The sequence below is a fragment of the Streptomyces sp. NPDC047117 genome (assembly GCF_040643545.1).
Classification (GTDB): Bacteria; Actinomycetota; Actinomycetes; order Streptomycetales; family Streptomycetaceae; genus Streptomyces.
In genome coordinates this window covers 1-55,507 of record NZ_JBEYUN010000008.1, presented here as the reverse complement: position 1 = coordinate 55,507, position 55,507 = coordinate 1, and the positions used below count along the sequence as shown (strand labels likewise).

The following is a 55,507-nucleotide window of genomic DNA, read 5'->3' as shown; positions in this document are numbered from 1 at the left end:
GCACTTGTGCTTCTTGCTGTACGGGTTGTGCTCGATGTCCAGGGCCGGCGGCAGCGTCCAGCCGTCCGCCGTCCAGCCGCCGCCGTTGCGCAGGAAGTACCGGGCCTGGGCCGCGCCGGAGGACTGGTTGGGCACCGCGAAGTGGTACGCGCCGCGCAGCAGGCCGGCCCCGCGGGCGCCGTCGTACTGCTGGCCGAAGTAGGGATTGGTGTAGTCGGTCGACTCGCTGGCCTTGACGTAGACGAAGCGCGCGCCCTTCGCGCGGGCCTTGTTCCAGTCGACCTTCTTCTGGTGCGAGGAGACGTCGTGGCCGTGCGGCACGCCGGCCGCCGCAGCGGGGCTCGCGGTGGCGAGCCCGGTCAGCGCCGTGCCGGCCAGCGTGGCCAGCGCGAGGGCCGTTGCGGCGGCGACGGAGGCCGGACGGCGCCGCCGGCGCGGCGCGCCGGGTGTCGGGTCGCTGGGTGTCGGGTCGCTGGGTGCCGGGTCGCTGGTACGGGTATTGGAGGTCGTTTTGCGGTCACGAGCCATGATTCCCCCCGGATGGCGACGTGCATGACAAATCATCCTGAGGCTAGGGGAAGATCCCGAGATGCCGGATCAGCTCCGGCCAATCACTGGCCAAAGCCGAAATGCTCCGCTTTGCGGGATACCGAAGGGGAATGGTCCGCCTTACAGTGCGCCGGCTGCGCGGGGTACCCCCGGTACCGTCCGCAGCGCGGGGGATTCCAGGAGGGAGTGGGGCGGTATGACGGATCGCGGGCCGGGACCGGCGGAAGAGGTGGCGGAGGCGTGGGCGGCGCTGGTGGCCGCCGCGCGGCGCACGGTGACGGACGGACTGGTGGTCGGCACGTCGGGCAATGTGTCGGTGCGCGCCGGCGGGCTCGTGCTCGTCACGCCAAGCGGCGTCCCGTACGACCGGCTGGGCCCGGGCGACCTGGTGGCGGTGGACCCGGCGGACGGGCGGCAGGTGGCCGGTGAGCTGAGGCCGACGAGCGAGCTGCCGATGCACCTCGCGGTGTACCGCCACACCGGCGCCTCCGCTGTCGTCCACACCCACGCGGTGCACGCCACCGCGGTGTCCACACTGGTCCCGGAACTCCCGCCGGTGCACTACATGACCGCGGCCCTCGGGGGTACCGTCCGGGTCGCCCCCTACGCGACGTACGGCAGCCAGGAGTTGGCCGACAACATGCTGCACGCGCTGCGCGACCGCACGGGCGTGCTGCTGCAGAACCACGGGACGCTCACCTACGGCGACACCCTCGACCAGGCGTACGACCGCACGGCGCAGCTGGAATGGATGTGCCGGCTCTGGCTCACCGCCGCCTCCGTCCCCGGGCGCACGCCGTCCCTGCTCTCCGACGGCCAGCTGGCCGAGGTGGCCGAACGGCTGCGGGGGTACGGACAGCGGAGCTGACCCGCGCGACGGCACGCCGCCCCTCTGATCACTGCCGACCCGTTCCGTCACTCGGGCGCGCGGGCCCACTGGCCACGGGCCGCGGCGCTCCCCAGACTGGGGAGGGTGCGCCTGGGTACCGCGGCGGCAGCGGCCGTCACCACTGTGATCGGTACCGGTGCGGCCGCGCTCGCGGCCGGCCGGTACGCCAGCGACGTCGCCCTGCGGCCCGCCCCCGACCGGCCGTTGCCGGGCGACGGGCGGCTCACGGTGCACGCCACCACCGCCGACCGGATCACCCTCACCCGCAGCCTGTCCGCGCTGCGGCCGGGCCGGTACGGGCTGACGGGCCGAGGCTGCCACGCCGTCGTCGGCCCGGTGCTCGACGACGCGCCGCACGCGGCGGACACCGTCGTCCGGCGCCTGGAGCGGGTCACCCACGGCACCCTCGGGCGCGGCACACACGTGTGGCTCACCCCGCAGGTGTACCTCGGCAACCCCTCCGACGCGCTCGGCCTGGAGTGCGCCGACGTCGACGTGCCCGGCGAACTGGGCGCGCTGCCCACGTGGTTCCTGCCGGGCGAGCGGGAGACCTGGGTCATCACGGTGCACGGCCTCGGCACGACCCGGGAGCACCCGATGGTCGTCATGCCGTTCCTGCACCGCCACCGCTTCCCGGTGCTCGCCCCGGCCTACCGCAACGACCAGGGCGCACCGCGCACCGCCGACGGCAAGGCCCATCTCGGGGACGCCGAGTGGCGCGACGTGGACGCGGTGATCCGGTACGCCCTCCGGTACGGGGCGCGCCGGGTGATCCTGCACGGCTGGTCCACCGGCGCGGCGATGGCGCTGCATGCCGCGGCGCACTCCGCGCTGCGGGACCGGATCGCCGGACTGGTGCTGGACTCGCCGGTACTGGACTGGCGCGCGACGGTACGGGCGCTGGCGGCGGCCCGGCGGGTGCCGCGTCCGCTGCTGCCGCTGGCGGTACGGGCCGCGGAGGGCAGTACGGGCCTGCACTCCGACCGGCTGGCCGAGGCGTGCGACCCGGCGCTGCTCTCCGTCCCCACGCTGATCCTCCACGGCCCCGGCGACACCGTCGCGCCGTGGTCCGCCTCCCGCCGCCTGGCGGCCGCCCGGCCGGACCTGGTCAGCCTGCACACCGTCAGGGACGCCCCGCACGGCGCCATGTGGAACGCCGGGCCCGAGGAGTACGAAGAGACGCTCCGCCGGTTCCTGACGCCGTTGATGTAGGCCCCTTTTTGAAGCTGTTGAGGTAAATGGGGCAGATGCCGTCGGCGCGGCGCCGGTGAGCGTCTCCCCGGTGTGTGCAGGGGCGTGGCACGGAGGGCCGGGGGTGTGGCACGGGGTGCCGCGGGGAAGGGGGCGATCGCGGGCGGATCGGGCACGAAGAGCCCTTCCGGAGAACGCAAGCGGACTTCCGATTGGGTTTTCGGGCCCACAAGAGCAAGACTGCTCCTGTGACGTCCCGTACTCCGCGCGACTCCCGGCTCCGCCTCGTCCCCAGACAACCGATCGCCGCCGCCCGCCGTGCGGTGAGCACGCGGACCACCAGGCCCGCGCCACGGCCGCCCGAGGGCACTCCGCCGCCCGCTGAGCTGGCCCGGATGGCACGCGGCGCGCTGGCGGGCGCCGTCCGGGTGGCCCGCTGGGCCGCCCGCGAGCGGGGCGAGGGCACCGGCGCGCGCGCCGCCGCCGACGGCTCGCTGCCGGATGCCGCGGCCGAGCAGGCAGCCGCGGCACTGGAACTGACGCCGCAGCAGGTCCGGGCCGACTGGGACCGGGCCCGGCTCGCCGGCCTCATCGAACTGCACGGGGGCGTGGCCCGCCCCGGCTGGCGGCTGCGCGCCTGGGACCGGGACGACTCCGCCGCGCTGCGCGGCTGGGTCGCGCTCTTCGACGCCTGGTCGCTGGCGCTCCCCGCGCCCGCGGACGTCGGCCCCGGGGCGGTCGCCGAGGTGATCGAGGCGCTGCCGCAGGTGCTGTCGCTGCTCTATCTCTCGGCGGGCCCGGTCGAGGTGGCCGACCTCCTGGAGCTCCTCGACCAGCGGATCGCCGAACTCCGCACGGAGCGCTGCGAGGTGCCGTACGAGCGCGCGGTCCGCAGCGAGCCGTCGGCGGAGGGTCCAGGCGCCACGACGGGCCCGGTACCGGTCCCGGCGTCCGGACAGGACGCTGAGCCCGGCGGGGCGGACGGGGCCGACGCCTCGATCGCGGCGGCCGAGGACGGCACCCCCGCCCCCGCGGCCGAGGGCGGCGCCGCCCCGGATGCCGGTGGCCAGACCACTGACCGGGCGCACGGCCGGCCGGCTCCCGGCGGCCCGGACGGCACGGCCGACGCCGGCGACGGCGCGGGGGCGTCGTCCGCGTCCCTGCTGGACTGGGCGCTGGAGGCGCTGGCCGCGGTCGGCGCGCTGGTCGTACCGGGCGGCGGCACCCGTACGCGCGGTGCCGCGGACGCCGCCGCACTGCTGCGCGGCGGCGAACCGGCCGGTGAGCGGCAGGCCCGGCTCACCCCGCTCGGCAGCTGGGCGGTCTGGGTCAAGCTGGAGCAGATCTGCGTGGCCGCGCAGAGCCCCGCCGGCAACATCGAGCAGTCCGCCGAGGCGATGCTGCGCGGCTGCGCGCGGCTGACCCCCGGCCCCGCCCGGGCGGAGTACCGGGCATGGCTGGCCGCGCGCTCCGCCGGCAGCGCGGTCGAGGAGCTGCTGGCGGTCGCCCGCGGCGAGGACGCCCTGCTGCGCGGGCTCGCCTTCGAAGCGCTGCGCACGGTCGGCGCGCCGGCCGAGCCCGCCGTACGGGCCGCCGCCTCCGAGGCGGCGCTGCGCCCCTACGCCCTGCTGTGGCTGGTGGAGCACGAAGGGGGCGACCCCGAGACCGCGCCGGACGTGCTCACCCGTGAGGAGTCCACCTGGCTCTGGGTGGACACCGCGGCCGCCGTCGCCGACCACGGCGAGAGCCGGCTGCTCGTACGCCACCTGGACTCCGCCGTGCAGGGCTCCGTGCCGCGCCTCCTGGAGGAGGTGCGCGCCGTCGGGCACCCGCGCACCGTCCAGGTCCTCGTGGCGCTGGCCGCGGCGCATCCGGACCCGGCGCTCGCCAAGGCCGTCCGCCGCGCGGCGTTCCAGGTCCACACCGGCGGCGCCTGACCGCCGGCCCGGACGGCCGACCGGCCGCGCTCCCCGGCTCCGCGCCGGGCGGGCGCGGCTCAGGCGCCCGTGCCGTCGGCCTCCGTGGTCGTCGGGGCGTACGTGCCGAAGCTCCAGATGTTGCCCTCCTCGTCCCGCGCCATGTAGTCGCGTGAGCCGTAGTCCTGGTCGGTGGGCGGCACGAGGATCTCCGCGCCGGCCGCCGCGGCCCGCCGGTGATGAGCGTCGACGTCGGCCACGGCGACGTAGACCCCGGTCGGCCCGGCGTCACCCATGGCCTCGGCGAAGACGCCGCCGCGGCCCTTCGCGCCGAGCATGACCGTGCCGTTGCCGTAGGACAGTTCGGCGTGCAGCACGGTGCCGGACTCGTCCTCGTACAGCGCGCCGCGGGTGAAGCCGAAGGCGGCCGTCAGGAGCTCGATCGCGGCCTTGGGATCGCGGTAGAGCAGGGTCGGACAGATCGAGGGGGACGGGGTGGCGGACATGGTCTCGGTCCCTTCGCGAGCCGGTGTGGCCTGACTCACATCAGTCTGCCAGTGGGGTCCGACAACGCCATGTGACCTGGGAGTACCCCCTGCCCCGAGGGCGCCGTGCGCACTGCGCCGCGGCGCCGGTGACGGCGGGGAAATCTGCTTGCACACCACCGTTAGACTGGCCCTATGGCAATTCTCCTTGTGCATTAGACGGCGCCGGCCCGTCCGCGCTCCCCGCGGAGCGCGCCGCGTTGCGGCTTCTTCCGCCCGTCCGTTCCGCCGTCCACCCTGCCCTGGAGTCTTTCCCGTGATCACCGCCTCCGGTCTCGAGCTGCGCGCCGGCGCCCGAGTCCTCATCGAGTCCGCCTCGTTCCGTATCGCCAAGGGCGACCGCATCGGCCTGGTCGGCCGCAACGGCGCGGGCAAGACCACCCTCACCAAGGTGCTGGCGGGCGAGGGCATCCCCGCGTCGGGCACGGTCACCCGGTCCGGCGAGGTCGGCTACCTTCCGCAGGACCCGCGCACCGGCGACCTGGAGGTGCTGGCCCGCGACCGCGTGCTCTCCGCCCGCGGCCTGGACGAGGTCCTGCGCAAGATGCGCGAGAACGAGGACCGGATGGCCAACGGCAAGGGCGCCACCCGCGAGCGCGCGATGAAGAAGTACGAGCGCCTGGAGACCGAGTTCCTGACCAAGGGCGGGTACGCCGCCGAGGCGGAGGCCGCGACCATCTGCGCCAGCCTCGGCCTGCCCGACCGCGTCCTCGGCCAGCCGCTGCACACCCTCTCCGGTGGTCAGCGCCGCCGCGTCGAGCTGGCCCGGATCCTCTTCTCGGACTCCGACACGCTCCTCCTGGACGAGCCGACCAACCACCTCGACGCCGACTCGATCCTCTGGCTGCGGGACTACCTCAAGACCTACCGCGGCGGCTTCATCGTCATCTCCCACGACGTGGACCTCGTCGAGACCGTGGTCAACAAGGTGTTCTACCTGGACGCCAACCGGTCGCACATCGACATCTACAACATGGGCTGGAAGCTGTACCAGCAGCAGCGCGAGGCCGACGAGAAGCGCCGCAAGCGCGAGCGCGCCAACGCCGAGAAGAAGGCCGCCGCGCTGAACACCCAGGCGGACAAGATGCGCGCCAAGGCGACCAAGACCGTCGCCGCGCAGAACATGGCCAGGCGCGCCGAGAAGCTGCTGGCCGGCCTGGACGAGGTGCGGCAGTCCGACAAGGTCGCCAAGCTGCGCTTCCCGAAGCCCGCACCGTGCGGCAAGACCCCGCTCACGGCGGAGGGCCTGTCCAAGTCGTACGGCTCGCTGGAGATCTTCACCGACGTCGACCTGGCCATCGACAAGGGCTCCCGGGTGGTCATCCTGGGCCTGAACGGTGCCGGCAAGACGACCCTGCTGCGGCTGCTGGCCGGCGCGGAGAAGCCCGACACCGGCCAGGTCACCCCCGGCCACGGCCTCAAGCTCGGCTATTACGCGCAGGAGCACGAGACGCTCGACCCGGACCGCACGGTCCTGGAGAACATGCGCTCGTCGGCCCCGGACCTGGACCTCGTGGAGATCCGCAAGACCCTGGGCTCCTTCCTGTTCTCCGGCGACGACGTGGACAAGCCGGCCGGCGTGCTCTCCGGTGGCGAGAAGACCCGGCTCGCCCTCGCGACCCTGGTCGTCTCCTCCGCCAACGTCCTCCTCCTGGACGAGCCCACCAACAACCTCGACCCGGCCAGCCGCGAGGAGATCCTCGGGGCGCTGCGCACGTACGAGGGTGCGGTGGTCCTGGTGACCCACGACGAGGGCGCGGTGGACGCGCTGGAGCCGGAGCGGATCATCCTGCTGCCGGACGGCGTGGAGGACCTCTGGGGCCCGGACTACGCGGATCTGGTGGCGCTCGCCTGAGGTCCCGCCGCGGCCCCCGCGCGGGGCCCGGCACCGCGCGGCACGGGCCGTAGGGCATCTTGATCAACGCGGTATGGATCATTCGGCCGACGGGTGATCCATCATCTGAGTGAGAACGGCTCGTACCCGGCGCGCCACGCCGTGCGGGGGGCCGCGGACGACCGCGCGAGTGCTCTTGTTCCGCCCCGCACCCCCTGACCTGGCCCTTCTTCGCGCCGCTCGGTCGAGGCTGCTCAGTAAGGCCCTTGGAATCATTCATTCCGAGCGGCTGTGCGCCGTCCCGCGCGCCAAACGTTGTCCTACGGACCTTGCCGAATGGGTGGCCAGGACGGGCGGGAGGGGTGATCATGAGAGTCCAGAGCGCACTTCCCATGAGGAGGCACGGGTGGCCGAGACTCTGAAGAAGGGCAGCCGGGTGACCGGCGCCGCGCGCGAGAAGCTCGCGGCTGACCTGAAGAAGAAGTACGACTCCGGAGCGAGCATCCGGGCGCTGGCCGAGGAAACCGGCCGCTCCTACGGATTCGTGCACCGGATGCTCAGCGAATCCGGTGTGGTCCTGCGCGGTCGTGGCGGGGCAACGAGGGGCAAGAAGGCCGCCTCGGCCTGAACCGAGGCGGCCCGCGACTCCGAAGAGCCGACGGTGCCACCCGGTCGAAGAAGCGATCGACCGGGTGGTTACTGTTCAGTTAACTTAGCGGTTGCTGTGCAGTGACCGTTGAAGACTCGGAGGCGCTCGATGACCCTGCTCGACAAGGACGGTGTCCGGCTCACCGTTGACGACGCCGTCGCCACGGTGACCCTGACCAACCCCGCGAAGCGCAACGCCCAGTCGCCCGCCCTGTGGCGGGCCCTGGCCGAGGCGGGGCAGCAGCTGCCGGGGAGCGTGCGGGTCGTCGTGCTGCGCGGGGAGGGCAAGTCCTTCTCCGCCGGCCTGGACCGGCAGGCCTTCACTCCCGAGGGCTTCCCGGGCGAGCCGTCCTTCCTGGACATGGGGCGCGGCCCGGAGCACGACATGGACGCGCTGATCGCCGAGTACCAAGAGGCGTTCACGTGGTGGCGGCGGAACGACATCGTCTCCATCGCGGCCGTACAGGGCCATGCCATCGGTGCCGGCTTCCAGCTCGCGCTCGCCTGCGACCTGCGGGTGGTCGCGGAGGACGTGCAGTTCGCGATGCGTGAGACGAGCCTGGGCCTGGTGCCGGACCTGACCGGCACCAAGCCGCTCGTCCATCTGGTGGGCTACGCCCGTGCCCTGGAGATCTGCGCCACCGGGCGGTACGTCCACGCCGAGGAGGCCGAGCGCACCGGCCTCGCCAACCTCGTGGTGCCCGGCGACCAGCTCGACGGTGCCGTCGCCGACCTCGCCGCCGCGCTCACAGCCGCGCCCCGGGACGCCGTCATCGAGACCAAGGCCCTGCTGGCCGGGGCCGCAGCGCGCACGCTCGACGAGCAGCGCGCGGCGGAGCGGGCGGCGCAGGGCCGCCGGCTGCGCGATCTCGCCGGCGCGGGCGAGTAACCCACGCGTACCTCCATGTGCCCGGGGCGTGCCGATGCGCGCCCCGGGCACATGTGCGACTGCTCCGCGCCGTTCTTCCGCCCCCGCCCCGTCCAGTCGGCGTATCCCGATGGCATCCCGGCGGCGGTCCGTGCCGACCGCGCCTAATGTGGGCCACGGAGCGCATACCAGGTGTGCCCGCTCCTCATCGAGGAAAGGGACGATGCGATGAGCGACACCGCACAGGGCGGCCGGCCGCAAGGCGAGGGCGCCGCCCGGAAGACCCTCGGCTCCGAGCGCGGCGGCGGTGACCCGGCGACCCGGGGACGCACGACCATCGCGGACGGCGTCGTCGAGAAGATCGCCGGCATGGCCGCCCGGGACGTCCTGGGCGTCCACGCGATGGGCAGCGGCCTGTCCCGCACCTTCGGCGCGGTACGCGACCGGGTGCCCGGCGGCCGGTCCGTCACGCGCGGCGTGAAGGCCGAGGTGGGCGAGGTCCAGACGGCTCTGGACCTGGAGATCGTCGTCGAGTACGGCGTGGCGATCGGCGAGGTGGCCAGGGCGGTACGGGAGAACGTCATCTCGGCGGTCGAGCGGATGACGGGCCTGGAGGTCGTCGAGGTCAACATCGCGGTCAGCGACGTGAAGCTGCCGGACGAGGAAGAGGAAGACGAGACGGAGTCCCGGCTCCAATAGCGGTTCGAGCCGTTCGGGCGGCCCGGCCGGCCGGACGCTACGGATGCCGGCGGCCGGGTTCCGGCACTGTTCCGGCAGGTCCGCCATCCCGCCCGGGGTGGCAGCGAGGGAGTGCACGATGAGCATGGCCGTGGCCGGTCTGTTGGCCGGCATGGCACTGGGCTTCGCCGGGTACTTCGGCGGATTCGGGGCCTTCTTGCTGGTGGCGGCGCTGGGAGCGGTCGGGTTCGTGGCCGGCCGGTTCCTGGACGGCGACCTGGAGCCCGGTGAGTTCTTCCGGCGGCCGGGAGGCCGTGACCGCGACGCCCGGCGGCGGTGAGGCGTGGCCGGACAGCTTCCGGAGCCCGCCGTCGAGGCGGGGCAGCGGGGCGCGACGCGGATCGCCGACCGGGTGGTCGCCAAGATCGCGGCGCAGGCCGCACGGGAGGCGCTGCGGCGCGGCCCGGAAGGCGCGGCGGCGAACGGCAGCGGCGCGCACGCCGCCGGCCGTACGTCTCCCGGCGCGCCGGACCGCGACGCCGCGGACGCCGGTACCGCCCCGGCGCGCGACGACCGGGCGCCCGGCGACGCGGCCCCCGGGGACGGGCCGGCCGCCCGCGGCCCCCGTTCGCGTGACGTCCGTCCCGGTGACGCCGACGCCACCGTCGTCGTACGGCGGCACAACACCCAGGACACCTTCGGCGAGGCCCGGGTACGGGTCACCGTCGAGCTCGGCTACCCCGGCGACATCGGCGCGCAGTGCGGCGCCGTGCGTCGGCGGGTGACCGAACGGGTATGGGCGTTGGCGGGCATGACGGTGCCCGAGGTGGCGATCCAGGTGACCCGCCTGCACTCGCCGCATCTGAAGCGGGCCGGGCAGGGGAGAGTGCGATGACACGTACGGTGACCCGGGCGACGGGACGCGGGACATGAGCGAACCGGACACGACGCGACGTCTCCCGACGCTGGAGAAGACGGAGCGGGGCCCCGACGGCCCCGAACAGTCGGCCTCCGCCGCCGCGTACACCTCCGCCGGCGGCCGGGCGGGGCGCTTCTGGTCGGCCCGGCGGCTGCCGGCCGGACTGGTGGCGCTGGTGGTGCTCGCCGTGGCCGCGCTGTTCCTCTACGACGTGGCCGCCGTACGGTCCGGACAGCCCGCGATGGCCTGGCGCCGGCGGCTGGCCGACGAGCTGGCAAGCCGCCCGCTGGAGAACACCTGGGTGCTGGCCGCCGCGGCGCTCGCCATGGCCCTGGGGCTCTGGCTGCTCGTGCTCGCGGTGACGCCCGGACTGCGCGGCATCCTGCCGATGCGGCCCGCGACGCCCGCGGTCCGGGCGGGCCTGGACCGCTCGGCCGCCGCGCTGGTGCTGCGCGACCGGGTGATGGAGGTGCCGGGCGTACAGGCCGTACGCATCTCGATGTCCCGGCGCAAGGTCACGGCCCGCGCGGTCGCGCACTTCCGTGAGCTGGACGAGGTGCGCGGCGACGTGGACGCCGCGCTCGCCGAGGGCCTGGAGCGGCTCGGCCTCGCCCGCCCGCCGGGCATGTCCGTCCACGTACGCCGTGCCGGGAAGAGGTGAGCGGTGGCGATGCGTCAAGTACGGCGGACCGTCAACCGGGTGCTGCTCGGGCTGACCGGACTGGTGCTGCTGGGGACCGGCGGGACGGTGCTCTTCGCCGGCCTCGCGCTGCCGGAGAAGTGGCACGCGGGGCTGCCGGACGGGTGGCCGTGGGACGCGCCCCGCGACGTCCTGCTCCGGACGGCGGACCGGACCCGCTGGACGGGTGAGGGCTGGTGGTGGCCGGCCGTGCTCGCCGCGCTGGCCGTCCTGGTGCTGCTGGCCCTGTGGTGGCTGCTGGTCCAGTTCCGCAACCGCCGGCTGCGGGAGGTCCTCGTCGACACCGGGGACGGCGAGGGGGCGCTGCTGCGCGGGCGCGCCCTGGAGGACGTCCTCGCCGCCGAGGCGGAGAGCGCGGACGGGGTGCACCGCGCCGTCGTCCGCCTGACCGGCCGGCGCCGCGAGCCGCACGTACGGGTCCGCCTGCTGCTGGAGCCGCACGCGGACCCGGCCGGCGCCGTGCACCTGCTCGGCACCCGGGCGGTGGCCGGGGCCCGCGAGGCGACCGGCCTGGCGGAACTCCCGGCCGAGGTACGGCTGCGCGCCGTGCGGCACCGCGCCGAACGGGTCACCTGAGCGTCCGGCGGGGAGTGCCGCAGGCCGGCGGCACTCCCGGGCGCACGGCACGGGACCTGCGGGCGGGGCCCGTCAGAAGCCGTGCCGCGCGCCGCCGTCGACGGGCACCATGACGCCGGTGACGTAGGACGCCGCCGGGGAGAGCAGGAAGGCCGCGGTGCGGCCGAACTCCTCCGGGGTGCCGTAGCGGCGCAGCGGAATCGTGGCGGAGTTGCGGGTCCGCGAGGCCTCCGCGTCGCCCGACAGCTCGTCCAGCTGCGTCATGCGGTCGGTCGCGATGCGGCCGGGCAGCACGCCGACGACCCGGATGCCCTTCGGGCCCAGTTCCACGGAGAGCGACTTGGCGAAGCCGGCCAGGCCGGGCCGGAGGCCGTTGGAGATGGTGAGGCCGGGGATCGGCTCGTGCACGGAGCCGGAGAGGACGAAGCCGATCACGCCGCCCTCGCCGAGCGCCCCGGCTGCCGTACGGGCCAGCCGGACCGCGCCCAGGAAGACGGATTCGAAGGCGGCCTGCCACTGCTCGTCGGTGTTGGCCGAGTCACCCGTGGCGCCGCTGCCGGGCGGCGGGCCGCCGACGCTGATGAGGATGCCGTCCAGGCCGCCGAAGCGGTCGCGGGCCGCGTCCACCAGGCGCTGCGCGGCCGCCGGGTCGGCGTTGTCCGCGCCGACGCCCAGGGCGCGCGGTCCCAGCTTCTCCGCGGCCGCGGCGGCGGCCTCGTCCGTACGGCCGGTGATCACGACGTTGGCGCCGTCGGCGACGAGCGCAGTGGCGGTCGCGTGACCCAGGCCGCGGGTGGCTCCGGTGACGATGTACGTCCGGTCGGTGAGTCCAAGATCCATGGGGTCAGTCTGCCTTGGGCCTGCCCGCCATGGTGAAGGCGGTACCGATCAGGCCGACATGGCTGAACGCCTGCGGGAAGTTGCCGAGCTGGCAGCCGCTGACCGGGTCGTACTCCTCGGCCAGCAGCCCGAGGTCGGTACGGAGGTCCAGCAGCCGGTCGAAGAGCTCGCGGGCCTCCTTCTGCCGCCCGGTGAGATACAGCGCGTCGGCGAGCCAGAAGGAGCACACCAGGAAGGCGCCCTCCTCGCCCGGCAGCCCGTCGGTCGCGTGCTCGCCGTCGGTGTGCTGGGCGCTGTAGCGGCGCACGAGGCCGGTGGGGGCACCTCCCATGCCTTCAGGGCTGTGGGGGAGCGTGAGTTCCCGGCGGATCGCGTCGACCGTGCCGACGACGCGCGGGTCGTCGCCCGGCAGGAAGCCGACGCGCGGGATGAGGAGCGTCGCGGCGTCCAGCTCCTCGGAGCCGTAGTACTGGGTGAACGTGCCGCGCTCCGGGTCGTACCCCTTCTCGCACACCTCCCGGTGCACCTCGTCCCGCATCTCGCGCCACGCGTCCAGGTCCGCCTTCAGGCGGGGGTGTGTCTCGGCGGTGCGGATGGCGCGGTCGGCGGCGGCCCAGGCCATGACCTTGGAGTGCACGAAGTGCCGGCGCGGGCCGCGTACCTCCCACAGGCCCTCGTCCGGCTCCCGCCAGTTCTTCTGGAGGAAGGCGAGCAGGGCGCGCTGGATGTTCCAGGCGTGCGGCTTGTCCTCTAGGCCCGCGTTGCGGGCGAGGAACAGGGAGTCCAGGACCTCGCCGTAGACGTCGAGCTGGAGCTGGTCGACGGCGGCGTTGCCGATGCGTACGGGCACGGAGCCGGAGTACCCCTCCAGCCAGGGCAGCTCCGCCTCCGGCAGCCGCCGCTCGCCCGCCAGGCCGTACATGATCTGCAGGTCGGCGGGGGAGCCGGCCACCGCGCGCAGCAGCCAGTCGCGCCAGGCGGATGCCTCCTCGGTGTACCCGGCGGAGAGCAGGGCGTTGAGGGTGAGGGTGGCGTCGCGCAGCCAGCAGTAGCGGTAGTCCCAGTTGCGGACGCCGCCGATCTCCTCGGGCAGGGAGGTGGTGGGCGCCGCGACGATGCCGCCGGTGGGCGCGTAGATCAGCGCCTTCAGCGTGATCAGGGAGCGGATGACGGCGTCCCGGTGCGGCCCCTCGTACGTGCAGTGCGCCGCCCACTGCTTCCAGTCGTCCAGCGTGCACTGGAGCGCGTCGTACGGGTCGATGCGGCGGGGGCAGGGCTGGTGCGAGGGGTGCCAGGTGAGGATGAACGCGACCTTCTCGCCGGCCTCGACGGTGAAGTCCGAGCGGGTGCTGAAGCCCTGGCCGTACGTCGTCACCTCCGGCTCGGCGTGCAGCCAGACGGAGTCGGGCCCGGCGACGGCCACCCGGCAGTCCTCGACGTGCCGCACCCAGGGGACGACGCGTCCGTAGTCGAAGCGCAGCCGCAGCACGCCCCGCATCTCGACGCTGCCCTCCAGGCCCTCGACGATGCGGACGACGTCGGGCGCGCGGTCCCGCTGCGGCATGAAGTCGGTGACCCGGACGCGGCCGGTACCGGTGGTCCACTCGGTGTCCAGCACGAGCGAGTCGCCCCGGTACGAGCGCTCCGCACGGGCCTCGTGATCGGCGGGCGCGAGCCGCCAGTGGCCGTTGTCCCGGTTGCCCAGCAGCGCGGCGAAGCAGGCCGCCGAGTCGAAGCGGGGCAGGCACAGCCAGTCGATGGAGCCGTCGCGACCGACGAGCCCGGCGGTCTGCAGGTCTCCGATGAGCGCGTAGTCCTCGATAGGTGGGTGCACGCTGTCACGACTGCCCGGAGCGGGCGGGGGCTATGCAGTAGGCGCTGCCCGGTGCACCGGCCGCCGGCCGGCGCGCGGCCCCCGGCAGGGCCCGGTGGCCGGCTAGTCCGCCGCGGCGGACCCGGCCGTTTCCTGCGCCCGCTCGGGCTCCGCCGGTGCGGAGGTGTCGTCGGCGGTGGCGGCGGCAGCGGCGCGGTCCCGGCGCTCGCGGCGTACGAGGATCACCCAGCCGACCGGTACCGCGGCGGCGAAGAGCCACCACTGAACGGCGTACGCCATGTGCGGGCCGATGCTGTCGTGGTCCGGCTCGGGGACCAGCTCGGGCTTGCCGCCCTTGGGCTCGGGGGCGGTCTGTTCGAGGTAGCCGCCGAGCACGGGGCGGTGCAGCCGCTCGGCCGCCTGCTTGCTGTTGATCAGCATGACCTGGCGGTCGGGCAGGCCCTTGGTGTTCTTGATGCCGCTCTCGGCGGTGGTCTCGTCGGGGATCGCCCGGCCGGTGACGGTGACCGTGCCCTTCGGCGCCGGCGGCACGTCGGGGAAGGTGGTGAGCGCGCCGCCGCTGGGTGCGATCCAGCCGCGGTTGACCAGGACGGTGCCCCCGCCGGTCAGCCGCAGCGGGGTGAGGACGTAGTAGCCGATGCTCTGCTCGTCGGCGGCGGTGCGGTTGCGCACCACCACCTCGCCCTCGGTGTCGTACCGGCCCGTGGCCTTCACCGGGTGCCAGCGGTCCGCCTCCGGCAGGTCGCGCCCCGGCTTCGCGAGGTCGGTGACCGGTACCGGCTTCGCGTTCAGCGCCCTGGCGATCTGGGCGTTCTGCGCGACCTTGTGCTCGTGGCGGTGCAGCTGCCAGAAGCCCAGCTCGATCATCACAGGGATCAGGACGAGGGCGATGAGGGTGAGGATCACCCACTGCCGGGACAACAGGAAGCGGTACACGGTATTGACGGTACCTGTCACGATTCCGCCCACGACGGCAGGGTCCCGCCGTGGGCCGCCGGGAGCCCGGCGTCCCGGTCGTCAGACCCGGTCGACGATGCCCACCTTCCCCTCCGCGCGGGCGCAGTGGGCGCAGCAGTACCAGTGGCCGTCGGCCTCGACGCCGTGGCCGATGACCTGGCACCGGCAGTGCTCGCAGATGGGCGCCATGCGGTGGATGGCGCAGGAGAAGCAGTCGAAGACGTGCACCGCGCCCTGCGCGTGCACCTCGAACGTCATGCCGTAGTCGTTTCCGCAGACCTCGCAACGTGCCATGCGCCCAGGATGGGCGCGGGTTTCCGGCGGGCCCGGCCCGGGCGGGGGCGTGTTGTGCGGCTTCACCCGGACGGTGGGTGGGGCCCGGCTGCGCGCCGTGGGGGCTCGGTCGTCGGTCGGCCTCCCCGCCGTGGGGGTTGCTCGCGCGGTTCCCCGCGCCCCTAATCCGCGGGCTGTACGTCCTGGAGGAGTTGCATGAAGGCGGCCTCGTCGATGACCGGGGTGCCGAAGGAGCGGGCCTTGGCGGTCTTGGACGTGGGGGAGTCCGGGTCGTTGGTGACCAGCAGGCTGGTCAGCCGGGAGACGCTGGTCGCGACGTGCAGTCCGGCCTCGATGGCGCGGTCCTCCAGCAGCTCGCGGTCCACGGAGGTGTCGCCGGAGAAGGCGACCCGCATGCCCTGCTTCAGCCGCCCGGCCGGTTCGTACCGCCCGGGGTTCGGATACGGGCAGGCCGGGCGCTTGCGGGAGGGGCGCCAGGTCGTCGGGCGGTACCCCCCGCCGTAACCGGAGCGCTGCGCGGGCGGGCGCGGCGCGTCGGACCACTCGGTCAGCGGCTGGCAGGTGAGCAGCGGCAGCCGGAGGTTCTCCCGGGCGGCCAGCAGGAGGCTGGGGCGGAACGCCTCGGCGAGCACCCGGGCGTCGTCCAGGGCGTGGTGCGCGTGCTCCTGCACGACGCCGTAGTGCGCCGCGAGGGACTCCAGCTTGTGGTTGGGGAGCGGCAGCCGCAGCTCCTTGGCGAGCGCGATCGTGCACAGCCGCTGGCGCACCGGCGCCTGGGCCTTCGCGCGGGCGTACTCGCGGGCGATCATCGACCAGTCGAACATCGCGTTGTGCGCGACGAGGACGCGGTTCTCCAGGCGCCGGGACAGCTCGGGGACGATCTCCGGGAAGAGCGGGGCGCTCTCCAGCACGTCGCTCGTCAGGCCGTGGATCCAGACCGGGCCGGGGTCGCGCTCGGGATTGACGAGGGTGTACCAGCGGTCCTGGACCTCGCCACGGGCGTCCAGTTGATACACGGCGGCAGAGATGATCCGGTCGTCGCGGGCCAGGCCGGTGGTCTCGACGTCGACCACCGCATACCCCTCGGGGTACGCGGTGGGCCAGGCGGCCTGTTCCTCCTGCGGGGCCGGCTGCCGCACGATCTCCGGGGAGAGCGGGCGGTCGGCTGCCGTGCGGTCTTCGAGCATGGTCCATGAGGATACGGGCCGGGACTGACAGCGCCGCCCTGCGGGGGCGCGCAGATTCGCGCTTGGGGACGTTTCGGACATCGTGCGCCCCCTGCGCGGGCGGCCCCCGAAAGGGCGTCAGGTCCCCTGTGCTGCGTAGGTCCTGCGGAGCCCGGCGGTACGGTGCGCCCGCCCTCGCCCCGTCCGTGACGTGCGCCTTTCAGGGGTGCGCCGGCAGGCGGGCCCGAACATCCGCTTCCACACGGCCCGTTGGCGGGATCCGGGTGCCGGGCCGGGGTATGGCCGGTGGTACGGATCGCGCCACGGTGCCGCGACCCGTGCACGTCTCTTTACCCCTTGCGGTGGAGCGCTGTAACCCTGATGCAGCACGGGCACGACATGCACGCGACACGCGCGTGCGGGACCACCTCGAACGTTTCCTTCCGGACCGACCGAGGAGCCGCGATGACGGACCCGACCGACCCGTACCTGATCATCTCCGCCGCCTGCCACGCCGGGCTGCCTGCCGAGCAGTACCGGCCCTACCTGGAAGCCGCTCACCACCGGGCATTCGACGAACACCTCGGGCAGCGGGACGCCCGGCGCGCCGGGGCCGACCGGTGCGGTGCCCGGAACGGCACGTCCGCCATGAAGTGGTACGAGGACAACGAGGAGGGCCTGCGCGGCGGCTGGGACGCCGTGCAGCGCGTCAAGGAGCTGGACGGCGACGGGGTGGCCGGCGAGGTCGTGTTCCCCGACGCGGACACCGCGGACGCCGGTACCGCGCCACCCTTCGGGGCGGGCCTGGCCCCGGCCGCCGGGCAGGACCCGGAGACGGTCATGGCGGGCGCCCGCGCCTACAACCGCTGGCTCGCGGAGTTCTGCGCCACCGATCCCGAGCGGCACCGCGGCGTCGCCGTGCTCCCGGCCGCCGCCGACCCGGACGCGGTGGTCGACGAGATCCACCGGGCCGCGGAGTCGGGCCTCGGCGCGCTGCTGATCCCCGCCTCGTGGGGCGACGGGGCGCCCTACCACGACCGCCGGTACGACCCGGTGTGGGCGGCCGCCGCCGAGACCGCGCTGCCCGTCCTCACCCGTGCGGACGCCGCGTCCCGCCCGGAGCACGGCGGCCACCTCGGCATCCAGCTCTCCGAAGCGGCATGGTGGCCGGCCCGTCCGCTGTGGTTCCTGATGTGGTCCGGTGCCTTCGAGCGCCACCCGGGGCTGCGCTTCGGAGTCGTGGGGGCGGGCTGCTGGTGGCTGCCGGACCTGCTGTGGCACATGGACCGGCTCTACGTGGGCGCGCACGGCGGCCGGAAGCTCTCGCCGTTCGCCGCCCTGAAGCGCTCCCCGCACGAGTACCTCGACCGCCAGGTCTTCGTCTGCGCCACCGCGCCCTCCCGGCACGAGCTGGCGCGGCGCTACGAGATCGGCGTGGACAACATCCTCTGGGGCTCCGGCTTCCCGCACCCCGAGGGCACCTGGCCGCACACGCGGGAGTGGCTGCGCAGGGCCTTCCACGACATCCCGGTGGGGGAGACCCGCCGGCTGCTGGGCGAGTCCGCCGCCGAGGCCTTCGGCTTCGACAAGCAGAAGCTCACGCCGGTCGCGCGCCGTATCGGGCCCACCCCGGACGACCTCGGGCAGCCGCGCAATCAGGCGCCGGTGGAGGCCTCCTGGCGGCGGGCCCGGGAGACCGGACGGCACTGGCTGACGGGCTTCGACTTCCCCTTCGTCGGCATGGGCGAGTGAGGCGGGTGGGCCGGCGCCGTCGAGGAGGTCCGAGGGGGCCGCGCCGGCCGACCTGATCGTACCGGCGGTAACTTTGACCGATACTCGTTGGTAACAACCTCTAGCCGAGCCCCCGTACGCCGTCCTATGGTGCCCGCATGCCGCACCTGCCCGATGTCGTGTTGTGGTCGATACCGGCCTTCGTCCTGCTCACCGTCCTGGAGATGGTGAGCTACCGGCTGCATCCGGACGAGGACGCCGCCGGATACGAGACCAAGGACGCCGCCACCAGCGTCGGCATGGGGCTCGGCAGTCTGGTCTTCGACGCGCTGTGGAAGATCCCGATCGTGGCGGTCTACTCCGCCGTCTACGCGCTGACACCACTGCGGATCCCCGTGCTGTGGTGGACGCTGCCCCTGATGCTGCTCGCGCAGGACTTCTTCTACTACTGGTCGCACCGCGGGCACCACGTCATCCGCATCCTGTGGGCGTGCCACGTCGTCCACCACTCCAGCCGCAAGTTCAACCTCACCACGGCGCTCCGCCAGCCCTGGACCTCCCTGACCGTCTGGCCGTTCTACCTCCCGATGATCGCCCTCGGCGTGCACCCGGCGGCCCTCGCGTTCTGCTCCTCGGCCAACCTCGTCTACCAGTTCTGGGTGCACACCGAGCGGGTCGACAAGCTGCCCCGCCCCTTCGAGTTCGTGCTCAACACGCCCTCGCACCACCGCGTCCACCACGCCTCCCAGGGCGGCTACCTGGACCGCAACTTCGGGGGCATCCTCATCGTCTGGGACCGGATGTTCGGCTCGTTCGTCGCGGAGACCGAACGGCCCGTCTTCGGGCTCACGAAGAACATCGACACCTTCAACCCGCTGCGCGTCGCCACGCACGAATACGCGGCCATCGCCCGGGACGTACGGGCGGCCGGCAGCTGGCGGGAGCGCGCCGGGCGCGTCTTCCGGGGGCCGGGATGGCAGCCCGCACACAGCGGGGACGACGCCACGCCCCGGGTGCCGGACACCAACGCCGAGGCGTCCGCCGCATGACCCGCGAGACCGCCGCCCGCGCCCTCCTCACCGTCTTCGGAGCGCTCACCGTCGTGCACCTCGGTGCGCTGCTCGCCGGGGCCGGGACGGTGGACGTGGTGACCAAGCCGGCACTGATGCCGGTCCTCGCCGCGTACGTGCTCGCCCGCGGCGGCCCCGTACTGCTCGCCGTCGCGCTGCTCTTCGGATGCGGCGGCGACACCCTCCTCCAAGTGGGCGGCGACACCGCCTTCCTCGTGGGGATGGCGTCCTTCGCGGCCGGACACGTCTGCTACCTGGTGCTGTTCGTGCGGCGGGGCGCCGCACCGGGATGGGCCCGCCGGGTTCCGCCGGCCGCCGTGGCCGCCGGGTACGCCGCGGCCTGGCTCGGCACCGTGGCGCTGCTGTGGCCGGGCCTGCCGGCCGATCTGCGCGGCCCGGTCACCGGGTACAGCCTGCTGCTCACCGCGATGGCGTACGGGGCGCTGCGGGCCGGGCCGCGGGCCCTCCTCGGCGGTCTGCTCTTCCTGGGCTCCGACACCCTGATCGCGAGCGGCATCGCGCACTGGCCGCAGCCGCCGGCCCCGCAGTTCTGCATCATGCTCAGCTACATCGCGGCCCAGTGGCTGCTGGCCGACGGGGTGCTGCGGACGACGGGCCCGCAGGGCGCCGCACGCGCGGCCGCCTCGGACGGAGGAGCGCGGCCCACCGTCGTACCGGGCGCCGACGCGGCCTGAGACGCCGCGCCCGCGGCACACGAAGGGCCGCGGGCGCAGTACATGCAGGGCAGCGGTCGCGGCACATCAGGGCCGCAGCGGTCCGCCCGCCTCAGGGACGGACGGACCGCCCGGCCGCCGGGACCCGGCTGCCACGGGCCCCGGCGCCGCTTCGGTCAGCGCTGTTCGACGGCGTCCAGCGCGTCCACGATCCCGTACCCGTAGTGGCCGTTGACGTGCTGAGTACCGGTGCACGTCGCGTCACCCTGGGGGCAGCCCGGGTTGTCCGCGTCCTTCTTCAGCAGCCACTGGATCTCCTGCGGGCTGCTCTTCGGGTGCGCGCTCTTCACCAGCGCCGCGACGCCCGCCACGTGGGGCGAGGCCATCGAGGTGCCCGCCAGGTAGGCCCAGTCGCCGCCCGGCATGGTGGAGAGGATGTTGCCGTTCTTCGCCGGGAGCTCGGGGACCTGCCGGCTGTCACCGCCCGGCGCGGCCACGTCGATCACGCCGTTGCCGTAGTTGGAGTAGTACGACTTGAGCTTCTTCACGCCGGTCGCGGCGACCGTGACGGTGCCCGGGAGCTGGGTGGGCACGTCCCAGCACTTGGCGGGGTCGATCTTCCGCTCCGCCGGAGTGGTGTCGTTCGGGCTCGACTTGTCGGTGAGTTCCTTCGCCGCCAGGTCGAGGTTGGAGTTGCCGGCCGCGGCGACGTTGATCGCACCCTTGCGCTCGGCGTACTTGGCCGCCCGGCCCACCGCGTCGACGATCGCACCCTGGTCGGGGTCGTCCTTGCAGTTGAACATCCACGGGTCGACGTAGTAGCTGTTGTTGGTGACCTCGACGCCGTGGTCGGCCGCGAACACGAAGGCACAGACCACGCTCTCGGCGTAGAACAGGCTCGTCTTCGGCTCGCTGACCTTGATGGCGGAGATCTTCACGCCCGGCGCGACACCGGCCACGCCGACCCCGTTGCGTGCCGCGGCGATCGTGCCGGCGACGTGCGTGCCGTGGTAGTCCTCGGCGGGGTCGTACGGGCGCCAGGAGCCGCGGGTGGTGTCGGCCACGCCGCCCACGCAGTTCGCGGACTGTCCGGCGGAGAAGTTGGGCTTCAGGTCCGGGTGGGTGTCGTCCACGCCGGTGTCGATGACCGCGACGGTGACCTTCTTGCTGCCGGGGTTCACCTTCGCGGCCTGGTCGGCCTTGATGGCCGGCAGGTCCCACTGCAGGGACTCCAGGGGCTCCTCGCCCGCGGCCTTCGCCTTGGCGCCGGCCAGCTGTGCTGCCTTGCTCAGATCGGCCTTCTGCGGCTTCCCGATGTCGGTGGTGCCGCTGGCCTTCAGGGGGGCGGTGCGGGTGGCGCCGGCCGACTGGACGCCGCGCACCGTGCGTATCGCCTCCGCGAACTGCGGGTTCGCGGAGTGGGCGACTATCACGCCTATCTTCGCGTGGGCGACGACCACCGTGCCGCCGGCCGCGCGTATCGCCTTGCCGACCCTGGCCGCCGAGGCCTTGCCGGGCGTGGCGTTGACGACGTACGAGAGCAGCGGGCCGTCGGCCGCCGCCGTGGTGCGGGGTGCCTCCTGAGGAGCGGCGGTGGCCGCCTGCGGGAGGAAGCCGAGGGAGGCCACGAGGGCCAGTCCGACCGGTACGCCGAGCGCGCGCACCCGTCTGGATCTCCGATGTGCCATGGGTACTCCACATCATCTCTGACCGCTCGCGGGCAGGTCGCGCGCGAGCCGGTTCGTGACGAGTGAAGCTATCCGTGATCACCCGGACAGTTCAACGGTCGGTAAAGAAAACCCGCCGACCGGCGGGGAAAACCCGTCAACTGCCGCAGGTGCGGGGGTTCGTCAACCACTTCGGCGGCGGCGCAGCGCACCGATGCTCAGCAGCGGCAGCGTGATCCGACGGCCGTCCCAGTTTTGGGCATCACCCCTGGTGGGACGGGGTGGCACCGGAGGAGGGGCGATGACCGGGAAGGGCAACTTGACGGCGCCGTACGGCAGTCGGCCCGGTCCCGGTGGCTGCAGTGGCGGCGAAGGCGTCACACCCGGACAACGACCCGGCACCCGGCCGGTGGCGGCCGTACCCCCCGATTTCCTGGGGATTTCGGCCCCCGCCTCTGTCGTAAGGAGCCTGAGCACCTCTAGCATGCGTGATCCGCATCACTGATCTGGACTTTATGTCGCCGGACGCAACGCGCCGGACATTGCGAGAAACAGGAGACCGCGTGAGCACCGCCGCCCAGCCGCCCGCCGATGACGGGCCGCACAAGGCCCACGAGGCGCCGCCCGACGCGCCCCATGCGACGCCGCCCTTCACCGAAGTGCAGTCCGGCGCGGAGTTCACCGAACTGCGCCGCTCGTACCGCTCGTTCGCCTTCCCGCTGACCATCGCCTTCGTGCTCTGGTACCTGCTGTACGTGCTGCTCAGCAACTACGCGGGCGGCTTCATGGGCACCAAGGTCGTCGGCAACGTCAACGTCGCCTTCGTCTTCGGCCTCGCCCAGTTCGTGACGACCTTCCTCATCGCCTGGTGGTACTCCCGGCACGCCGCCGCGAAGCTCGACCCCAAGGCCGAGGCGATCAGGACCCGGCTGGAGAACGACGCCCCGCGCGGGGAGGGTGACGCATGAGCCTCACGTACCAGCTCGCCGCCGGGACCCCGGCCCTGGCCGCCGAGGGCGCCGGCCAGCACCGCGCGCTGATCATCACGATCTTCGCGGTCTTCGTCGCCGCCACCCTGGCCATCACCGTGTGGGCCGGCCGGCAGACCAAGGGCGCCGAGGACTTCTACGCCGGCGGCCGGCAGTTCTCCGGCTTCCAGAACGGCCTGGCGATCTCCGGCGACTACATGTCCGCCGCGTCCTTCCTCGGCATCGCGGGCGCCATCGCCCTCTTCGGTTACGACGGCTTCCTGTACTCCATCGGCTTCCTCGTCGCGTGGCTGGTCGCGCTGCTGCTGGTCGCCGAGCCGCTGCGCAACTCCGGCCGCTTCACCATGGGCGACGTGCTCGCGTACCGGATGCGGCAGCGCCCCGTCCGTACCGCGGCGGGCGTCTCCACCATCGTGGTCTCGATCTTCTACCTGCTGGCCCAGATGGCGGGCGCGGGCGCACTGGTCACGCTGCTGCTCGGCATCACCAGCGAGGCCGGCAAGATGCTCGTCGTCGTCCTCGTCGGCATCGTGATGATCCTCTACGTCTCCATCGGCGGGATGAAGGGCACCACCTGGGTGCAGATGGTCAAGGCCGTCCTGCTGATCGCGGGCACCCTGCTCATCACGTTCCTGGTCATGCTGAAGTTCCACTTCAACATCTCCGAGCTGCTCGGCAAGGCCGCCGAGGAGAGCGGCAAGGGCGCGGCGTTCCTGGAGCCCGGCCTGAAGTACGGCGCCACCGCCACCTCGAAGATCGACTTCATCTCGCTGGGCATCGCGCTGGTGCTCGGCACCGCGGGGCTGCCGCACATCCTCATCCGCTTCTACACCGTGCCCACCGCCAAGGCCGCCCGTAAGTCCGTCAACTGGGCCATCGGCATCATCGGCGTCTTCTACCTGATGACCATCGCGCTCGGCTTCGGCGCCGCGGCCCTGGTCGGCCCGAAGACGATCACCGAGTCGAACCCGGCGGGCAACACGGCCGCCACCCTGCTCGCCCAGGAGATCGGCGGCGGCGCGAACTCCACCGGCGGCGCGATCCTGCTCGCCGTGATCTCGGCGGTCGCCTTCGCCACCATCCTCGCGGTGGTCGCGGGACTCACCCTCGCCTCGTCCTCGTCCTTCGCGCACGACCTGTACGTCAACGTGATCAAGAAGGGCAAGGCGTCGGAGAAGGAGGAGGTGCGGGCCGCGCGCTGGGCCACCGTCGGCATCGGCGCCGTCGCGATCGTCCTCGGCGTCTTCGCCCGCGGCCTGAACGTCGCGGGCCTGGTCGCGCTGGCCTTCGCGGTCGCGGCCTCCGCCAACCTGCCGACGATCCTCTACAGCCTCTTCTGGAAGCGCTTCACCACCTCCGGAGCGCTGTGGTCGATCTACGGCGGCCTGATCTCCTCCGTGCTGCTCGTGCTCTTCTCGCCGGTCGTCTCCGGCAAGGAGACCTCGATGTTCCCCGGCGCCGACTTCGCCGTCTTCCCGCTGGAGAACCCGGGCCTGATCTCCATCCCGCTGGGCTTCCTGCTCGGCTGGCTCGGCTCCCTCCTCTCCAAGGAGGAGCCGGACGTGAAGAAGTACGCCGAGCTGGAGGTCCGGTCCCTGACCGGCACCGGAGCACACTGACCCGCACCCCGTCCCCGCGGAGAACCGGCCGCGTCGTAGATCCCTACGACGCGGCCGGCCGCGCATCGTGACATCGGAGCCGTGCCCGTTGTCACACCCATCGCGTAGGCTCGACAACGTAATGATCCGACACCGGGGGAGGGGGCCTCGTGCTCATCGACACATACGGCCGGGTAGCCACCGACCTGCGGGTTTCGCTGACCGACCGGTGCAACCTGCGGTGCACCTACTGCATGCCCGAAGAGGGGCTGCAGTGGCTCGCCAAGCCTGACCTGCTCACGGACGACGAAATCGTCCGCCTCATCCGCATCGCCGTCACCGACCTCGGCATCGAAGAGGTCCGCTTCACCGGCGGTGAGCCGCTGCTCCGGCCCGGCCTCGTCGGGATCGTCGAGCGCGTCGCGGCCCTGGAGCCGCGCCCGCAGATGTCCCTCACCACCAACGGCATCGGCCTGGAGCGCACCGCCGCCGCGCTGCGCGACGCCGGCCTGGACCGGGTCAACGTCTCCCTGGACACCCTGCGCCCGGACGTCTTCCAGGCCCTGACCCGCCGCAAGCGCCACGCCGACGTGCTGCGCGGCCTGGAGGCCGCCCGCGCCGCCGGGCTCACCCCGGTCAAGGTCAATTCCGTCCTGATGCCGGGGCTCAACGCCGACGAGGCGCCCGACCTCCTCGCCTGGGCCGTGGAGAACGACTACGAGCTCCGCTTCATCGAGCAGATGCCGCTCGACGCCCAGCACGGCTGGAAGCGCGACGGCATGATCACCGCCGGTGACATCCTGGCCTCGCTGCGCACCCGCTTCGAGCTGACCCCCGAGGGGCAGGAGGAGCGCGGCTCCGCGCCCGCCGAGCGGTGGCTCGTGGACGGCGGCCCGCACCGCGTCGGCGTCATCGCCTCGGTCACCCGCCCCTTCTGCCGGGCCTGCGACCGTACCCGGCTGACCGCCGACGGCCAGGTGCGCACCTGCCTGTTCGCCACGGAGGAGACCGACCTGCGGGCCGCGCTCCGCTCGGACGCGCCGGACGAGGACATCGCGCAGATATGGAAGGGCGCGATGTGGGGCAAGAAGGCGGGCTCGGGCCTGGACGACCCGAGCTTCCTGCAGCCGCAGCGGCCGATGTCGGCGATCGGCGGCTGACCGTCCCCGGGGGGTTCAGCTCTCCCGGGGCGGCCCGCCCTGCTCCGGGCCCGACGGCTCGGCGCCCTCCTGCCGGGCCTCCCACTCCGCCAGTTTCACCACGTCCTTCAGGAAGCTGCGGACGTCGAGGAATTGGGCGAGGTGCTCACGGTGCTCGTCGCACGCGAGCCAGGTCTTGCGCCGGTCGGGTGTGTGGATCTTCGGGTTGTTCCAGGCCAGCACCCACACCGCGGCCGCACGGCAGCCCTTGGCGGAGCAGATCACTGCGTTATCAGGGGAGTTCACAGCCTCAACCCTACGTCGCCCCTGAGCCCGGACATGGCGACGCCGGGCAGCCACGGGGGGAGCCGCCCGGCGTCGGTCCGTCGCTCCGACGGGGGATGCGGAGCGCGTACGAAGTATGTCATGGGGGACCGTGCCGGGTGCACCGGAACCACATGATTGATCTGAGCTTTTCTTGAGCTTTGCGTACCGTCGGAAGATCAGTCGTGGTCACCGCGGTGTTCGGCGGAGCCGGCCCGCCCCGCTTCCGGCGCGGGTTCCGCCGGAGCGTCACCCGAACGAGCGGTCAGCATAGGCCGCGACGGCGCCGCGATGAAGTTCGACGGAAGTGAAGTCGCGTTCTCCCGGCCCGCGTTGGCGATGACTACCGCGATGTAGGGCAGCACCAGACCCGCGATCAGGGTGATAATGGCGACGGGCCGCTCGACGTTCCAGAGCACGGCGGTGAGGATCACCGCCACCGTCCGCAAGGACATCGAGATCACATAGCGTCGCTGCCGCCCACGGACGTCCTCGGTCAGCCCCTGGCGGGCTCCCGTGATCCGGAAAGTCTGGGCGCTGCTCTGCTTCCGCATCACGTTCCACCACCTGTTGTCGTACCGGGCAACCCCTATGCCGGACCTGTCCCACGTTACGCCGGGCCTGCGCAGCGTTCGAGACCGGGGCGCGCTGTCCCGGATCGGCCGCACAGCGGTCTCAGGCGTACGGGCGGCTCCGACGTGCGCCGTACGGGTGGCGGTACGACACTGAACGATGCACGGCCTTGTACACCGCGCCCCACTGGGAGGCGACATGAATTGGTTGTGGGCCATCATTCTGGGTCTGGTCCTGGGCGTGATCGCGAGGGCCCTCATCCCCGGGAAACAGGCGATTCCGCTCTGGCTGACCGTGATCTTCGGCATGCTCGGCAGCGTGCTGGGGAACTGGGCGGCCACCGGCATCGGAGTCGAGGACACCAAGGGCATCGACTGGACCCGGCACCTGCTCCAGCTGATCGGCGCGGTGATCGTCGTCGGCGTGGGCAGTCGGCTGTGGGCCATGGTGCGCGGGAGGACACACCGGCAACAGCGGGTCTGATCCCACCGTCGTGAACCGTTCCGGCGGACCTGGCGAACAGGTCCGCCGGAACGGTACCGAGCCCGGGGCGCCGAACGGGAAGACCCGAGCGCCCCGGGCGATCGTTTCCGAAGGGCGGCGGCTACGCCTCGCCCTGGAGCTGGGCCAGCTTGCGGCCCGCCTTGAGGTACGGCGTACCGGGCGTGACGGCCAGCTTCTCCGCCAGCACCTCGGCCAGCGGGCGGATCGCGTCCGCCTCGGCCAGCACCACGGTCTCCTGGCCCGACTCGGCCTCGATGACCAGCCGCAGGGCGTTCTGCTTCGCCAGCCGGCGGGCCGCCGACGCGCTCGGCGTGAACTCCAGCACCTGGGTCAGCACCGTGGCCACCGTGTCCGAGCCGTGCGCCGCGAGGTCCACCGACGGCAGCGTGCCGACGTCGGCGAAGGACTTCTTGGAGAACTGCGCGACGAACCCGGCGCGGGCCGTCATCGCCGCCTCGATGCCGTACAGCGCGGCCACGACCTCACCCGCGAGGACCTTCTTCAGGTCCATCGGGTGCAGCGTCTTCGCCTCGATGCGGGCCAGGGCCTGGGCGATCTCCTCGTCCGTCCACTCCGTCCACGCCTTGAGGTACGGCTCCATCAGCCGGTCCGGGACCGACATGATCTTGCCGAAGACGTCCTCGGCGGGCGCGTTCAGGCCGACGTAGTTGCCCTTGGACTTGGACATCTTCGCGCCGGTGCCGTCGGTGCCCTCGATGAGCGGCATCGTGACCACGAGCTGCGGCTGCTGGCCCTTGAGCTCCATCAGCTTGCGGCCCATCTGGAGGTTCAGCAGCTGGTCGGCGCCGCCCAGCTCCACGTCGCACTCCAGCGCCACCGAGTCCAGGCCCTGCGCGATCGGGTACAGCATCTCCGTCATGGTCAGGCCCGCGCCCGACGCGAGGCGGGTACGGAAGTCCTCGCGCTGGAGCAGCTGGGAGGCCGGCACCTTGGAGAGCAGGCTCAGCAGCTCGGGGAAGGTGTACGGCGCCAGCCACTCGCTGTTCTGCCGGAAGCTGACCTTGTCGAAGTCGAAGAACGGCCGGACCTGCTCGCGGTAGCTCGCGAGGTTGTGCGCGATGTCCTCGTCGGTCAGCGGCGGACGCTCGGCCGTACGGCCCGAGGGGTCGCCGATCTTGGCCGTGAAGTCGCCGATGATCAGCGTGACGTCGTGGCCGAGCCGCTGGAAGCGGCTGAGGATGATCAGCGGGACCGCGTGCCCCAGGTGCACATCGGTCGCCGTCGGGTCGATGCCCAGCTTGATGTGCAGACCCTTGCCGGCCGCCGTGCGCTCCTCGATGCGCTCGGCGAGCTGGTCCACGCCCGGCAGCACCTCGACCGTACGCGAGGCGATCAGCTCGGCCTGCTCCTTGGCCGGCAGGTCCGTCAGGTCGAGATAGCGCCGCGAGCCGGTCTCCTTCAGCAGCTCCGCGACGGTGGCGTCTGCGGAGAGGTCTGCGGAGAGCAGCGAGCTGGCGCGGGCGACGGATTCGCCGAGGCGTGTCATGGCGTTCCTGATCGGTCGTTGATCCCAAACGGGAGGACGGAACCGATTCTATTCGCCGTGCGCAGCGTGGCCGACCGAGTATCCACAGGCCGGCCACGCGGTACGACAAGTGCCCGCACCCCGGTGGGGCGGGGCCCCGCCCTCACACTCCCGGGCTCACCGAGCTCATGTTGAAGTCCGGGATCCGCAGCGCGGGCGTCGCGGCGCGCGTGAAGTAGTCGCTCCACTCGCGCGGCAGGGTCCGCTCCGTACGGCCCGCCTCGGTCGCACGCCCCAGCAGGTCCACCGGCGACTCGTTGAACCGGAAGTTGTTCACCTCACCGACCACCTCGCCGCCCTCCACCAGGTACACGCCGTCCCGGGTCAGCCCTGTGAGCAGCAGCGTCGCCGGATCGACCTCGCGGATGTACCACAGGCAGGTCAGCAGCAGCCCCCGCTCGGTACCGGCCACCAGCTCGTCCAGGGACTTGCTGCCGCCCGCCTCCAGCAGCAGGTTGTCGACGGCCGGGGCCACCGGCAGGCCGGTCAGCTCCGCACTGTGCCGCGTCGTGACCAGCTGGTTCAGCGCGCCGTCCCGGATCCAGTCCGTCGGCTCCAGCGGCAGCCCGTTGTCGAAGACCGAGGCGTCGTCCCCGGAGCTGTGCGCCAGCACGAAGGGCGCGCACTCCAGCCCCGCTGCCCCCGGATCGCTGCGCAGCGTCATCGGCAGCCCGGAGAGCTTCTCGCCGACCCGGGTGCCCCCGCCGGGCGCCGAGAAGACCGTACGGCCCTCGGCCGCGTCCCGGGCCCCGGACGACCACAGCTGGTACACGAGCAGGTCGGCGACGGCGGTGGGCGGCAGCAGCGTCTCGTACCGGCCCGCCGGCAGCTCGATCCGCCGCTCCGCCCAGGCCAGCCGGCGCGCCAGCTCGGCATCCATGGCCAGCGGGTCGACGTCCCCGAAGTCCCGGGTGGCCCGGCCCGCCCAGGCCGAGCGGGAGCGGTCGGGCGACTTGGCGTTGAGCTCCAGCGTGCCGGTGGGCTGGTCGTGCCGGAGCCGCAGCCCCGTGGAGGAGCCCACGTACGAGGAGACCATCGCGTGGCTGGCGAACCCGTACAGCTCGCGGCCGCCGTCCCGGGCCCGCCGGAAGGACTCGCCCAGCGCGGGCGCGAAGTCCGCGAAGACCTCGGAGGAGGTCTCGGCGGGCGGCTCGGTGAAGCCGGACGAGGGGGCGCCGCCCGGGACGAGCGGCCGCGCGTCGTCGGCGGGCCCGGCGGCACCGGCGGCCGCCTCGGCGGCCCGCACCAGCGCCTCCAGGTCGTCGGCGGTGACCGCGGCCCGGGACACCACGCCCGAGGCGGTGCCCTCCTTGCCGTCCACGGTGGCGATCACCGTGAGGGTGCGGCCACGGGTGACGCCGTTGGTGGTCAGCGCGTTGCCCGCCCAGCGCAGGTTGGCGGTGGTCGTCTCGTCCGCGATCACCACGCAGCCGTCGGCCCGCGAGAGGGCCAGCGCGCGCTCGACGACCTCGTGCGGCGCGTTCGTCCGCGGCGTACGGGTGCTCATCGACCGGCCTCCTGGGTCGTGTTCAGACTGTGCTGACCCGGGGGACGACCCCCGGACCCCCGGCACATCTCGTGCGCCGTCATCGGCCGGCCTCCTGAGTCGTGTTGAGGATGTTGACGTCCGTGAAGAGGGCGGAGGGGCAGCCGTGGGAGACGGAGGCGACCTGGCCCGGCTGGGCCTTGCCGCAGTTGAAGGCGCCGCCCAGCACGTACGTCTGCGGGCCGCCCACCGCGGCCATCGAGCCCCAGAAGTCGGTGGTGGTGGCCTGGTACGCCACGTCCCGCAGCTGCCCCGCCAGCCGCCCGTTCTCGATCCGGAAGAACCGCTGCCCGGTGAACTGGAAGTTGTACCGCTGCTGATCGATGGACCACGACCGGTCGCCGACCACGTAGATGCCGCGCTCCACGCCCCCGATCAGGTCCTCGGTCGACGGGCCTTCGGGCGCCGGCTGCAGGGACACGTTGGCCATGCGCTGCACCGGCACGTGGCCCGGCGAGTCCGCGTACGCGCACCCGTTGGACCGCTCGAAGCCGGTCAGCTTCGCGATCCTGCGGTCCAGCTGGTAGCCGACCAGCACGCCGTCCTTGACCAGGTCCCAGGACTGCGTCCGGACGCCCTCGTCGTCGTACCCGATCGTGGCCAGCCCGTGCTCGGCGGTCCGGTCGCCCGTCACGTGCATGAGCTCCGAGCCGTACTTCAAGGTGCCCAGCTGGTCGAAGGTGGCGAACGACGTGCCCGCGTACGCCGCTTCGTAGCCCAGCGCCCGGTCCAGCTCGGTCGCGTGCCCGATCGACTCGTGGATCGTCAGCCAGAGGTTGGAGGGATCCACCACCAGGTCGTACCGCCCGGACCGCACGCTCGGCGCGCGCATCTTCTCCGCGAGCAGCTCCGGCATCTCCGCCAGCTCAGCGTCCCAGTCGTACCGGCCGTCGGTCAGGTACTCCCAGCCCCGGCCGACGGGCGGCGCGACGGTCCGCATCGAGTCGAACTCGCCGGTGCCCCCGTCCACCGCGACGGCCGTCAGCTCCGGGTGCAGCCGGACCCGCTGCTGCGTGGTCGTGGTGCCCGCGGTGTCGGCGTAGAACTTGTTCTCCCGGACCGTGAGCAGCGAGGCGTCCGCGTGTGTCACGCCCGGCGCGGCCAGCAGCCGCCCGCTCCACTCCGCCAGCAGCCCGCTCTTCTCCGCGTCCGGGACGTCGAAGGGGTCCACGTCGTACGAGGACACCCAGACGCGGTCCGGATGGGCGGGCTCGTCGGCCAGCTCGACGACCTCTTCCGAGCCCGCCGCGTCGATCACCTTCGCCGACAGCTTGGCCATCGCGACGGCCTGCGCGGCGACCCGCGCCGCCGCGTCCATGGTCAGGTCGACGCCGGACGCGAACCCCCAGGCCCCGCCGTGCACCACCCGCACCGCGTACCCCAGGTCGGTGGTGTCCGAGGAACCGGCGGTCTTCGCGTCCCGCAGTCGCCAGGACGCGTACCGGATGCGTTCCAGCCGGAAGTCGGCATGGGCGGCCCCCAGCGCCCGGGCCCGCGCGAGCGCGGCATCGGCCAGCGCGCGCAGGGGCAGGGCGAGGAAGCTCTCGTCTACGGAACGAGGTGTAGCAGGCACGGCATCCCTCCCGTGGTCGGCGCCACGCATCATGCCGTGCCGGAGCCCCGATGCGCAGGACGTCCTTCCGGTGCGCGGGGGTGTTCCACCGGGGTGCGGCGCGGTCGGTTCTGTAGGGACCCGACAGTGACCGGGATGTGCCCCTGTGCGAGGTCGATTCTCCGTATGGGGTCGCTGACCGCTAGTTTCGTAGGGAACACACGTCGGACAGGACACGGAAAGGGTGATCTCTTGAGCCGCTCGGTTCTGGTCACCGGAGGCAATCGCGGCATCGGCCTCGCCATCGCCCGCGCCTTCGCCGAGGCAGGCGACAAGGTCGCCATCACCTACCGCTCCGGCGAACCCCCGGCGGGGTTCTTGGCCGTGAAGTGCGACATCACCGACACGGAGCAGGTCGAGCAGGCGTACAAGGAGATCGAGGAGAAGCACGGCGCGGTCGAGGTGCTGGTGGCCAACGCCGGCGTCACCCGTGACCAGCTGCTCATGCGGATGTCGGAGGACGACTTCGCCTCGGTCCTGGAGACCAACCTCACCGGTACGTTCCGCGTGGTCAAGCGGGCCAACCGCGGCATGCTGCGGGCGCGCAAGGGCCGCATCGTGCTGATCTCCTCGGTGGTGGGCCTGCTGGGCTCGGCGGGCCAGGCGAACTACGCGGCGTCCAAGGCCGGCCTCGTCGGCTTCGCCCGCTCGATCGCCCGCGAGCTGGGCTCCCGCAACATCACGTGCAACGTCGTGGCCCCCGGCTTCGTCGACACGGACATGACCCGCGCGCTCACCGACGAGCAGCGCGAGAACATCGTGAAGCAGGTGCCGCTCGCGCGTTACGCGCAGCCCGAGGAGATCGCCGCCTCGGTCCGCTTCCTGGCCTCCGACGAGGCCGCGTACATCACTGGAGCCGTCATTCCCGTCGACGGCGGATTGGGCATGGGTCACTGATCGATATGAGCGGAATCCTCGCCGGCAAGCGCATTCTGATCACCGGTGTGCTGATGGAGTCCTCCATCGCCTTCCACGCGGCCAAGGTCGCGCAGGAGCAGGGCGCCGAGGTCATCCTCACGGCCTTCCCGCGGCCCACGCTCACCGAGCGCATCGCGAAGAAGCTGCCCAAGCCCGCCAAGGTCATCGAGCTGGACGTGACCAACCAGGAGCACCTGGACGGTCTGGAGGCCAAGGTCCGCGAGGAGCTCGGCGGCCTGGACGGTGTCGTCCACTCCATCGGTTTCGCCCCGCAGGACGCGCTCGGCGGCAACTTCCTGAACACGTCCTTCGAGTCGGTCTCCACGGCCATGCACGTCTCGGCGTTCTCGCTGAAGGCGCTGACCATGGCCTGCCTGCCGCTGATGCCGGAGGAGGGCGGCGCGGTGGTCGGCCTGACCTTCGACGCGCAGTTCGCCTGGCCGCAGTACGACTGGATGGGCCCGGCCAAGGCCGCGCTGGAGGCCACCAGCCGCTACGTGGCCCGCGACCTCGGCGCGCGGAACGTCCGCTGCAACCTGGTCTCCGCCGGCCCGATCGGCTCGATGGCCGCCAAGTCCATCCCGGGCTTCTCCGAGCTCGCCAAGGTGTGGGACACCCGCTCCCCGCTCAACTGGGACATGGGCGACCCGGAGCCGGCCGGCAAGGGCGTCGTCGCGCTGCTCTCGGACTTCTTCCCGAAGACCACCGGCGAGATCGTGCACGTCGACGGCGGCGTGCACATGATGGGCGCCTGAGCCGGTCGGCAGTGAGGGTGCCTGACGCACCCGGCTGTGAGTGAGGGCCGCGGCCCGTTCCGTACGCGATGTACGGGGCGGGGCGCGGCCCTTCTTCGTTGGCTTGGCGGGGCCGCCTTCGGGGCTTCGCCGGCGCGCCCGGCTCCAGGGCTCGGCTTGCGCGGCCCGTCGTCGCTTGCGCGGCGCTCGCGCGGCGGCCTTCGGGGTGAATCGAACGAGATCGTCCCCCCAGCAGGGGGTTACCCAAGGGGCGCGGGCGGGAATCGCCGGCGGAGAGGGCGAGGAGGAACCGCCGGTCGCCTCCCGAGCGGACGCTGTCCTCGGGCCGGCCGGTCGCCTCCCGAGCGGACGCTGTCCTCGGGCCGGAACCGCCGGTCGGCTAGGCGCGGCCCAATCGGCAGCCGTACGGGTGGGCTCCTGCTTCCGTCGCCGCGCGGTCGCCGTCGCCGTCGCGGATCGCGTCCACCAGCCGGGAGTGGTCCAGGTGCGACTCCGGGCGCAGTTCGTCGCCCACGTCGGCGCGGAGGAACTCCCGCAGCACGCCGCCGAGGTCCGCGTACAGCTCCGCCAGTACGTCGTTGTGCGAGGCCGCCACGATCGCCATGTGCAGGTTGGCGTCCGCCTCCACGAAGGCCGCGGCGGCGCCCGACTCCCAGGCCTGCTCGCGCCGCTGCAGCGCCGCGTCCAGCTGCTTGAGATCGGCCTCCGTACGGCGCTCCGCGGCCCGCCGGGCGGCCTCCGCCTCCAGCGCGCTGCGCAGCTCGGCGACGTGCCGCGGGTCGGCGTCGGCGAACCTGCGGTTCATCACGCCCGCCAGCTCACTGGTGGCGACCACGTACGTGCCGGAGCCCTGGCGGATGTCCAGCAGACCGTTGTGGGCCAGCGCCCGGACCGCCTCGCGGACGGTGTTGCGGGCCACGCCGAGCTGCTCGACCAGCTCGGGCTCGGTGGGGATGCGCGAGTCGACCGGCCACTCGCCCGAGGTGATCTGGGCACGCAGCTGTGCGATCACCTGGTCGGCCAGGGCGGAACGCCGGGGCGAGGTCAGCGGCATACGAGCGCTCCCGAGGACACGAGCACGGATTCGGCATCGCTGATGCTAAGCCTTTCCCGGCCGGTCACCGGGAGGCGAGAATCACCTGGACAAGCATTCATCCCATGATTCTATGATGTACGTATGGCAGACGACGACCTCGCGACCCTCGGCACCGCCACCGAGGCACCTCAGACCACCGGTCGGACCACCGGGACGCCCGGCGGCGACCCGCTCGACCGCGCCCCCGCGCGCGTACCGCGCTGGCTCGGCGCGGTCCTGACCGCCGGTCTCGTCCTCGCCGCCCTCAACCTCCGCCCGGCCATCACCAGCCTGGGCGCCCTCATGGAGGAGGTACGGGACGGACTCGGCATGAGCGGCACCATCGCGGGCCTGCTCACCTCCGTACCGGCCCTGTGCTTCGCCGTCTTCGGCATCGCGGCGCCGCGGCTGGCCCGCCGCTTCGGCCCCGGCGCCATCGTGTGCGCCGGCATGGCCGCGATCACCATCGGCGTCGTGGCGCGGCCCTTCGCCGGCGGCACGGCCGGCTTCCTCGTCGCCAGCGCCCTCGCCCTCGCCGGCATCGCGGTCAGCAACATCCTGCTGCCCGTGGTCATCAAGACCTTCTTCCCCGACCGGGTCGGCTCGATGACCGGGCTGTACTCCATGGCCCTGGCGCTGGGCACCTCGCTCGCCGCCGCGCTCACCGTGCCGGTCACCGGCGCGCTCGGCGGCGGCTGGCAGGCCGGCCTGGCGATCTGGGCGGTGCTCGGCGCCCTCGCCATCGTCCCCTGGCTCGCCGTGCTGCGGCACCGCGCGCCGCAGACGGCGCCGCAGGCGGCCGGCGCGCCGCGCGAGGACGCCACCGCCATCCGGATCAGCCGTTCGCCCACCGCCTGGTCGCTCGCCGTCTTCTTCGGCCTCCAGGCCACCGCCGCGTACATCACCATGGGCTGGCTGCCGCAGATCTTCCGCGACGCCGGAGTGCCCGCCGGGACCGCGGGCGTCCTGCTCGCGATCACCATGGCGATGGGCATCCCGCTGTCCTTCCTGCTGCCGCGGGTGGCGGCCCGGATGCGCCACCAGGGGCCGCTGGCCGTGCTCCTCGGGGCCTGCGGGCTCGCCGGGTACGCCGGCCTGTGGCTGGCGCCCGCCGCCGGCGCCTGGGGCTGGGCGCTGCTGCTCGGCATATCGAACTGCGCCTTCCCGCTGGCCCTCACCATGATCGGCATGCGGGCCCGCAGCGCCGCCGGCGTCGTCAAGCTCTCCGCCTTCGCCCAGTGCATCGGCTACCTGATCTCCATCCCCGGCCCGCTCCTGGTGGGCGCGCTGTACCAGCACAGTGGCGGCTGGGGCTTGCCGATCGCGCTGATGGCGGGCCTGATGGTGCCGCAGATCGCGGTGGGCATGCTGGCCGGCCGCGACCGCCGCATCGAGGACGAGCGGTAGAGGCAGACGAGCGGTAAGGGACCGCCTGGCTCCCTGGCCCGGTCCTGTCGACCGGAGCCCTCGGCTCCCTTACCTGGTACCGCCCACCGGAGCCCTCGGCTCCCTTACCTGGTACCGCCCACCGGAGCCCCCGGCTCCCTTACCCGGTCCTGCCGACCGGTGGCCCGGCGGCGTTTGCGACACTGGGCGTATGCCAGTGCTCGAACCGAATCCGCAGGGCGGACAGAAGAAGCTCCTCCTCGTGCTGGGCGCGATGCTCGGCGTCACCGTCGTCGTCGGGATCATCGCCAGCATCGCCGCTCCGTGACCCGGCGCCCCGGCGCGCACGGTGGGGCTGTCCCCACCGTCCCCTAGGGGGCCGGGGTCAGGGGCAAGTGGGTGGTGCACCTGATGGGCCGAGCGGACCGGGAACCGTAGGTTCGAAGGACACCGCGCAGCAGCGGTGGGCGCGGCCCGCCATGAAGGCCGCGCGGCCGCTCGACCGCACGGAGGCGATCCCATGTCCGCCGCTCACCCCAGGCACGCCGAGAACGGCGCCCGGACCGTGCGGCTGCCGTGGTGGGCCGTGGCCCTGCCGGTGGTCTCGTTCGTGACGCTGCTCTTCGTGATGACCCCCGCAGCGGAGGCCGAGGCGGCCGGTGCGCCGCCCGCCGTGCTGTCCGTGGTCCACTTGCTCGCGCGGCTGGTCGGCGCCGGAGTGTAGTCGCCGGTTCCGCATCCCGCCTCGTGGGACGAGGCTGTCAACACCCCGCGCCCCGCGCTGCGTTTCATGCGAAGCTGGGACACATGAGCGTCGATTCTCCTCGCCGGATTGTTCTTCTCCGACATGCCAAGGCCGAGTGGTCGCAGGAGAGCGACCACGAGCGGCCGCTCGCCGAGCGCGGCCGCCGGGACGCCCCCACCGCCGGACGATGGCTCGCGGGAGCGGGCGTCAGCCCCGACCTGACCCTCTGCTCCACGGCACTGCGCACCCGCGAGACATGGAAACTCTGCGTCCATGAACTCCCTCAGCGTCCCAAGACCGTCTACGAAGAGCGGCTGTACGAAGCCTCGCTCGGCGAGCTGATCGCGGTGGTCAACGAGGTCCCGGACGAGGTGAGCGACCTGCTGCTGGTCGGCCACAACCCCGGCATGCACGCCCTCGCCGACGCCCTCTCCGGAGAGGCCGACGGCGAGCTGCTGACTCGGATGAACCGCAGCGGCTTCCCGACCGCCTCCATGGCGGTGGTGTCCTTCAACGGCTCCTGGAAGTCCGTCGAGCACGGCGTCGGCCGCCTGGTCGCGTACTGGACGCCGCAGGACTGACCCGCCGCCGACCGCACGCGCCGAAGGGCCCCGGCACGCTCCGCGCCGGGGCCCTTCCGTACGCCGTGGCCTCCGCCTCCGCGGCTTGTGCCGTGCGCTCCGCTTCCGCGGCTGCGTACAGAGGGTGACCGTTCAGCCCGCCGGTGTGTCAACCCGCCGGTGTGTCAGTCCGCCACCGTCGGACTGCGTCAGTCCGCCATCGTGTCGGCGGCCTCGACCTCTTCGCGGGTGATGCCGAGCAGGTACAGCACGGTGTCCAGGAACGGCACGTTCACGGCGGTGTGCGCGGCCTCCCGTACGACCGGCTTGGCGTTGAAGGCGACGCCCAGCCCGGCGGTGTTCAGCATGTCCAGGTCGTTGGCGCCGTCGCCGATCGCGACCGTCTGTGCCAGCGGCACGCCGGCCTGCTGGGCGAAGGAGCGCAGCAGCCGTGCCTTGCCCGCGCGGTCCACGATGTCGCCGGTGACCTTGCCGGTGAACCGGCCGTCCACGATCTCCAGGGTGTTGGCCGAGGCGAAGTCCAGCCCCAGCTCGTCCTTGAGCGCGTCGGTGACCTGCGTGAAGCCGCCGGAGACGACGCCGACCTGGTATCCGAGGCGCTTGAGCGTGCGTACCAGGGTCCGCGCGCCGGGGGTCAGCCGCACCTCCTTGCGCACCTGCTCCACGACCGAGGCGTCCAGCCCCGCCAGCAGCTCCACCCGGGCGTGCAGCGACTGCTCGAAGTCCAGCTCGCCGCGCATCGCCGCGGCGGTCACCTCGGCGACCTCCTTCTCGCAGCCCGCGTGCGCCGCGAACAGCTCGATGACCTCGTCCTGGATCAGTGTGGAGTCCACGTCCATGACGACCAGGCGCTGCGCCCGGCGCTGCAGCCCGGAGGCGCTCACGGCGATGTCCACGCCGAGCACGGCGGCTTCGGTGGCGAGCGCGGTGCGCAGCACGTCGGTCGGGGTGCCGGAGACCGCGAACTCCACCGCGGTCACGGGGTACTTGGCGAGCCGGAAGATACGGTCGATGTTGCCGCCGGTGGCCGTTATGGCGGCGGCGATGGCGGAGGTGGACTCGGCGGTGAGCGGGTGGCCGAGCACGGTGACGTGCGAACGCCCCGTGCCGCGCGGGCGGTTGTCGCCGGTACCCGAGATGATCTCGGCCTGGAGGTGCAGCGACTCGGCCCAGCTGTGCACGGTCGCGCGCAGGTCCCCTTCGGAGGCGCCGTTCGACGCGCTCCCCGTCGGCGTCGTGACCAGGGCGCACAGCACGATGCGGCCCCGGGTCACGACCTGCTCGATGTCGACGACGTCGACGGAGTAGGCGGCGAGGGTGTCGAAGAGGCCGGCGGTGATGCCGGGCCGGTCCTTACCGAAGATCTTGACGAGGAGGGTCGGTACGTCGTCGCCCGGTACGGCGGTGGCAGGCGGTGTCTGCGATGCGCTCATGGTGCTCTTACGGTATCCGGCTCCGCCACGGGACCGTACAGGTGTCCCGCCGAGTGGACGTCTCCCACCACGCGGCCGAGTGGGACTCAAGGGATGTATGGGGCGTTCCGCGGCCCGTGCCGCCGGGGCTCCGACGCGTCCGGCGCCCGCCCTCAGTGGCCTGCGTCAGGGCGTCCGAGCGGAGCGCGCCCCCAGCGGCCCGCCCCAGGCCGTCCGGGCGGAGCGCGCCCTTCAGCGGCCCGCGCCGGGCCGTCCGGGTGGCGGGGGCTCCGGCGGCGGATCGTCCCACCGCCGCTTCGGGCGGGACCGCGGCCGGCCGGGGCGCGGCAGCGGAGTGCCGCTCACGGTCGGTGCCGAGGCGGTGTCGCTGCCGTGCGGCGGCGGCCCGCCGGCGGGCGGACGGTCCGGCGGGGGCGGTGTGCCCGGCGGTGCGCCGGGCGGCGGCCCGTCCGGCGGGGGCGGCACGCGGCGCTCCGGCTCCCGGGGCGGGAGGGTCCGCAGGTACGGATTGGTGTCCGGGTTCGGCTGCCGGTAGGGGCGGGACGGCGTGTACGGTCCCGGGCCGCCGCCCGGCCGGCCCGGCCCCGGGCCGTACGGCGACGGCACGTGCGCCGGAGCGGCCGGGGCCGCGGCGCGGCGCCCGGCCAGTCCGGTCCCGGCCGCCAGCAAGGCGCCCGCCAGCCCCGCGGCGCCGCCCCAGAGGGCTCCCAGGACCGCTCCGGTGCCGAGGCTCCCGTGCAGGGTCAGGCCGGTCTCGTGGACACCGGTACCGAAGAGGCTCAATCGGACGGCCACCGCCGCCTCCGTCAGCCACACCAGCAGGGGCACGGCCAGCGCCGTGACCACGCCCAGCCGCAGCGCGCAGCCGCCCGCGTACGCCAGAAGACCGGCCTCCGTGCGGGCCGTACGCATCGCCGTGAGCAGCCCGGCCAGCAGCATCAGCACCACGGCCACCAGCGCCGTCGTCCACACCCCCGGGGTCTGCTCCGCCAGCCGCGACAGGGTGACCGGCCGCTCGCCGCCACCGCCGAGCAGTTCCCGCAGGGACGCGGGCAGCACGTGGAGCAGTGCGCCGCTCGCCGAGCCGTACCAGGGCACGAGCAGGCCCAGGGGCAGCGCGACCCACGCCCCGTTGGGTGCGCCGAGCAGCGCGGCGCCCAGGGCCCGCAGCGGCTGGCCGCCCTCGGTGACGCCGTACAGCCCGGCGGCGAGCCCCAGGACCACCGCGACGAGCAGCACCTGGGTCAGCGCGGAGGCGGCGGGGCGGACGACCCGGTCCACGCCGGCCAGCGCGCGGGGGAGCGGGGTGCGCCGGGAGGCCGCGAGCGCGATCAGCAGGACGCCGAGCACCCACAGCGCGCCCGCCACGAGCGAGGGCCCCGCCGCCACCGCGAAGTCCACCCGGAGCCGGGCGTCCGCGAGGCCGGGCAGCAGCAGCCCCGGCAGGTCGCCCGCCGTGCCCTGGCCGCCGAGGCCGGGCAGCCCGCCCAGATCGCCGAGGCCCGGCAGGTCGCCCAGGCCCGGGAGGTCGCCGAAGCCGGGCAGGTCCGGCAGCCGGTCGAGCGGCCCGCCGCCTCCGCCGGCCGGCGCCGGGATCAGCTTCCGCGCCGGGATCGTTACGGAGTCGTGCCCGGCCCAGGCGAGGCCGCCGACGAGTGCCGTGAACAGCGCGACGACCGCGGCCGCGCGTGCCGCCAGACCGCCGGGCGTGACCCCGCCCGGCACGGCCCGCAGCGACCGGAGGAACAGCAGCCCCAGCAGCAGCGCGCCGACGACGGAGACGCCCAACGGCACGATGTCAATGGCGGTTTCGGCCGTGACGCCGGACACCCCGAAGGCCGATACGTCACCGTGCGGGGAGACGGTTCCGCCCACGGCCAGCACCACGACGGCGGCCGTCATCGGGCCCAGCGAGCCGTACGCGTCGGCGCCCAGCAGATGCAGCCCGAGGGCCGCTACCCCGGTCATCGCCAGGAACGCCCAGCAGACCGTGGCGACGGCGGAGAGCAGCACAGCGGCCGCTCCGGTGTGCGGAGTCGCGGTCACGCTCATGGCAGCCCCCGATCGCTGCTCCTCGCTCCCCGGCCCCGCCTGCCCCGAGTTGCCCGCATCGCGTGGCATCGGTACGGATCCGTGGGTTTCTCCCACTCTCCGGGGGGCTTTCGGCGGCGTCAACGCTGTCCGCTTCATGCTCTTGCCACGGCCCGGCTTTCGGTCGCGGCCCTCTGCCTGGAATAGTTCCTCACGATGTTCACCATCCCTAGACTTCCCGTGCAGGGGGTCACTCGGGGGACAACTAGTGGGGCATGGAGTGCCTGAACTCGTACTCGAAATCAATGGAATGACCTGGACGCTCGATCCGTCCCGGTCGTACAGCCTGGGCCGTGATCCGCAGGGCGACATGGTGCTGGACGACGCGAGGGTGTCGTGGCGGCACGCGACCGTGCGCTGGGGAGGGCGCAGTTGGGTCATCGAGGACCACGGCAGCACCAACGGCACGTACGTGCAGGGGCAGCGGATCCACCAGATGGAGATCGGCCCCGGCTCGACCGTGCACCTCGGCAATGCCACCGACGGTCCCCGGCTGACCCTCAACGGCACCGCGGCCGCTGCCGCCGCCGACGCCTACGCCGCGCAGCCCACGGCCCCGGCCAACGCCGCCCAGCCGGCCGCCGCGGCCCCCGCCCAGCAGGGCGCCCCCGGCTGGGCCGGAGCGCAGCAGCCGCCGGCGCAGCAGCAGGGATGGCAGGGTGCGCCGCCGCAGCAGGGCTCGCCGCCCCAGCAGGGCCCGCCCTCGTACGGCGCCGGTGTCCCGCCGCAGGGCGGACCGCAGCAGCCCCCGGCACAGGGCGCCGCGGTCCCGCAGCAGCCCGGCGACCGCAGTCCGACCACCTTCCACCAGCTGGACCTCGGCCGCGTCATGCGCATCGGTCGTGCCCTGGAGAACGAGCTGGTCGTCTCCGACCTGCAAGTCTCCCGGCACCACGCGGAGTTCCGGGCCACGCCCGACGGCCGCTTCGAGATCCACGACCTCGGCAGCCACAACGGTACGTACGTCAACGGCCAGCCGGTCCCCAAGAGCGGTTCGGCGCTCATCGGCCCGAACGACACCGTCGGCGTCGGTCACTCCACGTTCCGGCTGGTCGGCGACCGCCTGGAAGAGTTCGTCGACACCGGTGCGGTCTCCTTCTCCGCGCGCCACCTCACCGTCACGGTCGACGGCGGCAAGCAGATCCTCAAGGACGTCTCCTTCGGGGTGCCCGAGAAGTCGCTGGTCGCGGTCATCGGCCCGTCCGGCTCCGGCAAGTCCACGCTGCTCAAGGCGCTCACCGGTTACCGCCCCGCCAACGAGGGCGACGTCCTCTACGACAACCGGAACCTCTACAAGCAGTTCGCCGAGCTGCGGCAGCGCATCGGGCTGGTCCCGCAGGACGACATCCTGCACAAGGAGCTGACCGTCCAGAAGGCGCTGCGGTACGCGGCCAAGCTCCGCTTCCCCGGTGACACCGCGACGGCCGAGCGCGAGGCGCGCATCGACGAGGTGCTGCACGAGCTCAAGCTGCACGTGCACAAGGAGAAGAAGGTCACCTCGCTCTCCGGCGGCCAGCGCAAGCGCGTCTCGGTCGCCCTGGAGCTGCTGACCAAGCCGTCGCTGATCTTCCTGGACGAGCCGACCTCCGGCCTCGACCCGGGCATGGACCGCGACGTCATGAAGCTGCTCCGCGACCTCGCCGACGACGGCCGCACGGTCCTGGTCGTCACGCACTCCGTCGCCGAGCTCGCGCTCTGTGACAAGCTGCTGGTCATGGCGCCGGGCGGCGGTGTCGCCTACTTCGGCCCGCCCGAGGAGGCGCTGAACTTCTTCCAGTACGAGTCCTGGGCGGACGTCTTCTCGGCGTTCGAGAACTACCGCGACTACGACTGGATGGGCCGCTGGCGCGGCTCCCCGCACTACCAGATGTACGCGGCCGACCTCGACGCCGTCGCGCCGCAGTCGGTCGACGTCCAGGCGCCGCCGGCCCGTATGCAGAAGTCCCAGAGCTGGGGCTCGCAGCTGTGGACCCTGATGCGCCGGTACGTCTCCGTGATCGCCTCCGACCGCGGCTTCCTCGGGCTGATGCTGATCCTGCCGGCCGTGCTCGGCGTGGTCTCCATGCTGATCCCCAGCGACTTCGGCCTCGGGTACGGCCCGATCGAGCGGGCCCGCACCAACCGCGACGCCGCGACGATCATGCTGATCCTCACGGTCGGCATGTGCTTCTCCGGCGCGGCCAACTCGGTACGAGAACTGATCAAGGAACGCGTCATCTACGAGCGCGAACGGGCCACCGGCCTGTCCCGCTCGGCGTATCTGATGTCGAAGGTGATCGTGCTCGGCGTGGTCACCGCCGTACAGGGCGTGATCATCGCGGCGATCGGCTTCTCGACCCGCAAGATGCCCGCCGAGGGCCTGATCGTGCAGGACCTGCCGGCCGTCGAGATGACCGTGGCGATCATCGCCCTGGGCTTCACCTCGATGATGTTCGGCCTGATCATCTCCGCACTGGTCAAGACCGCCGAGAAGACCATGCCGCTGCTGGTCATGTTCGCCATCGTGCAGGTCGTCTTCACCGGCGTGCTCTTCCAGCTCTTCGACACCCCGGGCGTCGCCCAGCTCTCCTGGCTGATGCCCTCGCGCTGGGCGGTCGCCGCGCTGGGTGCCACCGCCGACCTGAACACCCTCCTCCCGTGGGAGAAGGGCAACCCCGACCCCCTGTGGCAGCACCAGACCGGCGTCTACGTGATGGACATGGTCTTCATGCTGGCGCTCGGCGTCGTGCTCGCCTTCGCGGTGGCGCGCCTGCTGCGCCGCCACGAGCCCGAGGTCATGCGCAAGTAGTCCGCGCGTCCGCACGACGACAGCCGCGAGGGGCGGCACCCGAATCGGGTGCCGCCCCTCGCGGCGTTCATCGTCCGGCGCCGGAGCCCCGGCGCGCAGCAGTGGCTCAGTACGCCGAGTCGACGTTGTCCATGGAGCCGTACTTGTCGGCCGCGTAGTTGCAGGCGGCGACGATGTTGGCGACCGGGTCGTACAGGTCGTTCGCCGTGCCCTCGACGTGGTACTGCTCGAAGGTCGGCTGGATGACCTGCAGCAGGCCCTTGGACGGGATACCCATCTGGGCGTTGACGTCCCAGTTGTTGATCGCGCGCGGGTTACCGCCGGACTCGCGGATGATGTTGCGCTTGATGCCCTCGTAGGAGCCGGGGATCCCGTGCTTCTTCATGATCGACATGGATTCCTTGATCCAGCCGTCGAGGTTGTTGGCGTAGGTGACCGGCTTGCGCTCGGCGGACCGGCTCGCGGCCTGCGTCGTGGTGCGCTGCTGGTCGGCCTTGTTCTTGGCGGCCTCCTTGGCCTGGGCGGCCGCGTCGGCGGCAGCCTTGGCCTTGGCCTGAGCGGCGGCCTTGGCGTCGCCCTCGGCCTGCTTCTTCGCGGCGAAGGCCTCGTTGCCGGCCTGCTCGGCGGCGCGCGTGCTGTTCTGGGTCAGCTCGGCGTTCTGCGCCTTGGCGGCGGCGTTGTCGACCAGGCTGTAGGCCGAGGAGTCGTCCACCACGTGGTAGGCGACGGGCTTCACGTTCTGAGCGGACGCGGCGTGCGCCGGCTCGGCGTTGGCCGAACCCGGAACGACGGCGAAGACGACGGCGGCGGCACCGCCCGCGGCCACGGCGGCGGCGGAGAGCTTGTGATTCCGGTTCAGGCGGCTGTAGCCAGGAATGGCGTGCAGGGGCATGCGGAAAGAACCTCTTCCAATGGGGGACGTCGCGTGGGCCGGATTGGCGCGAGAACGCCGAGATCCTTTTCCACGGCGCCGGGCGACGTCAGCCATTGTTAGCGGTCGGAATTTGGCGCTGCAATCATGTGACGTACGAAGCTGTTTAGTGGAACCGGGGGTCGCCGAATTGCGTCCCGTTCCGTTCTCTCCATGGGGTGCCCCGGATGCGATCCCGCCGTTGCCCGCATTCGCATCCCACTAACATTCTTCGTAAGTGATGTACGCCCTATGTGCGGGCTCACATGTTTACGGAGCCCGCATGGCGTTATGTCATCGCGGCGGCACGCACCGTGAGCGTTATCGCTCCACCAGAACCTGATCCAGCGATTTGCGCACCAGATCCGGTACCTCGCAGTCCGCCGCGGGGTGTCCCACCGGGATCACCGCGAAGGCCTTCTCGTTGACCGGCCGCCCCAGCTCCGCCCGCAGAAAGCCCATCGGGCTGGGGGTGTGCACCAGCGCCGCCAGGCCCGACAGGTGGAGCGCGGACAGCAGCATGCCCACCGCGATCCCCACCGATTCGTCGACGTAGTAGTGCTTGCGCTTGGTGCCGTCCGGGCCCAGCCAGTAGCGCTGCTGGAAGACCACGATCAGGTGCGGCGCGTCGGTCAGGTGCGGCTTGACCTCGTCGGTGCCCAGCGGCCGCAGCGCCGTCAGCCACTCCTCGCCCAGCCGCCCGTCGTACGAAAGGCGCTCCTCCGCCTCCGCGGCCGCCCGAATGCGCCGCCGTACCTCCGGGTCTTTGACCAGTACGAATGTCCAGGGCTGCTGATGTGCCCCGGAAGGCGCGGTGGCGGCGCACGCAATGGCGTCCCTGATCACCTGCTCGGGCACCGGATCGGGCGCGAAACGGCGCACCGTACGGCGCTCCGCCATCCGTTCCCGCAGTTCCGCCGCGCGCGCCCGGGATTCCGCGGCCGGCATCCGCGCGGGCCGGTAGGGGACGGGGCGGTACGGCTCGCCGTGGACGGGGGACCAGTTTTCCCGTGAAGTCGTCATGACCGGGAGTGTGGCCCGTGCCGGGCTGCCGCGAAAGACCGCCTCGGGGCGACCGCGAAGGAGCGCCTTCGGGCGGCCGTGAAACGCGGCCTTCGGTCGGTGGCGAAAGACCGCCTCGGTCGGCCGTAAAAGACCGCCTCGGGCGGGCGCGAAAGGCCGCCGTTTCTTTCCCCTATATATAGGGGGCACAAAGTCCCGCTTCCGGAGCGGCCATGGTCCCCCGTGGCCGGGTCGGAAATACCCGCCGGATCCGGCACCCGGCATTGGGACTCCGGACCTACGTCCCGGGACCCGGTCGGGGCCCCGCCGAGGGCCGATACGGACCGTGCGGCCCGCCGGTACCGTGAGTGCATGACCAACGGACCAGGGGCGGAGCGGGGTGCCGGGCTCTCCGCGGTGAGCAGCGCCATCCTCGCCATGAGCCGGCACCTGGAGGTGCGCGACGTGCTCAAGACGATCGTCGCCTCCGCCCGTGAGCTCCTGGACGCCGAGTACGCGGCGCTGGGGGTGCCGGACGATCACGGCGGCTTCGCGCAGTTCGTCGTGGACGGGGTGAGCGAGGAGCAGTGGAAGGCCATCGGCCCGCTGCCCCGCCAGCACGGCATCCTCGCCGCGATGCTCAAGGACGCCACGCCGCAGCGGCTCGGCGACGTCCGCAACGACCCCCGCTTCGAGGGCTGGCCCAGCGCCCACCCCGACATGTCGGACTTCCTGGGCATGCCGGTGGCCGACGGCGACGAGATCCTCGGCGCGCTGTTCCTCGCCAACAAGCGGTGCCCGTTGCCGACCGGCGGCTGCAACTTCACCGCCGAGGACGAGGCGCTGCTCGGCATGCTCGCCCAGCACGCCGCCATCGCCCTGACCAATGCCCGGCTCTACGAGCGGAGCCGCGAGCTGACCATCGCGGGGGAGCGCGCCCGGCTGGCGCACGAGCTGCACGACGCGGTTTCCCAGAAGCTCTTCTCGCTGCGGCTGACCGCGCAGGCCGCCACCGCGCTCGTCGACCGTGACCCGGCCCGCGCCAAGGACGAGCTGCAGCAGGTCACCCGGCTCGCCGCGGAGGCTGCCGACGAGCTGCGCGCCGCCGTTGTGGAGCTGCGGCCCGCCGCCCTGGACGAGGACGGGCTGATCGCCACACTGCGTACCCAGATCCAGGTCCTCGACCGCGCGCACGACGCCAAGGTCACCTTCGCCGCCCACGGGCTGCGGGCGCTGCCCGCCGCGCAGGAGGAGGCGCTGCTGCGGGTGGCGCAGGAGGCCCTGCACAACGCGCTGCGGCACGCCGACGCGCAGCGTGTCGACGTGACGCTCGCCCGGCACCGGCAGGGCGCGGTGCTGCGGGTCGCCGACGACGGCCGGGGCTTCGACCCCGGCGCCGTCCGCCGCGCCGGGCGCCATCTGGGCCTGGTGTCGATGCGGGACCGGGCGAGCGGCGTCGGCGGCACGCTCACGGTGGAATCGGGGCCCGGCAAGGGCACCGCTGTCGAGATGGAGGTCCCCGGTGGCTGACGGAGACAGGGGCCCGCTCGGCGGCCCCATCAAGGTGCTGCTCGTCGACGACCACCAGGTCGTGCGGCGGGGCCTGCGGACGTTCCTGGAGGTCCAGGACGACATCGAGGTCGTGGGCGAGGCCGCCGACGGCGAGGAGGGCGTCGCCGCGGCCGAGCGGCTCGGGCCGGACGTCGTCCTGATGGACGTCAAGATGCCCGGCATGGACGGGGTCGAGGCGCTGCGGCTGCTGCGCGAGCAGCGCAACCCGGCCAGAGTGCTGATCGTCACCAGCTTCACCGAGCAGCGGACCGTGATCCCGGCGCTCCGGGCGGGCGCCGCCGGCTACGTCTACAAGGACATCGACCCCGACGCGCTGGCCGGCGCCATCCGGTCCGTGCACGCCGGGCACGTCCTGCTGCAGCCGGAGGTGGCCGACGCGCTGCTCAGCCAGGAGGACGCGGGCAACGGCCAGGGCCGCGGCGGCTCCCTCACCGACCGGGAGCGCGAGGTACTGGCCCTGATAGCGGACGGCCGCTCCAACCGGGAGATCGCCCGGGCCCTGGTCCTCTCCGAGAAGACGGTGAAGACCCACGTCTCCAACATCCTCATGAAACTGGACCTCGCAGACCGCACCCAAGCAGCCCTCTGGGCAGTCCGCCACGGAGTGGGCGCGTAAGCGTCCACCCAGGGGCGCGGGGAACTGCGCGCCCGGCCACAGCGGTGGCGCGCCCGGCCGCGTACGGGAAGCCCCGCGGCGGGCAGCCGCGCCCCGTGGCCCGCCACGAACCCGGCCCCGGGGCGCACCCCCGTCGGCGAACTAAGGCGCCCGCCGCTCCCGCTCCTCCACGAACGAGTCGTACGCCGCCACCTGCGCCCGCCGCGCAGTCCGCTCCACCGGACGGAGCGCCTCCGCCCGCGCCGCGATCTGTGAGGCGCTGACGGCCGCACCGTGCTCGTCCCCGCCGGATCCCTGGGCGATGCCGATCAGCGCCCCCACCTTCTGCGCCAGCTCCAGCACCCGCACCGCGCGCGGCGGGTATCCCGGCGCGAGCAGCTGCCGGCCGGCCTCGGCCCGCGCCCGGTACGCCTCCAGCGCCGCCTGCGCGACCGGTCCGGATCCGGCCACGTCCAGCTTCGCCAGCAGCTCCGTCGCCTCCCGCAGCGCCTGCGCCAGCTCCCGCTCCGCCTCACCCAGCGAGGGCACGTCGGCCGGCGGCGCGTCCCGGACGGCCGTGCAGTGCCACACGACCTCGACGTGCACATCGCCCTCGGGCCCGGCCTCGTGCACCTCCGGCACCAGGCCCAGCGCCACCCCGCAGGCGATCACGGCCTCCCCGGCCGCCAGCGCCCGCGCATTGAATTCCGGCGGGCCGCTCAGCCCCAGCGGATGGCCCGGCACCGGCAGCGCCACGCGCAGGCCGGTCGCGCCCAGCGCCCGCAGCCGGCCCAGCGCGAGCGTCAGCCCCACCGGCCCCGATTCGCCGGGCAGCCCGGTGACGCGGTGCACCGCGTCGCCCTCCGCGATCCGCTCCGCTGCGTCATCAGGTGGGACCAATCCGGCCAAAAGGGCATTTCCCCACGCGGCCAGCCGTCCTGAGCGAGGTTCATCGAGCATGGACCCAGCCTAAGGACAGGCACTGACAATGGGTGGCGTAGGTTTGCAGGGGGGCTGCGCCTACAGGTGCACGCGAGGACCGAGATGCAATGGGAGACAACGCGCTCATGAGCGATGTTCTGGAGCTGGTGGACGTATCCGTGGTCCGCGAGGGCCGGGCTCTGGTGGACCAGGTCTCCTGGTCGGTGAAGGAGGGAGAGCGCTGGGTGATCCTGGGCCCGAACGGCGCCGGCAAGACCACCCTCCTCAATGTCGCCTCCAGCTACGTCTTCCCGACCACGGGCACCAGCACGATCCTGGGAGAGACCCTCGGCAAGGTCGACGTCTTCGACCTGCGGCCGCGCATCGGCATGGCCGGCATCGCGCTCGCCGACAAGCTGCCGCGCCGTCAGACCGTGCTGCAGACCGTGCTCACCGCCGCGTACGGCATGACCGCCACCTGGCAGGAGCACTACGACGAGGTCGACGAGCAGCGCGCCCGCGCCTTCCTCGACCGGCTGGGCATGACGCCCTATCTCGACCGCAAGTTCGGCACGCTCTCCGAGGGCGAGCGCAAGCGGACCCTCATCGCCCGCGCGATGATGACCGACCCCGAGCTGCTCCTCCTGGACGAGCCGGCCGCGGGCCTGGACCTCGGCGGCCGCGAGGACCTCGTACGCCGCCTCGGCCGACTCGCGCGCGACCCGTTCGCGCCGTCGATGATCATGGTCACGCACCACGTCGAAGAGATCGCGCCGGGCTTCACCCACGTACTGATGATCCGTCAGGGCAAGGTGCTCGCCGCCGGCCCCATCGACCTGGAGCTGACCTCCAGCAACCTCTCGCGCTGCTTCGGCCTCCCGCTGGTCGTCGAGCGCAACGGCGACCGCTGGACGGCTCAAGGCCTGCCGCTCGCCTGACAGTTGACGCGACGCGGGGCCCCGGCGCACGGTCGGGGCCGAAAAGCCCCGCACGATCCGGCCGCGATCGATCGCACCCTGTCCGCGGGGCCGCCCGCCGATCTACCATGACACCGTGGATGCATGGGTGTGGTGGCTCATCGCCGCCGTAGGGCTGGGTATTCCTCTCGTCGTCACCGCGATGCCGGAATTCGGGATGTTCGCGGTCGGCGCCGTGGCCGGTGCTGCCGTGGCCGCCCTCGGCGGCGGCACGGTGATGCAGGTCATCGTCTTCGCGGCCGTCTCGGTCGCGCTCGTCGCCGTCGTACGCCCGATCGCCAACCGCGCCCGCTCCCGGCGGCCCGGCATGGCTTCCGGCGTCGACGCCCTGAAGGGGCGCCAGGCCACCGTCCTGGAGCGGGTCGACAGCTCCGGCGGCGGTCGGATCAAGCTGAACGGCGAGGTGTGGTCCGCGCGCGCCCTGGACGACAGTCAGGTCTACGAACCAGGGCAGAAAGTGGACGTCGTGGACATCGAGGGAGCAACCGCCGTCGTGATGTGACGCTCTTGATCAACAGGCCCTCGCGGGACCGGAGAACGGCCTGCACAAGAGGGTGAGTCTCTGAAAGACTCGATCAACGACACGCCGGGCGGGACCGGCCGACAGCTACGAAAGGGACACGGGGAGCCACTGTGGAACCGATCATCATCGTCCTGATCATCCTGGTGGTGCTGGTGTTCGTCGCACTCATCAAGACGATCCAGGTCATTCCGCAGGCCAGCGCCGCCATCGTCGAGCGTTTCGGCCGCTACACCCGCACCCTGAACGCGGGCCTGAACATCGTCGTGCCGTTCATCGACTCCATCCGGAACCGCATCGACCTGCGTGAACAGGTCGTCCCGTTCCCGCCGCAGCCGGTCATCACCCAGGACAACCTGGTCGTGAACATCGACACCGTCATCTACTACCAGGTGACCGACGCGCGCGCCGCGACGTACGAGGTCGCCAGCTACATCCAGGCGATCGAGCAGCTCACCGTCACCACGCTCCGGAACATCATCGGCGGCATGGACCTGGAGCGCACCCTGACCTCCCGCGAGGAGATCAACGCGGCACTGCGCGGCGTCCTGGACGAGGCCACCGGCAAGTGGGGCATCCGCGTCAACCGCGTCGAGCTCAAGGCCATCGAGCCGCCGACCTCCATCCAGGACTCGATGGAGAAGCAGATGCGCGCCGACCGTGACAAGCGCGCCGCGATCCTCCAGGCCGAGGGTGTCCGGCAGTCCGAGATCCTCCGCGCCGAGGGTGAGAAGCAGTCCGCGATCCTGCGCGCCGAAGGTGAGGCCAAGGCCGCGGCCCTGCGCGCCGAGGGTGAGGCGCAGGCGATCCGTACGGTCTTCGAGTCCATCCACGCCGGTGACCCGGACCAGAAGCTGCTCTCCTACCAGTACCTCCAGATGCTCCCGAAGATCGCCGAGGGCGACGCCAACAAGCTCTGGATCGTGCCCAGCGAGATCGGCGACGCGCTCAAGGGCCTCGGCGGCGCCATCAACAGCTTCGCCCCGACCGGCGGCGCCCCCGCGGCCCCGGCCCCGGCGGCCCCGCCCCGCCAGCAGCCGCCCATCGACTGACGCCCCACCGCGGCCGTCTCGGACCGTGGTCCCGCGCTCCACCCACCGAACCCCTGGTGCATGATCGGTTCATGACGCATCGATCACGTGCCAGGGGTTCGGCATGACCGTCTGGGAAGCCCTCGCCGTCCTCGCCGCCGGTATGGGCGCGGGCGCCATCAACGTCGTCGTCGGGTCCGGGACGCTCATCACCTTCCCCGTACTGCTCGGCGTCGGCCTGCCGCCCATCACCGCCAACGTCTCCAACAGCCTCGGCCTCGTACCGGGCTCCGTGAGCGGCGCCATAGGCTACCGGCGCGAACTGCGCGGCCAGCGCCGCCGCGTCGTCCGCTTCGGCATCGCCGCCCTCCTCGGCGGCCTGGCCGGCGCCGTCCTGCTGCTCGCCCTGCCCTCCGACGCCTTCGACGCGATCGTCCCCGCGCTCATCGCCGTCGCGCTCGTCCTCGTCGTCCTCCAGCCCCGGCTCTCCGCCGCCGTCAAGGCCCGCCGCGCCCGCAACGGCACCACACCGCACCGCGACGGCGGCCTCGGCCTGCTGACCGGACTGCTCCTCGCCAGCGCGTACGGCGGCTACTTCGGCGCCGCCCAGGGCGTGCTGTACATCTCCCTGATGGGCCTGCTGCTCGACGAGGACCTGCAACGCCTCAACGCCCTCAAGAACGTGCTCGCGCTGCTCGTCAACGGTGTCGCCGCGGTCTTCTTCCTCTTCGTCGCCGACTTCGACTGGACCGCCGTCGTACTGATCGCCGTCGGCTCCGCGCTCGGCGGCCAGATCGGCGCGAAGATCGGCCGCCGGCTGTCGCCCACCGTCCTGCGCGGCGTCATCGTCACCGTCGGCATCGTGGCGATCGCCCAACTGCTGCTGCGCTGAGGCGCGCGTACGAGGAAGCCGGGCCGCGCGAGCGAGGAAGCTGGAGTACGCGTGCGACGAAGCCGAGGCACGCGTACGACGAGCCAAGAGACATGTACGACGAAGGGGCGCGGGTCTCCCCGCGCCCCTGCACGCGCTCCAGTGCGCCGCGCCTACGCCGGCTGCGCCAGCCAGTCCGGCAGCGCCTCCCGCGCGGACACCCCCAGCGCCGCCAGCATCGTGTCGGCCGGCGTCGGCACGAACGGCCGCCGCAGCAGCTCCATCCCCGCCTGCTCCGGCGTACGGTCCGCTTTGCGGTGGTTGTCCGCGGCACACGACGCGACCGTATTCAGCCAGGTGTCACCGCCCCCGTGCGCCCGCGGCACCACGTGGTCCACCGTCGTCGCGCGCCGCCCGCAGTACGCGCAGCGGTGCTGGTCCCGCACCAGCACACCCCGCCGCGACCACGGCGCCTGTCTTCGGAACGGCACCCGTACGTACTGGCTCAGCCTGATCACCTGCGGCACCGGAAGATCCAGCGAGGCGGCCCGGACACGCAGCCCCGGGTGCGCCTGCTCGACCACGGCCTTGTCCTGCATGACCAGCACGACCGCGCGCCGCAGCGACACCGTCGACAGCGGCTCGAAGCTCGCATTGAGGACCAGCGTCTCGCGCATCCCGACCACCTCCCGCATCCGTCCGCCGCTCGGCGAAGTGGCTCCACTGTGCAGTTCCAGTGATCCCCCGGACAACGCAATTTCCGTATGCCGCAAGGGAGATGGCAGGTGAGCGGAAGACGAACGAACGGCGAACCGGGAACGGGAACGCGAGGCCGGGGAAAGGGAGGGGAGAGGCGCGGGGAGAAGAAAGGGCAAGGGAACGCTCCGGGCCCCGTCCCCCGTGACAAGGGACCCGGAGCGCCCACGGCAGCCGGCGCGGACGTCCGACACGAAGCGGACTCCGGCAGACAGCGAGGAGACACACCTGCGCCCCGCCGCCCCCGCCACTGCGGTGCCGACTGCCCGACGGCCATGTGGCAACCGTCGGCCGAACACCACTGTGCGTTCCGGGGCGCCGGGGCGCAACGGAATTACGGACGCACGGACCCGCGCACGGCGTGCGGGCGGGTACGCGCGTACGGACCCGCGGTCAGCTCTCGGCGGGAATCTCGTACTCGCCGATCAGCTGGGCCCGGCCCAGCGTGTGGAACCGCAGGTTGAAGCCCACCACGGCGGGCGAGGCGTCCGCGTCCGGACCGAGCTTCTCCTGGTCCACCGCGTACACGGTGAAGACGTAGCGGTGCGGGCCGTCGCCGGGCGGCGGCGCGGCGCCCCCGAAGTCCCGCGTCCCGTAGTCGTTGCGTACGTGGACCGCGCCCTCGGGCAGGCCCTTCATGTCACCGGAGCCCGCACCGGCGGGCAGCTCCGTCACCGACGCCGGGATGTCGAACACCGACCAGTGCCAGAAACCGCTGCCGGTCGGCGCGTCCGGGTCGAAGCAGGTGACGGCGTAACTGCCGGTGCCCTCCGGGGCACCCTCCCACCGCAGGTGCGGCGAGGTGTTCCCCGCGCTGAACACCTGGGCGTCCGCCAGCGTCCCGCCCTCCTGCAGATCGTCGCTCACCACCGTGAACGAGGGCACCTGCGGATGAAAGTCGTGCGGGAGCGGCCGGCGCTTCTGCTCGGACACTTCGACACCTCCTGATCGCGTTCGGAGACCGTCCGGCCAGGTTAGAACCTCTTCGCGACAGAACCGGTGCCCGGCCCGGCGGATCTCATGCCCGCGCGCCGGACACCGCTGCACTGTCGGCTCAGTACCGGTTACCGGCTCAGTACCGGTTACCGGCTCAGAACCAGTTGCGCTTGCCGCCGACCTCGGCCAGCCACTGGTTCAGGTACGCCGCCCAGTCCGTGTTCTGGAAGTCGTGCAGCCCCACCTCGAAGGAGCGGAAGGTGTCGCTGCCCTCGGTGAACAGACCCGGCTTCTTGTCCATCTCCAGGACGACGTCCATCGCCCGGTCGTCCGCCACGAAGGACAGCTCGACCTGGTTCAGGCCCCGGTACTGCTGCGGCGCGAAGAACTCGACCTCCTGGTAGAAGGGCAGCTTCTGCCGCGTGCCCCGGATGTGCCCGCGCTCCAGGTCCGCCCTCTTGAACCGGAAGCCGAGCTGCCCGAAGGCGTCGAGGATCGCCTGCTGCGCCGGGAGCGGGTGCACGTTCACCGGATCGAGGTCACCGGAGTCGACCGCACGGGCGATCGCCAGCTCCGTGGTGACGCCGACGTTCATCCCCTGCAGGTGCTGCCCGAGGAACATCGTGACCGGCGTCTCCCACGGGATCTCCAGCCCGAACGGCACCGTGTGCGTGGCACCGGCCTGCACCTCGAAGGCGCCGCCCAGCTGCTGCTTGGTGAATTCGATGTTCCGCTTGCTCTCCCCCTCGCTGGTCTCGACCTCGACCACGGCCTGCAGTCCGACCGACAGGCCCTCGATCTGCTGCGCGACCGATCCGCCCTGGATGCGCACCTCACCCTGTACGACGCCACCGGGCACGACGTTCTCCTCGAAGAGCACCGTCTCCACGGACGCGCCCCCCGCACCCAGACTCGCCAGCAGCTTCTTGAACCCCATTGATCGTCCTCCCCAGGCACGTGCCTGTACTCCGTTGTTCTCCGGCCGCGACGATCCCGCCCGGCCCGGGCCTGACCCCTACGAACGCGAAACGGCGTACGGCGGTTCCCCCGGCGGCCGGCCGCCGCACGCCCACACCCTGCCAAGACGCGGTGCTCACCGGCCACTCCGGAGCCCCGGAAGAAACGCGCCGAGGTCCATTACCCTGGGAACGCATGATCTCCGAACCCGCACGAATGCCGCTCCCGCGGACATTCTTCGACCGCCCCGTCCTCGAGGTAGCCCCCGACCTGCTCGGCCGCACTCTGGTGCGCAACACCCCGGAGGGCCCCGTCGAGCTGCGCCTCACGGAGGTCGAGGCGTACGACGGGGAGAACGACCCCGGCTCGCACGCCTATCGGGGCCGCACGGAGCGGAACGCATCGATGTTCGGCCCGCCGGGACATGCGTACGTGTACTTCATCTACGGCATGTGGTTCAGCCTCAACCTCGTCTGCGGCCCCGACGGCTACGCGAGCGGTGTCCTGCTGCGCGCCGGTGAGGTGCTGTCCGGCACGGACCAGGTGGCGGAGCGCCGCCCCAAGTCCCGCCGCGAGACCGAACTGGCCCAGGGCCCTGCCCGGCTGGCCACCGGTCTTGCCGTCGACCGGCAGCTGAACGGTACGGACGTGTGCGCGGGCCCGGATGCGCCGCTCGCCGTCCTGACGGGCACGCCGGCGGACCGGGACCGGGTACGCAACGGCCCGCGCACCGGGGTCGGCGGCGAGGGGGCGACCCACCCCTGGCGCTTCTGGATCGAGGGCGATCCGACGGTCAGTCCGTACCGTGCGCACGTGCCGCGGAAACGACGGACCAGGGCTGCTTGACTCTGCCGCAGCGCGCCCGTAATGTAGCCCGAGCCGCTTGAGACGGGCAGCGCTATGTGCGCACGCCGCAGGCGGCACAACCATCACTTCGAACGACTCCCTCAACCGGGTCCCTTTTCGCGTTGCCGAAAATCGGATTTCGGTTGCATCGGGCCGACCAGATCGGCGCCGATTATGAGCAATCAAGGGAATCCGCTAAAGTGACGGCACGTCGAAAGACGTAACCCCGCCCGACGGGGAATCGGAAACGAATTCGAGCCGGAAAAGGCACGGACCAGGATCTGATAGAGTCGGAACCGCCGAAAGGGAAAGCCCGCAAGGGCCGAACCGGAAAGCAACCCCGCTCCGACAGGGGGCCGGATCACCGAAAAGGATCTGGTAGAGTCGGAAACGCAAGACCGAAGGGAAGCGCCCGGAGGAAAGCCCGCGAGGGTGAGTACAAAGGAAGCGTCCGTTCCTTGAGA

The 55,507-nt window shown here is 72.5% G+C and carries 54 protein-coding genes (1 of these 54 cut by a window edge); 32 read left to right on the top strand and 22 right to left on the bottom strand.

Annotated features, from left to right (window positions below):
• Positions 1–528, bottom strand: partial view of a lysozyme gene (locus tag ABZ840_RS17030; protein WP_361560096.1) — the 5' portion only. The gene continues 309 nt to the left of window position 1, outside the view; 528 of the gene's 837 nt are visible here — the first part of the coding sequence; its start codon is at positions 526–528; the stop codon falls past the left edge of the window.
• 217 nt (positions 529–745) lie between these two features.
• Between ABZ840_RS17030 and ABZ840_RS17025 the strand changes: the two genes are divergently transcribed.
• The 3 genes from ABZ840_RS17025 (at position 746) to ABZ840_RS17015 (ending at position 4,566) form a co-directional block, all read left to right on the top strand.
• Positions 746–1,417, top strand: a complete 672-nt coding sequence (locus ABZ840_RS17025; protein ID WP_361560093.1) for a class II aldolase/adducin family protein — start codon at positions 746–748, stop codon at positions 1,415–1,417.
• Positions 1,418–1,522: 105 nt separating this feature from the next.
• On the top strand, positions 1,523–2,650 hold the full coding sequence (locus tag ABZ840_RS17020; protein WP_361560090.1) for an alpha/beta hydrolase: 1,128 nt from the start codon (positions 1,523–1,525) through the stop codon (positions 2,648–2,650).
• Positions 2,651–2,877: 227 nt separating this feature from the next.
• Positions 2,878–4,566 carry a hypothetical protein gene (locus ABZ840_RS17015; RefSeq protein WP_361560087.1) on the top strand — a complete coding sequence of 563 codons (1,689 nt, stop codon included), beginning with the start codon at positions 2,878–2,880 and terminating at the stop codon, positions 4,564–4,566.
• 59 nt (positions 4,567–4,625) lie between these two features.
• On the opposite strand, the gene ABZ840_RS17010 is transcribed toward ABZ840_RS17015, so the two are convergent.
• The gene (locus ABZ840_RS17010) at positions 4,626–5,051 is read right to left on the bottom strand and encodes a VOC family protein (RefSeq protein WP_361560084.1); all 426 of its coding nucleotides are present in this window, start codon (positions 5,049–5,051) and stop codon (positions 4,626–4,628) included.
• Between the two features lie 295 nt (positions 5,052–5,346).
• On the opposite strand from ABZ840_RS17010, the gene abc-f reads away from it, so the two are divergent.
• From abc-f to amaP, 8 genes are all read left to right on the top strand, one after another.
• Positions 5,347–6,945 (top strand): ribosomal protection-like ABC-F family protein, encoded by a 1,599-nt coding sequence (abc-f, locus tag ABZ840_RS17005; protein ID WP_361560081.1) that lies wholly within the window; start codon positions 5,347–5,349, stop codon positions 6,943–6,945.
• Positions 6,946–7,330: 385 nt separating this feature from the next.
• A complete protein-coding gene (locus tag ABZ840_RS17000; RefSeq protein WP_006606369.1) occupies positions 7,331–7,552 on the top strand; it encodes a helix-turn-helix domain-containing protein in 222 nt (73 codons plus the stop codon).
• A gap of 129 nt (positions 7,553–7,681) precedes the next feature.
• Positions 7,682–8,461, top strand: coding sequence for an enoyl-CoA hydratase/isomerase family protein (locus ABZ840_RS16995; RefSeq protein WP_361560078.1), 780 nt, complete (start codon positions 7,682–7,684; stop codon positions 8,459–8,461).
• 207 nt (positions 8,462–8,668) lie between these two features.
• On the top strand, positions 8,669–9,139 hold the full coding sequence (locus ABZ840_RS16990) for an Asp23/Gls24 family envelope stress response protein (protein ID WP_361560075.1): 471 nt from the start codon (positions 8,669–8,671) through the stop codon (positions 9,137–9,139).
• Between the two features lie 118 nt (positions 9,140–9,257).
• On the top strand, positions 9,258–9,458 hold the full coding sequence (locus tag ABZ840_RS16985) for a hypothetical protein (protein ID WP_361560072.1): 201 nt from the start codon (positions 9,258–9,260) through the stop codon (positions 9,456–9,458).
• Positions 9,459–9,461: 3 nt separating this feature from the next.
• The gene (locus ABZ840_RS16980; RefSeq protein WP_361560069.1) at positions 9,462–10,013 is read left to right on the top strand and encodes an Asp23/Gls24 family envelope stress response protein; all 552 of its coding nucleotides are present in this window, start codon (positions 9,462–9,464) and stop codon (positions 10,011–10,013) included.
• 34 nt (positions 10,014–10,047) lie between these two features.
• Entirely contained in the window at positions 10,048–10,698 is a 651-nt protein-coding gene (locus ABZ840_RS16975) for a DUF6286 domain-containing protein (protein WP_361560066.1), read from the top strand.
• A 9-nt stretch (positions 10,699–10,707) separates the two neighbouring features.
• The gene (gene amaP, locus ABZ840_RS16970) at positions 10,708–11,313 is read left to right on the top strand and encodes an alkaline shock response membrane anchor protein AmaP (RefSeq protein ID WP_361560887.1); all 606 of its coding nucleotides are present in this window, start codon (positions 10,708–10,710) and stop codon (positions 11,311–11,313) included.
• Between the two features lie 72 nt (positions 11,314–11,385).
• Here the strand turns inward: amaP and ABZ840_RS16965 are convergent, their stop codons facing one another.
• The 5 genes from ABZ840_RS16965 to ABZ840_RS16945 form a co-directional block, all read right to left on the bottom strand.
• Positions 11,386–12,153: an SDR family oxidoreductase gene (locus ABZ840_RS16965; protein WP_361560063.1), complete on the bottom strand. Its 768-nt coding sequence runs from the start codon at positions 12,151–12,153 to the stop codon at positions 11,386–11,388.
• 4 nt (positions 12,154–12,157) lie between these two features.
• Positions 12,158–13,987, bottom strand: a complete 1,830-nt coding sequence (locus tag ABZ840_RS16960) for a glycoside hydrolase family 15 protein (protein ID WP_361560060.1) — start codon at positions 13,985–13,987, stop codon at positions 12,158–12,160.
• Between the two features lie 102 nt (positions 13,988–14,089).
• The gene (locus tag ABZ840_RS16955) at positions 14,090–14,923 is read right to left on the bottom strand and encodes an SURF1 family protein (protein WP_361560885.1); all 834 of its coding nucleotides are present in this window, start codon (positions 14,921–14,923) and stop codon (positions 14,090–14,092) included.
• A gap of 81 nt (positions 14,924–15,004) precedes the next feature.
• Complete coding sequence (locus ABZ840_RS16950; protein ID WP_078649612.1) at positions 15,005–15,238, bottom strand: hypothetical protein; 234 nt, start codon at positions 15,236–15,238, stop codon at positions 15,005–15,007.
• A gap of 161 nt (positions 15,239–15,399) precedes the next feature.
• Positions 15,400–16,425 carry a DEDDh family exonuclease gene (locus ABZ840_RS16945; protein WP_361560057.1) on the bottom strand — a complete coding sequence of 342 codons (1,026 nt, stop codon included), beginning with the start codon at positions 16,423–16,425 and terminating at the stop codon, positions 15,400–15,402.
• Between the two features lie 444 nt (positions 16,426–16,869).
• Here ABZ840_RS16945 and ABZ840_RS16940 point away from each other — a divergent pair, with 444 nt between their 5' ends.
• From ABZ840_RS16940 to ABZ840_RS16930, 3 genes are all read left to right on the top strand, one after another.
• Positions 16,870–18,156, top strand: a complete 1,287-nt coding sequence (locus tag ABZ840_RS16940) for an amidohydrolase family protein (protein WP_361560054.1) — start codon at positions 16,870–16,872, stop codon at positions 18,154–18,156.
• A gap of 137 nt (positions 18,157–18,293) precedes the next feature.
• Entirely contained in the window at positions 18,294–19,184 is an 891-nt protein-coding gene (locus ABZ840_RS16935; protein WP_361560051.1) for a sterol desaturase family protein, read from the top strand.
• The gene (locus tag ABZ840_RS16930; RefSeq protein WP_361560048.1) at positions 19,181–19,900 is read left to right on the top strand and encodes a lysoplasmalogenase; all 720 of its coding nucleotides are present in this window, start codon (positions 19,181–19,183) and stop codon (positions 19,898–19,900) included. The genes ABZ840_RS16935 and ABZ840_RS16930 overlap by 4 nt, the downstream gene beginning before the upstream one ends.
• Before the next feature lie 155 nt (positions 19,901–20,055).
• Here ABZ840_RS16930 and ABZ840_RS16925 read toward each other — a convergent pair whose 3' ends face one another.
• Positions 20,056–21,567 (bottom strand): S8 family serine peptidase, encoded by a 1,512-nt coding sequence (locus ABZ840_RS16925; protein WP_361560045.1) that lies wholly within the window; start codon positions 21,565–21,567, stop codon positions 20,056–20,058.
• A gap of 638 nt (positions 21,568–22,205) precedes the next feature.
• On the opposite strand from ABZ840_RS16925, the gene ABZ840_RS16920 reads away from it, so the two are divergent.
• The 3 genes from ABZ840_RS16920 to moaA all read left to right on the top strand — a co-directional run bounded on the left by ABZ840_RS16920 (position 22,206) and on the right by moaA (position 25,293).
• Positions 22,206–22,514 carry a DUF485 domain-containing protein gene (locus tag ABZ840_RS16920; protein WP_361560883.1) on the top strand — a complete coding sequence of 103 codons (309 nt, stop codon included), beginning with the start codon at positions 22,206–22,208 and terminating at the stop codon, positions 22,512–22,514.
• On the top strand, positions 22,511–24,154 hold the full coding sequence (locus ABZ840_RS16915; RefSeq protein ID WP_361560042.1) for a cation acetate symporter: 1,644 nt from the start codon (positions 22,511–22,513) through the stop codon (positions 24,152–24,154). Before ABZ840_RS16920 ends, ABZ840_RS16915 begins: the two co-directional genes overlap by 4 nt.
• 149 nt (positions 24,155–24,303) lie before the next feature.
• Complete coding sequence (gene moaA / locus ABZ840_RS16910) at positions 24,304–25,293, top strand: GTP 3',8-cyclase MoaA (protein WP_361560039.1); 990 nt, start codon at positions 24,304–24,306, stop codon at positions 25,291–25,293.
• A 15-nt stretch (positions 25,294–25,308) separates the two neighbouring features.
• Here moaA and ABZ840_RS16905 read toward each other — a convergent pair whose 3' ends face one another.
• Complete coding sequence (locus ABZ840_RS16905) at positions 25,309–25,578, bottom strand: hypothetical protein (RefSeq protein WP_361560036.1); 270 nt, start codon at positions 25,576–25,578, stop codon at positions 25,309–25,311.
• A 197-nt stretch (positions 25,579–25,775) separates the two neighbouring features.
• The gene (locus ABZ840_RS16900) at positions 25,776–26,150 is read right to left on the bottom strand and encodes a DUF3099 domain-containing protein (protein ID WP_361560033.1); all 375 of its coding nucleotides are present in this window, start codon (positions 26,148–26,150) and stop codon (positions 25,776–25,778) included.
• A gap of 217 nt (positions 26,151–26,367) precedes the next feature.
• On the opposite strand from ABZ840_RS16900, the gene ABZ840_RS16895 reads away from it, so the two are divergent.
• On the top strand, positions 26,368–26,652 hold the full coding sequence (locus ABZ840_RS16895) for a GlsB/YeaQ/YmgE family stress response membrane protein (RefSeq protein WP_030618968.1): 285 nt from the start codon (positions 26,368–26,370) through the stop codon (positions 26,650–26,652).
• Between the two features lie 121 nt (positions 26,653–26,773).
• Here the strand turns inward: ABZ840_RS16895 and tyrS are convergent, their stop codons facing one another.
• The 3 genes from tyrS to ABZ840_RS16880 form a co-directional block, all read right to left on the bottom strand.
• Positions 26,774–28,180 carry a tyrosine--tRNA ligase gene (gene tyrS, locus ABZ840_RS16890; protein WP_361560030.1) on the bottom strand — a complete coding sequence of 469 codons (1,407 nt, stop codon included), beginning with the start codon at positions 28,178–28,180 and terminating at the stop codon, positions 26,774–26,776.
• Positions 28,181–28,322: 142 nt separating this feature from the next.
• Positions 28,323–29,726 carry a metallopeptidase TldD-related protein gene (locus ABZ840_RS16885; protein WP_361560027.1) on the bottom strand — a complete coding sequence of 468 codons (1,404 nt, stop codon included), beginning with the start codon at positions 29,724–29,726 and terminating at the stop codon, positions 28,323–28,325.
• A gap of 79 nt (positions 29,727–29,805) precedes the next feature.
• On the bottom strand, positions 29,806–31,368 hold the full coding sequence (locus tag ABZ840_RS16880) for a TldD/PmbA family protein (RefSeq protein ID WP_361560881.1): 1,563 nt from the start codon (positions 31,366–31,368) through the stop codon (positions 29,806–29,808).
• A gap of 201 nt (positions 31,369–31,569) precedes the next feature.
• On the opposite strand from ABZ840_RS16880, the gene fabG reads away from it, so the two are divergent.
• Entirely contained in the window at positions 31,570–32,274 is a 705-nt protein-coding gene (fabG, locus tag ABZ840_RS16875; protein WP_030618957.1) for a 3-oxoacyl-[acyl-carrier-protein] reductase, read from the top strand.
• Between the two features lie 5 nt (positions 32,275–32,279).
• On the top strand, positions 32,280–33,050 hold the full coding sequence (gene fabI, locus ABZ840_RS16870) for an enoyl-ACP reductase FabI (RefSeq protein ID WP_361560023.1): 771 nt from the start codon (positions 32,280–32,282) through the stop codon (positions 33,048–33,050).
• Between the two features lie 379 nt (positions 33,051–33,429).
• Here the strand turns inward: fabI and ABZ840_RS16865 are convergent, their stop codons facing one another.
• Positions 33,430–34,104, bottom strand: coding sequence for an FCD domain-containing protein (locus ABZ840_RS16865; protein WP_361560020.1), 675 nt, complete (start codon positions 34,102–34,104; stop codon positions 33,430–33,432).
• A 123-nt stretch (positions 34,105–34,227) separates the two neighbouring features.
• On the opposite strand from ABZ840_RS16865, the gene ABZ840_RS16860 reads away from it, so the two are divergent.
• From ABZ840_RS16860 to ABZ840_RS16845, 4 genes are all read left to right on the top strand, one after another.
• Complete coding sequence (locus ABZ840_RS16860) at positions 34,228–35,532, top strand: MFS transporter (protein ID WP_361560017.1); 1,305 nt, start codon at positions 34,228–34,230, stop codon at positions 35,530–35,532.
• A gap of 190 nt (positions 35,533–35,722) precedes the next feature.
• A complete protein-coding gene (locus tag ABZ840_RS16855; RefSeq protein WP_361560014.1) occupies positions 35,723–35,839 on the top strand; it encodes an SGM_5486 family transporter-associated protein in 117 nt (38 codons plus the stop codon).
• Positions 35,840–36,031: 192 nt separating this feature from the next.
• Positions 36,032–36,235, top strand: a complete 204-nt coding sequence (locus ABZ840_RS16850; protein WP_361560011.1) for a hypothetical protein — start codon at positions 36,032–36,034, stop codon at positions 36,233–36,235.
• Positions 36,236–36,318: 83 nt separating this feature from the next.
• Positions 36,319–36,837: a histidine phosphatase family protein gene (locus ABZ840_RS16845; protein ID WP_361560008.1), complete on the top strand. Its 519-nt coding sequence runs from the start codon at positions 36,319–36,321 to the stop codon at positions 36,835–36,837.
• Between the two features lie 188 nt (positions 36,838–37,025).
• Here the strand turns inward: ABZ840_RS16845 and serB are convergent, their stop codons facing one another.
• Complete coding sequence (serB, locus tag ABZ840_RS16840; RefSeq protein WP_361560005.1) at positions 37,026–38,270, bottom strand: phosphoserine phosphatase SerB; 1,245 nt, start codon at positions 38,268–38,270, stop codon at positions 37,026–37,028.
• Positions 38,271–38,501: 231 nt separating this feature from the next.
• A complete protein-coding gene (locus ABZ840_RS16835; RefSeq protein WP_361560002.1) occupies positions 38,502–40,322 on the bottom strand; it encodes a streptophobe family protein in 1,821 nt (606 codons plus the stop codon).
• 289 nt (positions 40,323–40,611) lie between these two features.
• On the opposite strand from ABZ840_RS16835, the gene ABZ840_RS16830 reads away from it, so the two are divergent.
• Positions 40,612–43,149 (top strand): FHA domain-containing protein, encoded by a 2,538-nt coding sequence (locus ABZ840_RS16830; protein WP_361559999.1) that lies wholly within the window; start codon positions 40,612–40,614, stop codon positions 43,147–43,149.
• A gap of 106 nt (positions 43,150–43,255) precedes the next feature.
• Here the strand turns inward: ABZ840_RS16830 and ABZ840_RS16825 are convergent, their stop codons facing one another.
• Positions 43,256–44,041, bottom strand: coding sequence for a transglycosylase SLT domain-containing protein (locus ABZ840_RS16825; RefSeq protein ID WP_361559997.1), 786 nt, complete (start codon positions 44,039–44,041; stop codon positions 43,256–43,258).
• Positions 44,042–44,380: 339 nt separating this feature from the next.
• Positions 44,381–45,082 carry a nitroreductase family protein gene (locus ABZ840_RS16820; RefSeq protein WP_361559994.1) on the bottom strand — a complete coding sequence of 234 codons (702 nt, stop codon included), beginning with the start codon at positions 45,080–45,082 and terminating at the stop codon, positions 44,381–44,383.
• A gap of 351 nt (positions 45,083–45,433) precedes the next feature.
• Between ABZ840_RS16820 and ABZ840_RS16815 the strand changes: the two genes are divergently transcribed.
• On the top strand, positions 45,434–46,591 hold the full coding sequence (locus ABZ840_RS16815) for a GAF domain-containing sensor histidine kinase (protein WP_361559991.1): 1,158 nt from the start codon (positions 45,434–45,436) through the stop codon (positions 46,589–46,591).
• A complete protein-coding gene (locus tag ABZ840_RS16810) occupies positions 46,584–47,249 on the top strand; it encodes a response regulator transcription factor (RefSeq protein ID WP_361559988.1) in 666 nt (221 codons plus the stop codon). The genes ABZ840_RS16815 and ABZ840_RS16810 overlap by 8 nt, the downstream gene beginning before the upstream one ends.
• Positions 47,250–47,390: 141 nt before the next feature.
• Here ABZ840_RS16810 and ABZ840_RS16805 read toward each other — a convergent pair whose 3' ends face one another.
• Positions 47,391–48,188: a hypothetical protein gene (locus ABZ840_RS16805; protein WP_361559985.1), complete on the bottom strand. Its 798-nt coding sequence runs from the start codon at positions 48,186–48,188 to the stop codon at positions 47,391–47,393.
• Positions 48,189–48,277: 89 nt separating this feature from the next.
• Here ABZ840_RS16805 and ABZ840_RS16800 point away from each other — a divergent pair, with 89 nt between their 5' ends.
• The 4 genes from ABZ840_RS16800 (at position 48,278) to ABZ840_RS16785 (ending at position 51,569) form a co-directional block, all read left to right on the top strand.
• A complete protein-coding gene (locus tag ABZ840_RS16800; protein WP_052868247.1) occupies positions 48,278–49,087 on the top strand; it encodes an ABC transporter ATP-binding protein in 810 nt (269 codons plus the stop codon).
• A gap of 127 nt (positions 49,088–49,214) precedes the next feature.
• Entirely contained in the window at positions 49,215–49,628 is a 414-nt protein-coding gene (locus ABZ840_RS16795; RefSeq protein WP_361560879.1) for an NfeD family protein, read from the top strand.
• A gap of 131 nt (positions 49,629–49,759) precedes the next feature.
• Positions 49,760–50,698: an SPFH domain-containing protein gene (locus ABZ840_RS16790; RefSeq protein ID WP_361559982.1), complete on the top strand. Its 939-nt coding sequence runs from the start codon at positions 49,760–49,762 to the stop codon at positions 50,696–50,698.
• A 103-nt stretch (positions 50,699–50,801) separates the two neighbouring features.
• The gene (locus ABZ840_RS16785) at positions 50,802–51,569 is read left to right on the top strand and encodes a sulfite exporter TauE/SafE family protein (RefSeq protein WP_361559979.1); all 768 of its coding nucleotides are present in this window, start codon (positions 50,802–50,804) and stop codon (positions 51,567–51,569) included.
• Between the two features lie 152 nt (positions 51,570–51,721).
• Here ABZ840_RS16785 and ABZ840_RS16780 read toward each other — a convergent pair whose 3' ends face one another.
• The 3 genes from ABZ840_RS16780 to ABZ840_RS16770 all read right to left on the bottom strand — a co-directional run bounded on the left by ABZ840_RS16780 (position 51,722) and on the right by ABZ840_RS16770 (position 54,177).
• Positions 51,722–52,225, bottom strand: a complete 504-nt coding sequence (locus ABZ840_RS16780) for an HNH endonuclease (protein ID WP_361559976.1) — start codon at positions 52,223–52,225, stop codon at positions 51,722–51,724.
• A gap of 472 nt (positions 52,226–52,697) precedes the next feature.
• Positions 52,698–53,237 carry a YbhB/YbcL family Raf kinase inhibitor-like protein gene (locus ABZ840_RS16775; protein WP_361559973.1) on the bottom strand — a complete coding sequence of 180 codons (540 nt, stop codon included), beginning with the start codon at positions 53,235–53,237 and terminating at the stop codon, positions 52,698–52,700.
• Positions 53,238–53,394: 157 nt separating this feature from the next.
• Complete coding sequence (locus tag ABZ840_RS16770; RefSeq protein ID WP_361559970.1) at positions 53,395–54,177, bottom strand: sporulation protein; 783 nt, start codon at positions 54,175–54,177, stop codon at positions 53,395–53,397.
• A gap of 215 nt (positions 54,178–54,392) precedes the next feature.
• Between ABZ840_RS16770 and ABZ840_RS16765 the strand changes: the two genes are divergently transcribed.
• Positions 54,393–55,043 (top strand): DNA-3-methyladenine glycosylase, encoded by a 651-nt coding sequence (locus tag ABZ840_RS16765; protein WP_361559967.1) that lies wholly within the window; start codon positions 54,393–54,395, stop codon positions 55,041–55,043.
• Positions 55,044–55,507 lie beyond the last annotated feature (464 nt).

Excerpts from the sequence above, each read along its gene's own strand:
- ABZ840_RS17025 (WP_361560093.1), top strand. The coding sequence starts at position 746 with ATGACGGATCGCGGGCCGGGACCGGCGGAAGAGGTGGCGGAGGCGTGG.
- ABZ840_RS17010 (WP_361560084.1), bottom strand. The coding sequence starts at position 5,051 with ATGTCCGCCACCCCGTCCCCCTCGATCTGTCCGACCCTGCTCTACCGC.
- ABZ840_RS16995 (WP_361560078.1), top strand. The coding sequence starts at position 7,682 with ATGACCCTGCTCGACAAGGACGGTGTCCGGCTCACCGTTGACGACGCC.
- ABZ840_RS16990 (WP_361560075.1), top strand. The coding sequence starts at position 8,669 with ATGAGCGACACCGCACAGGGCGGCCGGCCGCAAGGCGAGGGCGCCGCC.
- ABZ840_RS16985 (WP_361560072.1), top strand. The coding sequence starts at position 9,258 with ATGAGCATGGCCGTGGCCGGTCTGTTGGCCGGCATGGCACTGGGCTTC.
- ABZ840_RS16975 (WP_361560066.1), top strand. The coding sequence starts at position 10,048 with ATGAGCGAACCGGACACGACGCGACGTCTCCCGACGCTGGAGAAGACG.
- amaP (WP_361560887.1), top strand. The coding sequence starts at position 10,708 with ATGCGTCAAGTACGGCGGACCGTCAACCGGGTGCTGCTCGGGCTGACC.
- ABZ840_RS16965 (WP_361560063.1), bottom strand. The coding sequence starts at position 12,153 with ATGGATCTTGGACTCACCGACCGGACGTACATCGTCACCGGAGCCACC.
- ABZ840_RS16950 (WP_078649612.1), bottom strand. The coding sequence starts at position 15,238 with ATGGCACGTTGCGAGGTCTGCGGAAACGACTACGGCATGACGTTCGAG.
- ABZ840_RS16945 (WP_361560057.1), bottom strand. The coding sequence starts at position 16,425 with ATGCTCGAAGACCGCACGGCAGCCGACCGCCCGCTCTCCCCGGAGATC.
- ABZ840_RS16940 (WP_361560054.1), top strand. The coding sequence starts at position 16,870 with ATGACGGACCCGACCGACCCGTACCTGATCATCTCCGCCGCCTGCCAC.
- ABZ840_RS16935 (WP_361560051.1), top strand. The coding sequence starts at position 18,294 with ATGCCGCACCTGCCCGATGTCGTGTTGTGGTCGATACCGGCCTTCGTC.
- ABZ840_RS16930 (WP_361560048.1), top strand. The coding sequence starts at position 19,181 with ATGACCCGCGAGACCGCCGCCCGCGCCCTCCTCACCGTCTTCGGAGCG.
- ABZ840_RS16925 (WP_361560045.1), bottom strand. The coding sequence starts at position 21,567 with ATGGCACATCGGAGATCCAGACGGGTGCGCGCGCTCGGCGTACCGGTC.
- ABZ840_RS16915 (WP_361560042.1), top strand. The coding sequence starts at position 22,511 with ATGAGCCTCACGTACCAGCTCGCCGCCGGGACCCCGGCCCTGGCCGCC.
- ABZ840_RS16900 (WP_361560033.1), bottom strand. The coding sequence starts at position 26,150 with ATGCGGAAGCAGAGCAGCGCCCAGACTTTCCGGATCACGGGAGCCCGC.
- ABZ840_RS16895 (WP_030618968.1), top strand. The coding sequence starts at position 26,368 with ATGAATTGGTTGTGGGCCATCATTCTGGGTCTGGTCCTGGGCGTGATC.
- tyrS (WP_361560030.1), bottom strand. The coding sequence starts at position 28,180 with ATGACACGCCTCGGCGAATCCGTCGCCCGCGCCAGCTCGCTGCTCTCC.
- ABZ840_RS16885 (WP_361560027.1), bottom strand. The coding sequence starts at position 29,726 with ATGAGCACCCGTACGCCGCGGACGAACGCGCCGCACGAGGTCGTCGAG.
- ABZ840_RS16880 (WP_361560881.1), bottom strand. The coding sequence starts at position 31,368 with ATGCGTGGCGCCGACCACGGGAGGGATGCCGTGCCTGCTACACCTCGT.
- fabI (WP_361560023.1), top strand. The coding sequence starts at position 32,280 with ATGAGCGGAATCCTCGCCGGCAAGCGCATTCTGATCACCGGTGTGCTG.
- ABZ840_RS16865 (WP_361560020.1), bottom strand. The coding sequence starts at position 34,104 with ATGCCGCTGACCTCGCCCCGGCGTTCCGCCCTGGCCGACCAGGTGATC.
- ABZ840_RS16860 (WP_361560017.1), top strand. The coding sequence starts at position 34,228 with ATGGCAGACGACGACCTCGCGACCCTCGGCACCGCCACCGAGGCACCT.
- ABZ840_RS16855 (WP_361560014.1), top strand. The coding sequence starts at position 35,723 with ATGCCAGTGCTCGAACCGAATCCGCAGGGCGGACAGAAGAAGCTCCTC.
- ABZ840_RS16850 (WP_361560011.1), top strand. The coding sequence starts at position 36,032 with ATGTCCGCCGCTCACCCCAGGCACGCCGAGAACGGCGCCCGGACCGTG.
- ABZ840_RS16845 (WP_361560008.1), top strand. The coding sequence starts at position 36,319 with ATGAGCGTCGATTCTCCTCGCCGGATTGTTCTTCTCCGACATGCCAAG.
- serB (WP_361560005.1), bottom strand. The coding sequence starts at position 38,270 with ATGAGCGCATCGCAGACACCGCCTGCCACCGCCGTACCGGGCGACGAC.
- ABZ840_RS16835 (WP_361560002.1), bottom strand. The coding sequence starts at position 40,322 with ATGAGCGTGACCGCGACTCCGCACACCGGAGCGGCCGCTGTGCTGCTC.
- ABZ840_RS16830 (WP_361559999.1), top strand. The coding sequence starts at position 40,612 with ATGACCTGGACGCTCGATCCGTCCCGGTCGTACAGCCTGGGCCGTGAT.
- ABZ840_RS16825 (WP_361559997.1), bottom strand. The coding sequence starts at position 44,041 with ATGCCCCTGCACGCCATTCCTGGCTACAGCCGCCTGAACCGGAATCAC.
- ABZ840_RS16820 (WP_361559994.1), bottom strand. The coding sequence starts at position 45,082 with ATGACGACTTCACGGGAAAACTGGTCCCCCGTCCACGGCGAGCCGTAC.
- ABZ840_RS16815 (WP_361559991.1), top strand. The coding sequence starts at position 45,434 with ATGACCAACGGACCAGGGGCGGAGCGGGGTGCCGGGCTCTCCGCGGTG.
- ABZ840_RS16805 (WP_361559985.1), bottom strand. The coding sequence starts at position 48,188 with ATGCTCGATGAACCTCGCTCAGGACGGCTGGCCGCGTGGGGAAATGCC.
- ABZ840_RS16800 (WP_052868247.1), top strand. The coding sequence starts at position 48,278 with ATGGGAGACAACGCGCTCATGAGCGATGTTCTGGAGCTGGTGGACGTA.
- ABZ840_RS16785 (WP_361559979.1), top strand. The coding sequence starts at position 50,802 with ATGACCGTCTGGGAAGCCCTCGCCGTCCTCGCCGCCGGTATGGGCGCG.
- ABZ840_RS16780 (WP_361559976.1), bottom strand. The coding sequence starts at position 52,225 with ATGCGCGAGACGCTGGTCCTCAATGCGAGCTTCGAGCCGCTGTCGACG.
- ABZ840_RS16770 (WP_361559970.1), bottom strand. The coding sequence starts at position 54,177 with ATGGGGTTCAAGAAGCTGCTGGCGAGTCTGGGTGCGGGGGGCGCGTCC.
- ABZ840_RS16765 (WP_361559967.1), top strand. The coding sequence starts at position 54,393 with ATGATCTCCGAACCCGCACGAATGCCGCTCCCGCGGACATTCTTCGAC.